Below are 57,148 nucleotides of genomic sequence, written 5' to 3' on the forward strand. Positions count from 1 at the left end.
GAAGGCAGGGTGCGTCTGGCGCAGGGTTCGTCGGATCGCAACCACATTAGCGACTGGGCGCGGCGTTTTTCCTATGTATCGGGCCAGCGTGCGGGTGCGGACTGGAATTTCGAAACACCGGGCATGGTGCCGGGCACCATGACGCCCTCACTGGTGCAGATGCCGGATGCGACGAAGCGCGAGCTTTATGAATATCCGGCCCGCATCAAGACGGTTGAAGAGGCCGAGCGGGCGCAGAAACTCAGAACCCAATCGATCGAAGCCGATCATGACCGGGTATTCGGTTCGTCGACCACGCGCATCCTGGAAGCCGGCCGCCGCTTTACGCCTTACGAGGTTGCGCATCCGGAACATGCCTACGAAGAGCATGTGATCATCAGGGCAAGCCACAGTATTGTGGATCTCTCCTATGAGACAAACAGCAACGAGCCGGAATATCGCAATCACTTCGAGGCGATCCCGGCGCGGGTGCCGCTGACGCCGCACCGTGCGACGAAGCGGCCGCGGATCGAAGGCACGCAGGTGGCGATCGTCGCCGGTCCTGAAGGCGAGGAAATCCATCCGGATCAATATGGCCGCATCAAGCTGTGGTTCCCGTGGGACCGCAAGGCGAAGAAGGATGGAACCGATACGTGCTGGGTGCGGGTGGCGCAGAACTGGGCGGGCTCCACCTGGGGCGGCCAGATCATTCCGCGCATCGGCATGGAGGTGATGGTTGCCTTCGTGGACGGCGATCCGGACCGTCCGCTGGTGACGGGGGTGGTGCCGAATGCGCGCCAGACCGTGCCTTATGAACTGCCGGCAAACAAGACGCGCAGCACATTCCGCACCAACACGCACAAAGGGTCTGGATTTAACGAATTGCGGTTTGAGGACGAGGCGGCCAAGGAGGAGGTATTTCTCCACGCTCAGAAGGATACGAATTTTGAAATTCTGAACGATTACTCCAAGCGTGTGGGGCGCGATAAATCGGAACTCGTGGCCAACGACAAATCGACGGAAGTTGGTGGCGATCATGACGAGGTCATAGCGGGCAACATGTCGATTGCAGTCGGCGAAAATGCCTTGTCGAACCTTCTGAGGGACAAGACGAAGCTTGTCTTCGACAAGGTTGGAGCTGCCTTGGGCAAACTCAAGATCCCGGACCCATTCAATTTCGCAAAAGGGAATTTCCAGCTTTTCGTCGAGAAAAATCACTCGCAGGTCGTTGGTATTGGTTCCTCGGAGGTTGTCGGCGGCGCCAAATCCACGGTTGTTGGGCATACCTATCAAACGACGGTCGGTAAATCTCACAGCGTCATCGTGCGGGGGCGCTCTGACACAGATATCGGGCGCATCATGAACATTCGGGTGGGCGAACAATTGACGATCAAAGTGGGAGAGAACTCGATGCTGACGATGTCGCGCGAGGGGCATATCGTGATTCAAGGGAAGCATATTCATTTCCAAGCCGACCAGATTACACAGAACTGAGTGTAGGCCATGGCTGAGAAACCGTCAGGATTACCGTCGTCTCGCATGCTGGGTGTGCCGTTTTCCGCATACGACGACGACAATGTCCTGGAGATGTTGAAAACTGACCTGTCGACGTTCAAACGTCACCCGTTTTTTCCGGTGTCTCCGGGGATCACGCCGCCATTTCGCGCGGATGCTCCCCAGCAGTCGTTCAATTCCAAAGGCGGATTATGCGAATATATACCCGCTGTGGACGAGACCGTGCTTTTCGGACGATCGTCCAGCGCAAACAAACTCCTTCCCCAGAAGGAGCGTGAAAACGAGAGCAAGGAAAGCGCCTGGAAATTCGGTGAACTAAGCAAGGACTACAAGGACGCCGGCGTCGGCAGGAAATATCAGCGTGGCGTCAGGGAGTATCTTGCTTCGGGCTATACACGCACCAACCCGGACGGAAAGACCGCCCACGACACCGACTGGCGCGGCAAATGGAAAGAACGGAATTTCCAGGTTGCCGAATATACCTGGTGGAAAGCCGACAAAAAACTGGCTGGAGACAGCTTTGGTGATCCGGCAAAGGATTGGGCTTCGGGAGAATACAAGCTCGGTGCACGGGAGGGCGATGGAAAGGCAGGATTTTCTGTCACCAAAGGCGGAATTGATGCCAAATTGAGCGCAAAAGCCAGTGTCGCCGCTGCTCAGGGAAAAGTCGAGGTTCTCAAGGACCAGGTCATCTCCGGAGCCGCGAAAGGCGCGGTGCTGAAAGGAGAGCTGGAGGGCGAGGTTGCTTTTGTCGGTAACCCTGAAGAGGTAACAGGGACGCTGAAACTCGCCGCCAAGGCCAATGTCATCGAGGGTTCAGTCAACGGAGAACTCTGCCTGACGCCAAGCCGTGTGGGCAATCCCGTCATCAAAGCGTGGAACTGGCTGTTCGAAGAGCACAACCAGCTCATTGAGGACAAATGGGATATAGGTGTGTGCGTTGGCGGTGAACTGCAGGGAGCCGTTGGCGCTCAGGCTGAGGCATCTGCGGAAGCAGGCGTGAAAAAAGGCAAGGCGCGCGCCGAGGTCGGCGCCAAACTTGGTTTTGGCCTCGGCGGCGGCGCCAAAGTGTCCGGCGGCCTGACGGGTCTTGATAAGGCAGCAGACCTCATCAAGGGATGGCAGGGAAAATGATACGGAGAACCGAACGTTGAAGCCTCTATTTTTGGTGCTGCGCCGACTGTCTTTTTCGGCGATGGTTTTAATGACGACCGCAATTGGATTGGATGTTATGGCCGAAGATTATACGAGTCGTTTGACCCTCGACAGCACAGCGAAGGCGTCGGAGCCATATGGCTTTGAGGAAACCAAGGATCTTAACTTCCACTCGGTCAAGATCGATAAATTTATGTGGTTTAAGGAAAAGCGGGCACTGTCCGAATGGGATAAGTACGAAACCTTCGACAATGTGACCCTGCAGACGATCGGTTATGATCCTGCCAATCGCGATCATTTCGAAATCCAGATCATCACCGCCGAGATCAAACCGGAAAAGGTTGCGCGCGGGGTCGATTACGCCCGGCTCTTTGCGAAAGAATGGGCACCTTCGGTCTCCGCGATGAAGGAGTATGGCCGTGACGCTGGCGATGTGTTTGCCCTCGGGCCGGATAATGGATTCAACCGCCGTGAGAGGGTCGCGGTTTGGCGTAAGGATAAGTCGCTGCTCGTCGTGCGCGCTGGCTACGCGGAAGAGGAGGCCGCCCGCGTCGAACCTCGGATCGCGCAATTTTTCGGAGCTTTGAAGCTCGACAACGAAACGACTGACAGCATTGACGGCGCGATGCATCTGGAAGAGCTGCCGTCGAGTGGTGGCGCCGCCTACTCCGCACGCCTGCCGGACGGATGGAAAAAACTGACGCAGAACAGCGATCCCAATCCGTCCTATACGGGGGCGATATTCACAAATTCCAATGATCCAGACGGAAACGCGGCTGTATCCCTGTTCGTCTTTCCAACACCCAAGTCGGATCTGTCGCCAACTGACGACCAACTGCGTCAGCTTGCCGCGAAGGTGGTGGAAATCGAACTGCAAAATCTCATGCCGGACGTCGGCTTTAAGCTGGACCAGGACGTCAGCTTCGTTCCCGGCGAAAAAGTTGGCGATGTGGATAAGGGTTTCATCGACATCGTTACTCTCCAGGGCAGCGAGCAGAAGATACGTGCCAGGACCGTATTGAGCTTCAGGAAGGGCGTTGTCGCCGCAGTGGCTTCGCTCACGGCGTTCCCCGCTACGCCAAAAGATGTTGCAACGATGATCCATACCGACTTCGTCACCCGTACCATCGGAGAGGGTTTGGTGGGTCAACTGAAATGAATATCTGTGGTCGATGGAGCGCCGCTCATTTTGGGATCGGCCTTCCACCTGGGTGAATTTAGAGGGAGTTCGCACGATATGAATCAGATACCTGATCGTAAAGCGCTTTTAGGGGACGCTCTTCCGTTGCCGGAGGATGCATGGGGAAAGCTTCTGAAGCTCGCGACGATGATCGAGTTCGATGGTTCCGGGACGCTGACGATCCGCAACGGCGAGGCCCGAATCTCATTGGGCTCTGACGGCGTGGTGAGGGTGGAAGGTAAAAAGATTATCCAGACGGCTCGTCAGAATATCGCGCTCGACGCTGCCTATATTGACCTGAACTGACCGGCATGTGGGCTGTCAGCAACAACACGCCTTTCTCTGCGGACGGCTATTTCATTCGCGACCGCGATGGAAAGGAATATTGGTGTGTCGCCGTGCGCGGGCGGTTTCGCGCGCGTCCGGACGGTATGACCGATCTTCTTGAGCCGCAGCCCATTCGGCTCTCTCCAGCCTATCGCGATGCCGAGGCAAATGAGCTCCTCGCGGATGCTGATTTCGCACCTTTCAGGCCCGCCGCAGATATTCTTGTCAACGGCTCAGCCGTTGCACCTGACGAGAAGCCGATAGACCGTATCGATGTCACGGTTGCTGTAGGTGCAATGACAAAGCAGGCTGCCGTCACGGGCGAAGCGCGTATGGTCAAAAAAAAGCGCGGCTGGGAGGTCGCCGAAAAAGAGCGGGCCTCGCGCGTCGAACTATCATGGAGGCGTTCGCTCGGCGGAAGCGATCTTTTTGCGGACGATGATGGGGCCGAGTGTGAAGCCAATCCAATTGGCCGGGGCTGGTCACGTCATTTCGAGCGCGCGCCGGAGGGAGCCGAACTGGTTATGCCGCAGATCGCAGCGCCTGCGGATGTCTTCGATCCAGGTCGCCCGCTTTCGCAGCCAGTCGGGTTTGGCGCTATTCAGCCGGCTTGGACAACGCGGCGTATCCATGCTGGCACCTATGACGACGCTTGGATTAAAAACAGGTCGCCGCTTTTGCCTTCCGATTTCTCCGAAAATTTCCACCAGACCGCGCCGGTCGATCAAATCTATTCCGGTGAGTTGCGCGGCGGTGAGCCGGTACGGCTGGAAGGGCTTCATCCGGAAGGCGGTTATGCATTTCGCCTGCCGCAATGTATCCTCGAAGCTGATACGCGTATTGCCGGAAAGACGCTGACGCACAGGTTCAGGCTCGTTCAGGTGGAGATCACTGGCGATGAGCGCCTCGTGGATCTGGTATGGAATGCCCATGTGCCATGTGGCGGGCGCGACCAGGATGTCGAGGTCTCTTTTCTCCGACTGAGGCAAATGGCCGGAGTTGTCGCATGAGAACGGCGGTTTCAATCCTGGCGGCCGGCCTGACGTGTCCGGCGGGCAAAGACTTTGAAACGGCAATTGCCGCCTATTCGAGCGGCGAACGATTTACCGAGAAGGACCGCAAACTGGTGATGGCGGACGGGCGGCCGCCAACCCTTGCGGCGGTCTTTCCGTTGGCGGAAGAGCGGGACTATGTCGAGCGGCTGCGAAAATTACTCGCCTGCGCGCTTGCCGATTGCGTTGCGCAGTTGACGAAGCGCGGACAGGAAAGCGCGGACTATGCGATGCTTCTGCTGCTGCCCTATTGGATGGAGGGCGGACCTGTCGCAGAGGACTTTAATACCAGGCTCCACCAGGCCCCTCTGCCGCAGGTGACGAGCCTCTCCGTTTCCTTTGGCGGACAGGCTGAAAGCCTGCAGCTTGTTGGCAGGGATGGTCCGGAAATCGTGAGGAGAACGGGGGGAATTGTTCTCGTTGCCGTCGTTGACAGTTATATCCACTCAGACATGCTCGACAGTCTGGCCTATCACGGTGAACTGCTGACACGAGACAACCCCTACGGCATGGTTCCCGGCGAAGCTGCGGCCGTGTTGGCGCTTGGGCCGGAAAATGATGTGCGGCTCGGTCGAATCGCGCGCCTTTCTACCATGGAAGAGCCTGAAAGCCCGATTGATCCCGAGCGCGGATTGATGGGGCGCGCCCTTGCGAGCTGTTATGGGATGCTCCTCGAAGGAGGCTTTTCTCCTGATCGCTTTATTGTCGATCTCAATGGCGATCGCGTACGCGCTGAGGAATTTGGCTATGCGATCACAACCAATGCCGCGGAAATGGCCGAGCTGGCCGACAGGGCGGAAATACCGTCGCTTCAGCTCGGTGATCTTGGGGCGGCAAGCGGGCTTGTGATGGCCGCTCTTGCACTTGCGCCGGCGCCGGGATCGCGCAGGGAAAATGCCGAACCGGACGGCGAAGCGTTTCGATACACTCTTCTGTCGGCCAGTTCCCGCGACGGGCTGAGAGCGGCAACAATTGTGGAAAGCGTCCAGCGCGACATAAGAACCGGTAGGGTAGACGCATGAAGGAAACAATTCGCATCAACGGGATTACGCTCTGCCACAAAAACTCCAATGGCTACGTCCGCTCGACCTTGCCGGATGTTTGCCTGACCCCGCCCAAGCCTGTGCCCGTGCCATACACGAATACCGCATTTGCCCGCGATCTTGCCGACGGGACGACCACGGTGTTCTCGCATGGTGGAGCGATGAATGGCGTGCGCGGCTCCCGGTTCGCCAAATCGATCGGCGATGAACCCGGTTCGTCCGGTGGGATCAAATCCGGCACGCATTTGCATCAGGCCACCTTCCTTTCATGGTCCCCCAACGTCTTCATGCAAGGCCGCGCAGTGACGCGCCTTACCGACAAGATGCTCCTCAACAAGGGCAACACCGTATCGGTCGGAGGTTACAAAACCGATCTGCCCGAAGGTGATCCCGAGCGTTACCTGTGTGAAGTGGGCTGCCGCTGTTATGCGCTGCATCGTCCGAGAAACAGCGTTACCGAGGGTCTTGAATGGGTCGATCAGGTGTTGCCGCGCGACGACGAGGCGAGCCCGGGACGCTATCAGCGCTGTGTCGATGCAACGATCCAGGCGCAATATCCGAACACGGTGCTTGGCAGCAGCATGCCGGTCGGCGATCCCCGCACCAATTACGGCTATGTTTCCGAGCTTGGATTCTGGGACCCGAACAATCCGAACAATACATTCCCGGACAAACCGCCCGGCAATATCATCCTGCAGGGAGAGGAACACGACATTCCAAAGGTTCCCCGTCGGGCGCCCTGGGGCGGCACGAGATGGTTCAATGTGCGTGGCTCCCGCTGGCTGGACGTGGTCAAAGTCGAAAACGGCCAGATGACCCACATGTACGACATGAAGTTTCCGGGGGACAAGTTTCCAAATGAAACCGCGAAGGATGACGCCTATCGCGCTATCGCACGACGGCACAGAGCTCGTTACAAGGAGTTCGTGGTGTTGGATGAGTGTGACAATTGCGAGGAATCTGTGAGGCAGCGTGAACAGGAGCGCCAGTGGGAAGCCGAAGAACGATGGCGACAGTTAAAAAAGGGGCTTGAGAATGGCCCGCCGATCTGGCTCCCCTTGCCCGGACCCCGAATCCCGGGTGGGCGCCGCCCGCCCGTGCCAAGCTGGTAGGATGATGTCATGAATTTAAACGAACTGGTCGCTGCCATGGCGAACTTCGAAGAGCGTGGCGAATTGGAGAAGCTTGACGAAATCGGCCTGCCACCGGGCAACGCCATCCAATGGCTGTTCGGGCTGACGGCGGGGTTCTATTTTGCCGATGGTGAGACACGGCGTACACGCCAAGCCATGCTGGATCTGGCGCTACGTTATTACGACCTTACGGAAGGCAACACAAATTTGTTGTCCTTTAACGAGCGTGTACGTCGCATCTCGTCACGGGAAGACGTTGCGCAAAATCTGTCAAAAGACGAGTATTTTGACGAGGGGGAGACCGCGAGCTTCTATATCAGGCACATGCCAAAACAGGCGCTGCGTTCCACCGATCCGGTTCACGACTATTTTACTGTTCTTCTCCCGAGCGCCGGCTACCGCGGCGGCAATGGGCGCTTGATGTATCAGACGCGGTTATCCGAATTATCACGCGACCCAACTGGCGTGGTGCGCCTCTTCGTTGACGCCTGCCGTGATCTCCGGGTTTTTTATGCCGTTTCGGGAATGTCGCTGTTTTTCTATTCCTATGCGGCGGGTGCGACTGAAAAAGCATATCCTCTGTTCCGTCGGTTTCCGGGCCTTCTTTACGAAGATGGCAGTAATTTCACCCTGGAAATATTGCGCCGCATCGATGTGATCCGTGACGTGAACTGGCTGACAGCTGTCAATGATGAGTTGCTTGAGCGCGTCGGTGGTCTTGAGAAGGCGAGAGAGGTGCTCGGAGACGAGATCGTCCTCCATCCCTATGAGGGTGGCGTTGTTTTCCAGGCGGGTGAACGGCCTGTACTGGGCGACCTGAACAAGGGGCGGGTGCCGGCGGCATACCGCGCGGTCAATGATTTCCTCAAGCCCCTGCGCTACGAGAACTGGGACTATCCCTATCTACGAGCGCCCTACGGTGTCGATGAGATGGAGTATACGCAATGGTGGACACGTCGATTTGACGATCAACGTTAAGGCCGCTTAGCCTCGTGAAGTTAAACGAACTCATCACCGCGATGGCCATCCTTGAGGAGCGGGGTGAACTCGAAAAACTGGATGAAATCGGATTGCCGCCCGGCAATGCAATCCAGTGGTTATTCGGGTTGACGGCAGGGTTCTATTTTGCCGATGGAGAAACGCGTCAAATACGCCAGGCCATGCTCGGTTTGGCACTGCGCTATTACGACCTCGCAGAGGGTAATACCAATTTATTGTCATTTAACGAGCGGACACGCCGTATTTCAGCAGGAAAACAGATCGAGGAATATCTGTCGCAGGGCGAATATTACGACGGAAGAGAGACAGCGAGTTTCTATATCAGGCACATGCCAAAACAGGCGCTGCGTTCCACCGATCCGGTTCACGACTACTTTACGGCCCTTCTTCCAGGCGCCGGTTATCGTGGTGGCAACGGTCACCTCATGTGCCAGACGAGGTTATCGGCGCTGTCGCACGATCCGGCAGGTGTGATCCGTTTCTTCGTTGACGCCTGTCGCGATCTGCGGGTTTTCTATGCCGTGTCGGGTTTGTCGCTCTTTTTCTATTCCTATGCGTCTGGCGCAACTGCGAAAGCCTATCCTCTGTTTCGCAGGTTTCCCGGGCTGCTTTACGAGGATGGCGCGCGTTTTGGATTGGCCATACGAGACCGGACGGACACTATCCGTGACGTGAACTGGCTGACTGCCGTCAACGATGAACTGCTCTCGCGGGTCGGCGGTCTCGATAAGGCGCGAGCGGTACTCGGCGAAGAAGTTATCCTTCATCCTTACGAGGGTGGCGTCGTTTTCCAGGCTGGCGAACGGCCTGTGCTCGGTGACCTGAACAAGGGGAGGGTGCCGGTGGCCTATCGCGCAGTCAATAATTTCCTCAAGCCCCTGCGTTACGAGACCTGGGAGCGCGCCTATCTTAGAGCGCCATATGATGTCGATAAGATGGAGTACACAGAATGGTGGACACGCCGGTTTGATGGCGGCGAGCGCTAGGATGGCGTCTTGGATATAAACGGATTCATCGCCACAACGGCGACCCTCGAAGAGCGCGGTGAACTCGACAAGTTGGATGAGGTCGGTTTGCCGCCGGGCAATGCCATCCAATGGTTGTTCGGGCTGACGGCCGGGTTCTATTTTGCCGATGGTGAAACACTGCGGACACGCCGAGCGGCGCTTGATCTGGCGTTGCGCTACTACGATGTTACGCAAGGAAACACCAATCTGCTGACGGTTGGTGGGCGTTCGCGCCGTGTGTCTTCGAGAGATGACATCGAGCGGCATCTAGCACAGAGCAATTACGCTGATGAGAAGGAGACAGCAGGCTTTTATATCAGACATATGCCTGCCAAAGCTCTGCGGTCGACCGATCCGGTACACGACTATTTGACGGCACTTCTTCCCGGCATTGGGTATCGTGGTGGCTGTGGGCACCTGATGTACCAGACGAGGTTGTCGCAACTATCGCTAGATCCAATAGGTGTCGTGCGTTTCTTCGTTGACGCCTGCCGTGACCTTCAGGTTTTTTACGCCGTGTCGGGGATGTCGCTTTTTTTCTATTCCTACGCGACAGGTGCAACCGAACGGGCCTATCCACTGTTCCGCAGATTTCCCGGCCTCCTCTATGAAGATGGCATCCGTTTTGGATTAATCATTTCACAGCGCATCGATGTGATCCGTGACGTGAACTGGCTGACAGCTGTCAATGATGAGTTGCTTGAGCGCGTCGGTGGTCTTGAGAAGGCAAGAGACGTGCTCGGAGACGAGGTCGTCCTCCATCCCTATGAGGGTGGCGTCGTTTTCCAGGCGGGTGAACGGCCGGTGCTGGGCGACCTGAACAAGGGGCGGGTGCCGGCGGCATACCGCGCGGTCAATGATTTCCTCAAGCCCCTGCGCTACGAGAACTGGGACTATCCCTATCTACGAGCGCCCTACGGCGTCGATGAGATGGAGTATACGCAATGGTGGACACGCCGATTTGACGATCAACGTTAAGGCCGCCCAACCTCGTGAATTTAAACGAACTCATCACCGCGATGGCGATCCTCGAAGAGCGCGGTGAACTCGACAAGTTGGACGAGATCGGCCAAGAGCTTTTCCTTGAGACCGTTTCGGGCATCGTATCCTCCCCAGTCACGGCTCGCGGCAATTGCATTGGCAAACATAAGGACTGCTATTCGTACCGATCGTGGCGGCGCACCCAGTCCATTCCTTCGGCTTCGTTGCGTCCCTTCGGGGCGAGATCGAGCAGCTGATAGGTGCCCATCATCGCCTCGACGCCGCGCCCGTAGGTGGAGTAGGTGCGGAAGACCTGGCCGGCGTCGTCCTTGTAGAAGGCGCTGATGCCCGGCCATTCCTCGCCGAGTTCCGGCCACTCTCCGAAATTATAGTCGATCTTTCCGGAGGCGACTTCGCCTGGTGTGAAGCTGACACGGAAATCGTGATTGAAGTCATTTCCGAAGGACGACACCCATTTGAACTGCCAGCCCATCCGTTTACGATAGCGCTCGATGTCGGCGAGCGGTGCGCGCGATACGGCGATCATGGTAACGTCGTGATGCGAAAGATGATTGTTCATGCCATCTGTATGATCGGCCATGAAAGAGCAGCTTGGGCAACCCTCCTTCCATCCCGGCGCGAACATGAAGTGCTGCACCAGAAGCTGCGATCGGCCATCGAACAGATCGGCAAGCGTTCGGGGGCCATCGAGCGTATCGAACACATATTCCTTCTCGATCCGTACCCATGGCAGCGCCAGCCGCTTTTGGGCGACCTCGTCCCGGTGTCGAGTAAGCTCCTTCTCCGCTTTCAGAAAATCCCGCCGGGCGGCGAGCCAGTCTTTGGCTGAAACGATTTTGTGGTTCATTGTCAGTCTCCTCGGGTTTTAGGGGGTGGACATTGCCGCCAGTAAGCGGAAGCGAGCTTCAGCCAGGGCGACAGGTGAAAGAGGCTCATCAGCAGGTACATGAAGGCCATGCCACTGATCGGCAGCATGCCGGGTGGGGACGCGCAGATACTCACCTGAATGTCGTTCGCCGAAATCCAGGCCATCGACGCGAAGGTTGGCGAAGCTGCAAGAACGAGCCAGCCTGTCATATCGCCTGATCGCAGGGTGTCCGAAGAGCGTTTTCTTGTTGGTTTGGACATTGTCATTTCTGAATTCCCAATTGAGGTTCGACAACGCTTCCCGCGACGCTTAGCCTGACAAAAATCTATGTCCGAATGGCGGGAGAATGTGAGTAACAAGTGTGACGGGATTTGAATGGACACTCTGATGACCTTCGCGGCGCGGGCGCTTGCGGCGGGCGATCCGCTTGCAGCACTCAAGCACATCGCACTACGCGCCGATGCTCCTGCACTCGCCCTGCGCGGCATTGCCATGGCGCAACTCGGCGACCTTGCGCGCGCGAAGGAACTGCTGGGAAACGCAGCACGCGCTTTCGGCAACCAAGAGCCTATGGCCCGTGCACGATGCAATCTCGCGGAGGCAGAGATCGCGTTGGTCTTGCGCGACCTTGGCCGTCCCATGGAGGGGCTCGCCGCCGCCCGGTCCACGCTGGAGACATTCGGAGACTTCGCGAACGCCGCGCATGCCGGCTATCTCGAAGCAAGGCGCTTGCTGTTGATCGGCCGTCTCGACGAAGCCGAGCGGGTTCTGGGCGGCTTCGATGCCGGTGCGTTGCCGATGACATCGCGGGTAGGCTACGAGTTGGTAGTCGCGGGCATCGCGATACGCCGCATACGCGCGAAGCCGGCTCGTGATGCGCTCGATCGCGCGGAAAGCGCCGCGGCTGCCTTTGGCAATGCCGCATTGAAAGCCGAAGTCGACAGAGCCGTACGGAACTTCGAAGCGCCTGCCGCGCGGCTGGTCGCGCGCAATGGAGAACGGCTTCTTCGGCTCGATGAGGTCGAGGCGCTCACTGCATCGGGGGCGACCGTCATCGATGTGTGCCGGAACGTCGTGCGCGCCAATAAAGCCATCGTCTTTCTCGCCAGTCGTCCGGTCCTGTTCGCACTCATGCGCGTGCTCGGTGAGGCTTGGCCGGAAGATGTCACGCGGGAAGAGCTTCTCGTCCGCGCCTTTCGCGCACGGGAAGCAGATGAATCGCATCGCGCTCGGCTGCGGGTCGAGATCGGGCGTCTGCGCGAGGCAATCAGGCCCTTGGCGGAGATACGCGCCACCGAGCGGGGATTCGTATTGGAGCCCCATGATAGCGGCGCGGTCGCGGTGTTTGCGCCGCCTGTCGAAGACGAGCATGGCGACATGCTGGCGCTTCTCGCCGATGGCGAAGCCTGGTCCAGCTCCGCGCTGGCGCTCGCGCTCGACGTCAGTCCACGCACGGTACAGCGGGCGCTCGACACCCTTGCGCAAAATGACAAGGTGGAATGGTTCGGCCACGGGCGCGCCCGTCGCTGGATTGCGACGAGCGTACCGGGTTTCCCGACAAGCTTGTTACTCCCCACCGTCGGCGTTCTAGTCTAGGATGAGGGCATGAAACAAACAGCCGCCGAAATCATCCGCGAATATGGCCCTTTTCCCGGAGTGGATCGCGTCCATGGGGTCAGCTTTGACGGCCGCCGGGTCTGGATGGCGACAGGCGAGAGGCTGGACGCCTTCGATCCGGACAACGGGAACGTGCTGAACTCGCTTAATATTGCCGCTGATGCCGGCACGGCATTCGATGGCAAGCACCTGTTCCAGATTGCTGAAGCGGTGATTCAGAAGGTCGATCCACAGACTGGCGAGGTGCTTGCCACGATTTCCGCCCCCGGCAATGGAGGTGATTCCGGTCTTGCATGGGCTGAAGGTTCGCTCTGGGTCGGGCAACATCGCGGCCGCAAAATCCATCAAATCGATCCTGAGACGGGAAAGGTGCTGCGCACGATTGAAACCGATCGCTTCGTTACCGGGGTCACCTGGGTCGACGGCGAGCTCTGGCACGGTACGTGGGAGAACGACGAAAGCGATGTCCGCCGCATCGATCCTTCGACCGGTGAAGTATTGGAGCGGTTGGATATGCCGGCGGGAATGGCAGTTTCAGGACTTGAATCTGACGGACGCGATCGGTTTTTCTGCGGGGCTGGCGATAGCCCCAAAGTACGCGCCATACGCAAGCCAAAACGATCTGAAACCGCAATGTGAAACAAGAAGCAAGTCGCCGGCTTATGTATCCTTATTCGTTGGTCTTCTCGGCGGTAACCGTTCACATGGACATCTGCGATGTCGTTTAAGGACCTGATACTGGAGGCAACGCGCGAGCAAGCTTGATGAAAACGGCAAAGTCGGCGGTTCGTATCCCTTCAACAGCAATTGTGTGTAGTCTCGAAAGCTCGTGCGTTCGGCCTTCATCTCTATCCAGAATCTCGAAAAGATAGGGAAACCCATGCATGGCGGGTCGCTTCATACACGCTCTGAGTTGGTTCCATAGCATCTGGGTCTTCAAAACAGCCCAAGGCGATGGCGACGAGGTTAGGTCGAAATTCCGGTATCCAGTAGACGGTTGATCCGCAAGTGGGGCAAAAACGGAACTCTAGGCGCTTTCCGCTATCTCCAGGTCGTATATAGGTTTGGTGTTTCCCCGACGCCCTGATTTGATCGGCAGCATAAAACACTGCGACACCGAACGCTGAACCGGTACGATGCTGGCATGCACGACAGTGACAAACGGATATCTTATGGGGTTCGCCGTTTGTCACCACTGTTAGCTGATGACATGAACAATGGGCTAGGCGCACAATTTTGCTCCCAATTCCAAATTTTTTCGATCCTGAATATGCGCGATGACGACGATATCGGAGCAGTCAGCTTTGATCAAATTGACATTCGCAAGGTCTTACCGAGGATGATCATCCTTGCGGTATCCTACACTATTCCGTTGCCGGTGTAGTTACCGGCTTTATCGCTCGGATCGAGCCGCCCACCGCAGGCGCGGTCCTGCGATATCACATAGCGACCAGATAGGGCGCGCAGCACGGACGAGGGTGGGAGCCTTTCGGTCACCCCGGCGAGAGAGAACTGTTCTATCTCAGCGCGGTTGAGTGACACTATTCGGAGGGCGTCACACTGTTCCTCGCTGCACAGATTTCCCGAACCCCTTTCTATTTCGCCTCAGGATCATGTTCTGACACGCTCGACTTGCCGTATGAAGTATTGTTAGCTGGGGGTAAGTGAGAGCGAATGTGTCGGAGGGGCCGCATGAGACTCAGGAACCAGATTCTCGCATTGGCCATCGGGCCTCTCGTTCTTGCGATTATCGTTATCACAGCACTTATTACGTGGCAGTCCATGACGCTGGCGCGCACGAGCATCGATGCGTTCGAACGAAACATGCTCGCTGCAAAGGAGGCTGAACTCCTCAACCTCACCAATTTGGCCCTTTCGGCGATCCGTTCGGTCTATGACAGGGCGGGAACTGATGACGAGGCTGCGAAGGAGGAGGTCAAGCGAATTCTGACTGACCTCGATTACGGTACGGACGGCTATTTCTTTGTCTATGATTATGACGGGGTAAACGTCGTTCATCCGCGACAAAGCTTTCGTCCAGGGAGTAATTGGCTGGATCTTTACGATCCCGACGGCAACCGCGTCATCTATGACCTGATAGTCAAGGCGAAAGAAGGAGGAGGTCTTGTCCAGTATAAATGGGAGAAGCCCTCGACCGGGAAGATGGCTGATAAGCTTTCTTTTGCAGCCGGCCTCAACAAATGGCGCTGGATGATTGGTACAGGGGTTTATCTGGATGATGTTTTTGCCGCGACAGCGGCGGCGAAGGAGGAAATGCGCCGTTCCATTACATGGAATTTCCTGATTGTTGCACTGTTTGCGGTCCCTGCCGTGTTGCTGGTGTTCGCCACCTGCATGCTGCTCAATCTGCGTCAGCAGAGGTTGGCAGACGGACGGCTCAAGGAACTGATGCAGAGGGTTATCGATACCCAGGAAGAGGAGCGCCTGCGCATTGCTAGAGAATTGCATGACGGAATTTCTCAAAATCTCGTCGGAGTGCGCTTTGCGATTGATCTCGCGCGGCGCAAGGTGGCGCCTGACAATGTCGGAGCCGGCGAGGCGATCGGCAAGGGCGCCGTCGCATTAAATGAGGCGATCAAGGAGGTACGTCGTATTTCCCACGATCTTCGCCCGCGTGTCCTCGACGATCTGGGGCTGACGGCAGCGCTGGAATCCCTCATCTCGAGTTTTTCCGAACGCACGGGAATAGCGGCGACGCTTGAATCCGTAGCCTTCAAGCATATGCTTGTCCCCGAGGCGCGGGTTGCACTTTACCGTGTCGCACAGGAGGCGCTGACCAACATCGAGCGCCATGCCGGCGCGACGCAGGTCGCCATCCGGTTTTCCAGTCGCGATGAACGGGTACAGATGGATGTCAGCGACAATGGCCGCGGCTTTCCGACCGTTCGGACAGAGAATGGGATGCCGGCAAGCAAGGGGCTCGGTTTGAGAAACATGCAGGAACGCATGACGCATTTCGGGGGCAGGCTGGATGTCGAAAGCTCCGCAAGGGGAACCGTTCTGCGGGCGGTGCTGCCCATCACCGCCATGAAGGATCGCAATAGCGGCTTACAGGAGGCCGCCGAGTGACCGTTCATCCGATCCGTGTGCTGCTGATCGACAACCATCCTCTGGTTCTGGATGGGTTGAGGGCCGTCCTCGAGACTTACGAGCATCTCGCAGTCGTTGGAACCGCATTGTCCGCCATGGCCGGTATCGACGCGGCTGTCGCCACGCGGCCCGATGTGGTGCTGATGGATATCAACATGCCGCAGATCAATGGCATCGATGCCCTGGAACTGTTCAAGGAAAAGCAGCTTTCCGCCCGGGTGCTGATGCTGTCGATGCATGACAGCCGGGAATATATATCGACATCGGTCATGTATGGTGCGGCCGGTTACGTTCTGAAGGACGTGGCGACCGAAGAAATAGTCGCCGCAATCGAAACCGTGGCTGCCGGCGGCACCTATTTTTCCTCTGGCGTTCGCGATGTGCTGATGGAGGGGGCTTCCGGCAGGCTGAAGGCGCTGACGACACGCGAGCAGGAGGTTCTGCTGCTGATCGCGCGCGGAAAGAGCAATCGCGACGCTGCCCTGGCGCTCGACATCGCCGAGCGCACGATGGAAACCCATCGCAAGAATATCAAGAGGAAACTGGATATAGCGACGACTGCGGGTCTCATCCGCTATGCGATCGATAACGGGCTTATCAAAGAATAGCCGCTAAAGGCCCGAGGCCCCGGAATGTCGCCATCCGGGGGCCTCGGTAAAGTCTATGCCGGCTTATTTGCCGGCCGTCTGCATGGCATAGCCGTAGCTGTCATAGGTATATTCGGCGACGCGGAACCATTCAAAGCTCTCGTCGCGGAATTTCTTCCAGCCCGGATAGATCTTGGCCCATGCGGGATGCTTCTGTGTGTACTCGTCATAAAGCTCGAAGGTCGCCTTGTAGGCGGCGTCGAGCACATCGCGGGGCAGCGGGCGAAGCTGAGTGCCCTTGGAAACCAGCGAGCGGATCGCATCCTTGTTCTTGACGTCGTACAGCGCCTGCATGTTGATGTTGGCGGCTTTGCAGGCGGTGTCGAGCGCTGCCTTGTATTCATCAGGCAGGGCTGCATATTGGTCCTTGTTGACGAAGAAGTGGATCGTCAGTCCGCCCTCCCAGAACGCGGGGTAATAGTAGTATGGCGCGATCTGGTAGAAGCCGAGCTTTTCGTCGTCATAGGGACCGACCCATTCCGCGGCATCGATGGTGCCACGTTCCAGCGCCGGATAGATGTCGCCGCCCGGGAGCTGCTGCGGCACCGCGCCAAGCTTGGCAAGTACCTGCCCCGCGACGCCGGCAATACGCATCTTGAGGCCCTTGATATCCTCGACGCTCTTGATTTCCTTACGATACCAGCCGCCCATCTGGGCGCCCGTCGCTCCACCGGGAATACCGATGACGCCGTAGTCGGAAAGGAATTCGTTGTAAGCCTCGTTGCCGCCGCCATGGTAGAGCCATGCGTTCTGCTGGCGGGCGTTCAGGCCGAAGGGGATGGTCGAGCCGATGGCGAATGTCGGATCTTTCCCCGTGAAATAGTAGCCGCAGGTATGGGAAATCTCGACGGTATTGGCTTTTACGGCATCGATGGCCTGGGCGCCGGGAACGATTTCACCGGCCTGGAAGACCTGGATTTCGAACTTGCCGCCGGTAATGGCCTTCAATGCGTTCGCCATAACGACGGCGCCGCCGTAGATGGTGTCCAGATTGTTCGGAAAGCCCGACGTCAGGCGCCATCGCACGTTCGGCAAAGATTGCGCTATGGCCGGCGTGGCGAGCGTCGAAGCGGCCGCAGCCGCCCCGGCAAGCACGCCGCCGGACAAGAAGTGTCTGCGGTCCAGATTGTTCCTCATAAGATTACCTCCTCCTATTGAAGTGACCGACGCTTGGTGTGTCGATGGGGTGCGGCGGGCGCTTGTGCGCCCGTCGGAATGTCAGGGGTTGCTGGGCTTGCCGAAGCTTGGGGCGTTGCCGCCAGGGGCGAAGGGATTAGCGAACGGATCGGCGTCGCTACCTGCGCCGGGCATCGGTACATTGATATGGACGGCCGAGGGATCGGCGACCTTGGCACCCGACTTGTAGTGCATCACTATTCCGGGGAAGGCGATGATGATGATGACCATGGCGAGCTGGATGAAAAGATAGGGAATGGCGCCGAGATAAATCTGGGTCGAGGTGACCGGCTGGATCGTCTGTCCCGTGATCCGATCCTTATAGGCACGCGTCGGTGCGACGGACCGCAGGAAGAACAGCGAGAAACCGAAGGGCGGGTGCATGAACGACGTCTGCATATTAACCGCCAGCATGACGCCAAACCAGATCAGGTCGATGCCAAGCGCATCGGCGACCGGCGCCAGCAGCGGGATGATGATGAAGGCCAGCTCGAAATAATCGAGGAAGAAGGCCAGGAAAAACACCAGCAGGTTGGCGACGATCAGGAAGCCGATCTCGCCACCGGGGATCGATGTCATCAGATGCTCGACCCAGACGTGACCGTTCACGCCATAAAAGGTCAGGGAAAAGACGCGCGCGCCGAGCAGGATGAGCAGAACGAAGGACGACAGCTTTGCCGTCGCGTAGAGTGACTGCTGGATCAGGCCGAAATTGAGTTTACGGTTGGCAAGCGCAAGGGCGAGCGCGCCGACAGCACCCATGGCGCCACCTTCCGTGGGGGTGGCGATCCCGAGGAAGATCGTGCCGAGCACGAGGAATATCAGGACGAGCGGAGGCACCAGCGAGGTGATGACCTTGAGCAGCAACTTGGTGCCGCGCAGGGTCCGCGCCTCCAGCGGCAGGGCCGGGACCTTTGTAGGGCTGATGATTGATGTGATGATGATGTAGAGCGTATAAGCCGTTACCAGCATCAGACCCGGAACAAGCGCTCCCTTGTACATGTCGCCCACCGAGCGGCCGAGCTGGTCAGCCAGCACGATCAGCACGAGACTTGGGGGGATGATCTGCGCCAGCGTGCCTGACGCGGCGATCGTACCTGCGGCGATTTTGCGGTCGTAGCCATAGCGCAACATGATGGGAAGCGAGATGAGGCCCATCGAGATGACCGAGGCGGCGACGACGCCGGTGGTGGCGGCCAGAATTGCCCCGACGAAGATGACGGCGAAGGCGATGCCGCCGCGGACCGGTCCAAACAGCTGGCCGATCGTGTCCAGCAAATCCTCCGCCATGCCGCTCTTTTCAAGAATGAGCCCCATGAAGGTGAAGAACGGTATCGCCAGCAGCGTTTCGTTAGACATCTGGCCGAATATGCGATCGGGAATGGCCTGGAATAGCGTGGCTGGCAGCAGGCCGAGTTCTATCCCGATGAAGCCGAAGACAAAGCCGACAAAAGCCAGCGCGAAGGCTACCGGATAGCCGAACAGCAGCACGATGATGAGCGCGGCGAACATGATCGGCGCGAGATTTTCCGCAAGGAATGCCATTATTGTTTCTTCCTTCGATCAGAGCATTGCTGCTGCGGCATCAGCCGCTGCAACCGGATCGGGGATATCGCCGCGCAGGATTGCGACGCGTTTGATGAGTTCCGACACGCCCTGAAGGGCGAGCAAGCTGAAGCCGATTGGTATCAGCGCCCAGACCGGCCATTGAATGAGCCCGCCCGTGTTGTTGGAAACTTCACCGGAGGCAAATTTCTGCAGGAACACCGGCCAGGAGAGATAAACCGTGATGAGGCAAAAGGGCATGAGAAAGAAGATGGTCCCGAGGATATCGACCCACAATTGCCCCTTGCGCGGCAGGCTTCCGTAAATCAGATCGACCTTCACATGCTCGTTGTTGAGGAGCGTGTAGGCGGCGGCGATCAGAAACACAGCGGAGAACAAATACCACTGGGATTCAAGCCAGGCGTTGGAACTCATCGAGAACGCCTTGCGCATGGCGGCATTGATGGCGCTGATGAGAATGGCGGCGAGCAGCAGCCACGAAATACCTTTGCCAATAGCAGAATTGGCAGCATCAATGGCGCGCGAAAGCGCCAGCAAAAACTTCATGAAATCCTCCCCGGAAGCGGCCGCGTACTCCTCGATACGCGTGCTGCCGCTATAGTTCGGGCACGATATCAATGGCGTCTTCACGCTCAAGGGCTGCTGCCGGAGAATTTCTTCAGGCGTACCGAGAACTGGGTATGTGAGGGGCAACTTCAGTAAGACGGCAAGGGATAATGAAATGAAAGAGCGTGCTTGGGCACCCAATACTTCGTCGTGCTCGACATCAACCCGGAAGACAGGCTTCCCGTGATCGCCCTCTATTTCTCTTGCAAGTTCATTGCGCTGGAAGCCCAGCGCTCGGCGAAATGATAGAGACTTGAAGCCAAGTTGCAGGAGCCGAGCTTACCCGGCCACCATTAGTTCGTCATATCAAGCAGCTGAAGAACGCGCTGCGCCATATCTGTGCCTCTGTCATCGGCGCGCCAGGCTAATAGCAATGGAACGGAAAATGTCATCGGCAATGGGATTTTCGTCACCTTGGGGGAGGTTATTCCCACGCCGGACGGCAATATCGAACAATATCCATGGCCGACAATCAGTTGCACTGCCACCGGTATGCTGTCGATCTCAATCAACTGCACCTTTGATAGCCAGGTTGGCCCAAGCAGGTGCTCGAGAAAGCTCTCGGCCGTCTGGCGCAATCCGGAGGCGCGGGAAGGTAGTACCAGAGGGTGCTTGAGGATCGCCTCGCGCATCTGTGACGGTGAATATGCATCCGCCAGTTCAGGTGCTTCATGCTGCAGGAAACATGAAAGGTGGCTGCGCAGAACCTCACGGCTGCGCAGGCGGGAATTGTTGACTGGCATGTCGACAAGGACTGCATCGTATCGCTGCTGTTCAAGCCCTTCCAGCAGACTGTCTGCAAGTCCGGGCTGCATCAGCAGCGGTGTGTCGAAGCGCCGTGCCCAGTTGGCGGCAACGCGCGCCAGAATAATTGCCGTCGGGCTGTCAGTTGTTGCGGGAGGAATGCCGCCGAATGACCAATGGCGCAGATGCCGCTTGAAACGCAGGGCGGATGTGGAGTCCAGCGCAGCCCAGATATCGCGTAATTTGTGGACGTGGGGCGATACGCGCAGCCCCTCGGGCGATGCGCGCGAGCCGCTGCGGGTCCGTTCAAAAAGCCGGACGCCCAGGTTTTCCTCCAGCATCGCCATCATCCGCGTCAGCTGTGGTTGCCCGATTTGAAGCCTCAATGCGGATTTACGGATCGAGCCCGATTCGAGAATGTCCACGAAGCGGAACAGTGCAATCAGCGACACGCTTCTCTGATAAATATCATTCGCATGGTCATCGCCGCACGCGCCGTGGATCGCGAAGATTTCATGGGTGGCCTGCGCGAGATACGGGCTAAGTCGCCCGCCTTCGGCTGTCAGGATCAGGCCTTTTGCGCCCTGGACGAAAAGCTTGACGGAGAGGGCGGTTTCCAGGCGGCTGACGGCATCCGATACGGTTGAAACCGGAATTCCCGTTGCCTTGGACGCAAGGTGGATGCCGCCGAGACGAACCACCTGGTCACATAAAAGAATCGTCGAAACCTTCACCGCCCACGCCTCGTCTTGACCTTCCCATTCCGGCATCGGCTGTCCGGATTTTGGGATATACCACTAATTTTATTGTGCCTCATAGTCGAAATATGACAGGAGGACGACATGGCGGATTTCGATACGGTTTTGGCGGGGCGGATCATTCTGACCGACCGCGAGATTTCTCGAGGTTTCGTGGCCATTCGCGAGGGGAAAACGGCACTCATCGGAGAAGGCCCCGCGCCGGCTGGAAGAGAAAATCATGATTTCGGCACCGGCATCCTATTGCCTGGTGCCATAGATGCGCAGGTGCATTCGCTGTCGCAGAAGGGGGCCGAGGGTTTTGCAGCCTCGACCCGTGCGGCGGCGGCGGGCGGCGTCACGACAATCGTTGACATGCCCTATGATGAGGGCAATCTTGTGTGTTCCGCCGAGGCTGTCAGGCGCAAGGTCGCGATGATCGACGCGGAGGCGCGCATCGATGTTGCACTTTATGGCACTGTCGATCCGCAAGAGGGTTCCGCCCGCATTGCCGAACAGGCGGCGGCGGGAGTTTGCGCCTACAAGTTCTCGACCTTCGGCACGGATCCCCAACGCTTTCCGCGTATCCCACCCGCGCTGCTTCGCGCCTGTTTTGCCGAGATTGCAAAGACCGGGCTTGCCGCAGGCGTGCACAATGAGGATGACGCCTATGTCCGCGCCGCGATTTCCGAGGTCGAGGCATCCGGTATAACCGACTGGCGTGCGCACGGCCTGTCGCGTCCCGAACTGGCTGAGACGCTGGCGATGCTGCAGATTTACGAAACCGGTGCCGAGACAGATTGCCCGGCACATGTCGTCCATTGCTCCGTCAGCCGCGGCTACGAAATCGCCGAGATGTACCGCAGGAACGGCCGGTATTCCTCCGTCGAATGCTGCATTCACTACCTTGTTCTGGATGAGGAGAACGACGTCGCGCGGCTTGGCGGCAAGGCCAAGATCAACCCGCCCATACGCGCCCGAAAAGAAGTGGAGGCGATCTGGCGTCATCTGGCCGAAGGGCGGGTGTCGATGGTGTCTACCGACCATGTCAGCTGGAGCGAGGACCGCAAGACCAATCCCGATATGCTGAAAAATGCCTCCGGTGTCCCGGGGCTGGAGGTCATGGTGCCGCTTTTCGTCAAGGGCGCGATCGCGCGCGGTGTACCGCTGGTGTGGGCGGCCCGGCTGATGGCCGAAAATCCGGCCCGGCATTTTCGTCTGGATCACCAGAAAGGCGGGTTGCAGGTCGGGCGTGACGCTGACGTCATGGTGCTCGTCGATCGGCCCGTGGTGTATGACGCAGCCAGCAGTCCTCACTCCATTGCGGGGTGGTCGCCTTATCACGGCATGGAACTGCCCTGGACGGTCGCAGCCACGTGGCGGCGAGGCGAGATGGTCTTCGACGGGGAAAATGTGCTGGCTGCGCCGGGAACCGGTATTTTTGTGCGGCCGCCCGAAACGCTTGGTCTGCGCGAGGTGCTGTTGTGATGCGCCGCAATCTCGACGCGTCGATAAAGGACATAGAAACGGATCTCGACGCGCTGGCGCAGATTACCGATCCGGAACGTCCCTGGACCCGCCGCGCCTTCTCGCCCCGTTTCGATGAAGGGCGCGACTATCTTCGGCGGCGTTTCCTGGGTGAAGGATTGAATGTCTGGACGGATGCGGGCGGGAACCTGATCGGCCGACGCGAAGGTATCGAGCCGCAGGTCGGGACGATCATGCTTGGTTCGCATTCCGACACTGTGCCGGACGGTGGACGTTTCGATGGCGTTGCCGGTGTCGTCGTTGCATTGGAGGTTGCACGCATTCTTTCACGGCGCGGTGTTGCCTTGCGGCATAACCTTGCCGTCGTCGATTTTCTTGCTGAAGAAGTCTCCATTTTCGGGGTTTCCTGTATCGGTTCGCGAGCAATGGCGGGCGTTCTGCCACAGGACTGGCTGAGGCGTATCAGCGACGGGCGCGATCTGGCGACGGCCATACGTGATGTGGGCGGCAAGCCGGAAAGTCTTGGAGCTCCCTTGGCTGATGACCTGAAGGCCTTTCTGGAACTGCACATCGAGCAGGGTCCGGTTCTAGAACAGCAAAAGATTGCACTCGGGGTGGTGACAGCCATTGTCGGCATCAATCGCGTCGAGATCGAGGTGACGGGTCGTCCCGATCATGCCGGCACGACCCCGATGGGGTTGCGTGCGGATGCCCTCGTCGCTGCGGCGCGGATCGTGCGTGAGATCGAGCGGTACGCGACGGAGCTTTCCGGTGGTTCCGGGCATTTTACCGCAACTGTGGGCGAGTTCGAAATCTCCCCCAACGCCGCCAATGTGGTTCCGGGCCGCGTCCGCATGCTGGTTGATATCCGCGCCGAGCGGGCCGAGGACAAGGAAGCATTCGTATCCTGGCTGACCGGACTTAACGCGGACGGTGGAAACACAATCGAGGCACGGCTGATTTCCGGCAATCCCGGCGTGCAGATGGATGATGGATTGCAGGAGATGCTGGCAAAGGCCGCCGACGGGCTGGACACGCCCTATCGAAAGATGGTGTCGGGTGCAGGCCATGACGCGGCATTCATGACACGGCTGTGTCCTTCGGCGATGCTCTTCATCCCTTGCCGCGACGGCCGTTCCCATTGCCCGGAAGAATGGGCCGATGCAGCCGATCTCGCTTTGGCGGCTGAAGTTCTGGCGAACACGATTATGGAATTGGACAGAAAAAGGGAGGGCTGAAAGTGGCCAGAATTCTGACGGAGAAGGATGTGGAACCCGCGGTGCGGGGAGGCGCGGTCTATGCGGCTGGCGGTGGCGGCTGGGTCCACCATGGACGGATGCTGGGCTATGCCGCAGTGAACGCCGGTGCGCCTGAACTCGTCTCGATCGACGAATTGAACGAAGATGACTGGGTGGCGACGGCTGCCGCCATCGGCGCGCCGGCCTCCACGACGCCCTGGGAAATGCGGGGCGTGGATTATGTCAAGGCCGTGCAGCTTTTGCAGAACGCGCTTGGTGCAAAGGTCGCGGCCCTGATGATCGGGCAGAACGGCAAGTCCTCGACCCTCAACGCATGGCTGCCTTCGGCTATCCTTGGCTGCAAGGTGCTGGACGCGGTGGGTGACATGCGCGCCCATCCGACCGGCGACATGGGGGCAATCGGCATGGCCGGAAAACCGGACCAGTCGATCCAGACGGCCGTCGGCGGAAATCGCGATCAGAACCGCTATATCGAGCTTGTAACGCGCGGCGCAACCGGCCGGATCTCTCCCATCCTGCGCACGGCCTCCGACATGTCGGGCGGTTTCATCGCCTCGGCCCGCAACCCGGTTCGCGCCGGCTACGTCGCGAAAAATGCCGCGCTCGGCGGAATTTCCAAGGCGCTGGAGCTTGGTCACGCAATCCTCGCCGCCGAGCCTCGAGGGCATGCGGCAATCCTCGACGCGATCCTTGCGACCACGGGCGGCAGGATCATGATTGAAGGAGAGATCACGGCGAAGGATGTCGTTTATACGAATGAGGCTTTCGACGTTGGTACGGTCACCATCGGCAGGGGCGATGCGGCGCTGACTCTGCATGTGATGAACGAATACATGGCGGTCGATGCGGTCGATGGTCGCCGCCTCGCAACCTTTCCGGATGTCATCACCACATTGTCGCAGGAGATCGAGCCGCTGTCTGTCGGTGAGCTGAAGGTCGGCATGAAGATCCATCTGTTGCATGTCCCGAAGACCCTCATTCCGATCGGCGCGGGCCTGATGGACCCGGCGATCTATGTCCACCCCGAAAAGGTCATGGGCATCAACCTGACCGACTACGCATTGGAGGCCTGAAGATGCCGAGAGAAAATCCCCGTAATCCGGGCTTCCCGATCCCTTCAGGCCCGGACCTTCGCGCGAAGGGCTGGCGGCAGGAAGCCCTGTTGCGCCTCATGGAAAACGTGCTGGCTGTCGGTGAAGACCCTGAAAATCTCGTCGTCTACGCAGCACTCGGGAAGGCGGCCCGCAACAAGGCCGCATATGATGCCATCGTACGCGCATTGACGACCATGGATGAGGATCAGACACTCGTCATTCAGTCGGGAAAGCCGGTCGGGTTGATGAAGACTTCGACCGAGGCTCCGATGGTCATCATGGCCAATTGCAACATGGTCGGCCAATGGGCCAAGGCCGAGAATTTTTATGCTCTCGAACGCAAGGGCCTCATATGCTGGGGCGGCCTGACTGCGGGAGCATGGCAATATATCGGCTCGCAGGGCGTCATTCAGGGCACCTATGAAATCTTCATGCGCATTGCCGAACGCCGCTTCGGCGGTACGCTGAACGGGCGTTTCGTATTGACCGCGGGCCTTGGCGGCATGGGAGGTGCGCAGCCGCTTGCAGGCCGCATGGCGGGTGCGGCCATCCTGTGCGTGGAGATCAATCCGGAACGGGCCCGCACCCGCAAGGATATCGGCTATCTGGACGAGATCGCCAATGATCTCGATAGCGCACTCGCACGGATTGAAGAGGCACGCGCAAAGGGTGAGGCGCTGTCCGTCGGACTTGTCGGCAATGCAGCGGAAATCTATCCCGAAATAGCTGCGCGGGGGATCATTCCGGATATCGTGACCGACCAGACCTCCGCCCACGATCTCGTTTATGGTTATATTCCAATCGGTTACGATCTGGACCGCGTACGCCGCCTGCGCAGCCAGAACCCGGATGAGCTGATCGAGGCCGGCAGGGCGTCGATTGCCAAACAGGTAACAGCCATGCTCGAATTCCAGCGGGCCGGCTCGGAGGTTTTCGACAATGGCAACCTGATCCGCACGCAGGCGCAGGCCGGTGGCGTTGCTGATGCCTTCGACATTCCGGTCTTCACCGAGGCTTATCTGCGCCCGCTGTTTTGCCGGGCGATTGGTCCCTTCCGCTGGATGGCCCTGTCGGGCGACGCCTCGGACATTGCGCGGATAGACGAGCTGGTGCTGGAGATGTTTCCGGACAACAAGATCGTCACCAACTGGATTTCGCTGGCGCGCAAGCACGTTCCGTTCGAGGGGTTGCCGGCACGCATCGCCTGGCTCGGCCATGGCGAACGGAGCGCACTCGCACGTCGGGTCAACGCTCTGGTCGCTTCGGGCGAATTGAAGGGGCCGGTCGCCTTCTCTCGCGATCACCTCGATTCAGCGGGCATGGCGCATCCGAACATCATGACGGAGAACATGCTCGACGGTTCGGACGCCATCGCCGACTGGCCGCTTCTCGACGCGATGTTGCTCTGCGCTTCGCGCGCCGACCTTGTCGCACTTCATTCCGGCGGCGGGGGTTATGCGGGCTTCATGACCTCGGCAGGGGTCACGATCGTTGCTGATGGAACCAACGCGGCCGACGACCGGCTTTCGCAATCACTCGACAATGATACCGGGCTCGGCGTCATCCGTTACGCGGATGCGGGCTATGCCGAGGCGCAGGATGAAATTGCCAGCAAGGGCATAAATCACGTGCAGATCTGACAGGTCAAAGCGAGGAGACGTCATCAATCGCCACGAAGGGCGGAAAATTACGATCACTAATCAACACCGCCTGCCGTCGCTGGCAGGCCAAGAGGGGACAATAATGGAAAAAACATATCAAAATTTGTCAGTGACACCGGCCAGACGGTCATCACCGGAGCGCGCCGTTGCGGCAGCATCGATAGGCAACGCCCTGGAGTGGTATGACTTCACCGTCTATGCGCTGTTTGCAATCTACATCGCCCATAATTTCTTTCCCGGCGGCGATCACACGGTCGAACTCGTGAAAGCCTTTCTCGCCTTTGGGCTAGGCTTCGTGATCCGCCCCCTGGGAGCCATCGTGATCGGGGTCTATGGCGACAAGGCCGGCCGAAAGGCCGCACTGTTCCTGACCATCATGATCATGGCGGCGGGCACCCTGCTGATCGCGGTGGCGCCGACCTATGCCGCGATTGGTGTGGGAGCGCCGCTCATGATCCTTGCCGGACGAGTCCTTCAGGGCTTCTCCGCGGGTGGAGAAATTGGCGGAGCAGCCGCCTTTCTTGTTGAACATGCGCCCGCCGACAAAAAAGGCAAATATGCTTCCTGGCTCCAGGCAAGCATGGCGATTTCCAACATCATGGGTGCACTCGTCGCCTTTGCGGTTACCTCGCTTCTGACGGAGCAGGAGATCGGCGACTGGGGCTGGCGGATCCCATTCTTCATTGGCGTATTGATCGCGCCGGTGGGCCTGTGGCTGCGCAAGACGCTGGACGAAACGCCGGCTTTTCAGGCCGAACAGGCAAGTCTGGAGAACCAGTCCGCCAAAACACCCCTGAAGCTCGTCTTCTCGGACTATTTCGGCCATCTGTTCAAAGGCTTCGCTTTCTCGATCCTGTGGGCGGTTTGCGTCTATGTGCTGATCATCTACATGCCGATCTTCGTTCAGCGTGCTTTCGGTTTCAGCCCTTCGGAGGCGTTTACGGCATCGCTGATTGGCAACGTCTTCCTCGCGGTCGGCTGCGTCAGCGCCGGCAGCATTTCGGACAGGATCGGTCGGCGCGTGATGCTTGCCATTGCCGCCGGCGCAATGCTGGTCGCTGTCTATCCCCTGATCTGGTGGCTGCAATCTTCACCGACGCTGACGACGCTCATCATCGTGCAAAGCCTCTTCTGCATCATGGTCTCGGGATATGTCGGGGTCGCGCCCGCAACCCTGTCTGAGGTTTTCCCGACGAATATCCGCACCACCGGCATGTCATTGGCTTACAATGCCGCCGTAACGATCTTCGGAGGATTTGCCCCGGCGACGCTGACCTGGCTTGGCAGCACGGGCATCGGTTATCACGCGCCCGGATTTTACGTCATGGCCGCGGCGTTCATATCGCTGATAGCGGTTCTGATCCTGCCGAAGCCGTATTCCACGAACTAAAGGAGATGGGCCGCTCAAGGCCCAGCTCCCCCAATTGCTCCACCCGTCATGTCTGGAAGTTTCCAGTCGAAGCGAAGCCGTGTCGACGCCGGACAGTGCTGCAAACATGACGGCATAATAATAACCAACTCAAGGGAACATCATGTCTGTTAAAAACGGGACTATTCATCGCCTCTCCATTGTCACAGCTTTTGCGATCGCCGGGCTTGCTGCTTCAAACGCACGGGCGGAACATTGGTCCATCGACGGTCAAAACCTGACCGTGGAACAGGTCGTCGGCCTGGCGCGGGATGACAGCGCCAAAATTACTCTCACCGAAAGCGCGGACAAACGGATCGCCGAAGGCTTCGATCTGGTGATGGAGGCCGCCCTGCAAGGCAAGGCGGTCTACGGCCTGACGGTCGGCGTTGGCTGGAACAAGGATCGCCCAGTTTTCGCAATGAAGGACGGCAAGCGCGTGCTGGACGACGATTTGCTGAAACTGTCACGCGCTTTCAATTCGACGTCTCTGCGCGCTCATGGCGCAGGCGTCGGAGAGCCGATGGCGGTCGAGACCGTGAGGGCGGGTATGGCGATCCGTTTAAACCAGATTGCAACCGGCCGAACCGGCGTTCAGAGCGCCGTTGCGGAAATGTATCGACAGTTCCTGGAGCAGGGGATCACCCCGGTGGTTCCTTCACGCGGTTCTGTTGGCGAGGCTGATATCACCCTTGCCTCCCATATCGGTCTGGCGATGGTCGGCGAGGGGGAGGTCTTCATGAAAGGCAACCGCATTCCCGCAGCGCGTGCCCTGACTGACGCCGGCATCGCTCCGCTCGAGCCGGTTGGCAAGGATTTCCTTTCGATCCTTAGTACGAATGCGCTGACCGCCGGACAGGCTGCCCTGCTGGCGCACGATACGGCGGGCTATCTCGAAAAGGAAGCCGTTGTCTTTGGTCTTGCACTGGAAGGTTTTAACGGCAATGTCGCCCCTTTCCTCGCAGCGACGAACGAGCTGCGCCCCTTTGCCGAAAACACATCCGGGGCACTGATGGTTCGCTCTGCCCTTGACGGCAGCTATCTCTGGTCGCCCGCGAAGGATCGGGCACTGCAGGACCCGCTGTCTTATCGCACCATGGCCTATGTGCTTGGCGGAGCCGAAATTGCGACGCAGGATCTGACCAGGGCGCTGGAAATCCAGATCAATCACAGTGATGACAATCCGGGCGTGGTTGCGGGAGCCTCGGACGACAAGGCTTCCGGACAGGTCTCCCAGTATTTTATCGAGGGCGAAATATCGGGAGCGATCTATCCTAGTGCGGGTTTTGAGATGCTGCCGGTGGCCTCGAGGGTTGAGGCTCTGAACACGGCGCTGGTGCGTCTGTCACAGGCCATTACGATGCAGACGATCCGCTTCGAAAACCCTGACATGACGCATCTTTCGCGGTTCCTTGCTGCTGAAACCAATCAGGGACATGCATTTGGCGCGATCCAGAAACCACTCGTCGCGCTTCTGGCCGAAAATCAGCAGATCGGCGCGCAGGCTCCCGTAGGGTCGATTGCGATGGCAGGAAATATCGAGGATCTGGACAGCCACGCACCGCTTTCGGTCACCAATCTCGGCCGAATTCTGGATAACCTCTACTGGATGTCCTCGATACAGTTGCTCCATGCAGCGCAAGCTGTTGATCTACGCAAGCCCGGGCAGTTGGGAGCGGGGACAAAAGCGCTGTTTGAAGACTATCGCCGCAATGTGCCCTTTGTGGCGGTGGACCGAATATATACCAATGATTTCAGGACGGGTTATCGCTTTCTCAAGGCCCGTTGAGCGGTTGTTATATTGGTGTTGAACAGATGAGATGACCGATGTCTTCCGCCCCGTTTCGCAAAGCAAATACTTGATGCTGCGGCACGGCCCGAAGACCTCGGCCATCCCCGCGATGATGGGCAGCGCCGATTTTGATACAAGGCAGTCTGCCGATCTATATTTCGACAGGACCTGGAGCTGGCTTTACAGAGGAATATCGGCAGATAGCTGACAGCAGGGCCCATTATCTTGTGGAGGGTTCTGGAGCCTGGAATCGAGCGGGCTGTCGCAAATATTCCAAAGCCTGCACCCCGTTTCATGAGGGGAGTAAATCTATTTGCAGCTTGTAGGTGCGGCTTTCCCCAGCATCCAGCTGACCGCCTTCGGGTGGTCGGAGATCGGATCGAGGCTCGATCCCAAGTGCGAATACGCCGGACTGATAGGCGCGCCAGGTCGCAAACTTTGGAAGCGCCACCTGATCATAGGTCAGGGAGAGGGAGAAACCACATCGCTTGTTTTCGAGAACAATTGGCGTGTCGTGCGGAGTGACGCGGCAGTCGATATGATCCACTTTTTCTCCAAAGCTGTCGTGAGGGATCGGCGGAGTCGAATTGATTTCGCAAAGCGCAGGTTCAGGCAAGCCTTTTACGATCAAGGTCTCGTCCAAGAATGGATATCCGACATTGAGGTGATAGAGGATAGCGTGTTCGGATGGTCGGAAGCTTCGGTTTGTTACCGTGTCTTCAATGAGCAATGTGGACTCGAAAATCGGCACGGTTATTTTGCGGTGCAGTTCTAGAACCTCTCCGAAAACACTTGATTGCCGCACCGTGCCCTCGCAGATGATGGTGCGTGTCCCAACCTCGACGCCAAATCTCCTCAGCCGCGACTTCTCGGACGAGATCCGGCCGTGCTGCGGCAACCGCCTGGATTTGAGATTTGGATATCCGTAATGCGTGACATCGGAGTCATGAGGCCTGCTGTACTGGTCCAGACCGCATGTCACCATGAAGCCATCGAAATTGCGGAAAAAGCCCAACCCCTCTTCTGAATCCGGGTCATGTGGCGAGAATGGCATCTGGTTGGAAGAGTGCCAGCCTACATTCACCCCCTTGAACGACAGCGATGACACGTCGAAACCACGATCGACCGCGATCTCGAAGCCGATACCGGCGGCATTTCTGGCAATGATAAGACGCTGTCCTCTGCCCGGGCCATCTTCCATTGTTAAAAGCCGTGCGTCGGCAACCGAACGGAAATCTGCGGTTCGGCGGAGCAAATCCATGTCCATCAATTGATCCTCATTTTACGGCTCGGAGCGCTGATACGTGGCCGGCAACGCCAGGGTTTCAAGTTTTGAGATCAAGCAACGAAGCTCCGGTTCCCTTACGGAAGAGGCTGCGGCCGCCGGCGTGAACCAGCTCAGTCTGCGTTCGTCCTTTTCGGGATAATCGCTCTCGAGCCCTTGCACATCGAGCAAATGGACCTGGACCATCGCAGGGACAAGATTTCCGTCATCCAGCCTCTTAAGATAGGTGTAATGACCCCATGCCTTTTTCTGGACACGGCCTCTCACTCCGGCTTCCTCCCAGGCCTCGGTGCAGGCAACTTGGTGGGGCTTCTTCTTCCCCATAGGCCATCCCTTTGGGACGACCCAACGGCCGCTGTCTCTGCTCGTTATCAGCAGGACTTCGATCGCTCCGTCTTGCTCAGGTATGCGTCGAAAGCAAATTGCAGCATATTGCGTCCTGACATCACCCTTCGGCAGCTTGCCGTCTACTGGTGCTGAAACTTCGGTAGTTTTGTGTGCCAAGTCGATAGCCTTTCACACTCCTGTCATGCACGTCGGCTATAGGATTGGTGGATCAAGAGTGCTGAATATCTCGATTATTCAGCGGCTTGACTGACGAGATGCTTGAAGGTTTTTTCCGATTGTAAGGAGCGTCGCACCGGCTTGCGCGGCGCCCGTTGGTAAAAGGCGATTGAGGGTCAGGCAGCCGCCGAAAGGTTGTTCAGCACCGGCTTTACTCGATTGAGAAACTCCTTGGAGCCGCACACGAAACGAAGTTTCTGCGGTAACTCCGTATTGTCCCAATCGATCGTGTGAGTGACGCCCAGTCCCGCGAGGATTGGCAATGCCGCCATGACGTCCCATGTGGAGTCACCGACAGAAACGTACCCATCTGTCTCACCCATCATCACTTCGATCAACGAGAGCGTTGCGGACCCCGTGAAGCGGAAGCTTATGCGCAGGTCATCCGAGATGAACCGGATGACCTCCAGCCTGTCAGCCGTCGAGACCGATGGATGAATGCTGAAGCCTGTCGATGCGCGAGACATGTCGAGCGCGGGCAGGGGACCGAGAGGCTTTCCATTGAGCTGCGGTACGATGGCGTGACCACCGATCAACAGAAGGTCGCGTGCAGGAGCGAAAATAACGCCGAAGGCGGGACGCCGGTTCTCGAAAAGCCCGATTGAGACAGCCCAGTTCTGGGCGCCGCGGACATAGTTGAACGTGCCGTCAATCGGATCGATGACCCAGATGCGACCCGAAGTGCCGGTGATCTCGCCGCCCTCTTCTCCGAAGACTCCATCATCTGGAAAAGCTTGCCGAAGCCTCGCGACAATCAGGGCTTCGACCTGCTTGTCGGCTTCGGTGACCAGGTCGAGGTGCCCCTTCTTCTCGACCGGCAAGGTGGCCAGTTTTTTGAAGTGGTATAGAGCCAGGTTTCCAGCTTCCCGCGCAATGTCCTCGACAATGCGCGCCTGATCCGAAGAGACTGTTGTGTTTACCTTATCCACGCGCCTGATCCCGCAACCGTGCGATCTGTGCGACATCGTCACCGAGAAGCTGATCGAGCTGACCTTCACGGACCCACTGCACAAGTTGAGATTCGACGTCCACGCCATACGTCATCAATTTTTCATGGTGGCCGGCTGGCAGATAGCAGAAGGCCGCAAAGCCCTCTTCATGCAGCTGGCGCGCCTCGCCGCTGGCAAAATGATAGACTTCGATATTCATGGCATCGAGATTGGCCTGGCGAGCAAGCGACGCAGGATCGATAAGGCGGGAGTGCATCAGGCCGACTGTCGGAACCTCCGGGATGGCTTTCTTGACGTCCCTCAGCTGCACATAATCGAAGGAAGAGAACTGCAACAGGTCGGCGGCACCAAGCTCATCGATCAATGCGCGCAGCTTCGGGAAAAACACGCCGTTCTGGTCGTAGATCTTGAGTTCTAGCTGATAGATGATGCCAAGCTCGCGTGCGAGTATCAGCGCATCACGCAGCCGCGGTACCTGCTCACCTGAAAACTCGTCACTGAACCAGCTGCCGGCATCAAGCTTCGCCAGCTCAGCATAGGTCATTTTCTGGACGATGCCGTGGCCATTCGTCGTGCGATCAACCGTCTTGTCGTGCATCAGAACGAGCTCGCCATCGCTGGTGATGGAGAGGTCGGTCTCGCAGGTCGTAAGCGGGCCGCCATACTCGAAAGCCTTGCGAAACGCGACCAGCGTATTTTCCGGGGCGCCGGCGCTGTGGCCGCGGTGACCACCGATGCGCATGTTCTCAATCGTCATTCGAAGCGGATTCATAGTCTTTTCCTTCTGAGTTAACGGAGGCGCGCGTCGAAGCGATCGCGCAGATAGTCGCCAAGCAGGCTGATGGAGAGCGTCGTCAGGACAATCACGGCGCCGGGGAATGCGGCGATCCACCATGCGATCGCGAGATAGTTGCGGCCGTCAGCGACCATCAGCCCAAGGCTCGTTTCCGGGGCTTGAATGCCAAGACCGAGGAAACTCAGGCCACTTTCCAGAAGGATGATTTCTGGAAAGTTCACGGTGAACTGAACGATCAGGGGGCCAGCGATGTTGGGGAGCATGTGGCGCAGATAGATGCGCATCGGAGGCACGCCGACGATACGAGCGGCTTCGGCATAGCCCTCCTCCTTCGCGCTCAGGACCAGACCGCGCGTCAGTCGCGCATAACGTTCCCAGCTGGCGAAACCGACAAGGAACACGAAGAGAATTGGGCTGGAACCAAGCAGCGCCAGAACGCCGAGCGCAATGACGATGAAAGGAACCGACGCCATGGCGTCGGCGAAGCCCATGATGGTGTTGTCCACCCAGCCACCGAAATGGGCCGCCAGCAGGCCGAGCGTGGTCCCCATGATAGCGCAAATGACGGAGCCAACCAGCGCGATCATTAACGTCATCTGTGTCGCGACGAGCAGATTGCTGACAACGTCGCGACCAAGATAGTCGGTTCCAAGAAAGTGCTCGGCCGACAGGAATGGCCTGGCAAACCGCGCGATCGGATCCTGGCTTAGGTAGTCAAAGGGCGAAATCCAGCGTGCCGTTACGCCGACGATGACGACGATCGCAATCCAGAGGCAGCATAGAGTTATGCTTGCCGGCATTTTGCGGAATGAGGCCAGCACGGAGATCGGCGCGGGATTGGAGGAGGTGATCGATGCCATGTCAGTGCTTCCTGATTTTCGGATTGAGAACCGCATAGAGAACATCGACGGTGAGGTTGATGGCCACCATGAACGCAGTGAAGAGGATGATCATGGCCTGTACGACGGGTAGATCGCCGGTGCTCGTCGCATTGACGAACCCACTTCCGAGACCCGGCCACGAGAATACCGGCTCTATGAGTGCGGATCCGCCAAGCAGACCGCCTGCGACGAAGCCGAGTGTCGTCACCATCGGGATTGCTGCATTCGGAAGGGCGTGACGCAAGATGACGTCCCAATTCGGTATGCCATCCGCACGGGCTGCCGCGATATACGGCTGACCGAGCACGTCGATCAACGTGGAGCGCATGAACCGCGCCACGGCCGCAGCGTTGAACAGCGCGAAGGTCGCTATGGGCAGGATGGCATGGTTCCAGGTTGAACTGCCGGAACTCGGCAGTACCCGAAGCCACACTGCAAACACGAAGACGAAGACCAGACCGAGCAGGAAGTTTGGAATGCTGTAGCCGAGAACAGCGCCGGCCATCACGCCCTTGTCGACAGCAGATTCACGACGCACAGCCGCAATAATGCCGACGGGAATTCCGATCAGGAGGCTCAGGAAAAAGGCCGAAACCGTCAACAGCAGGGTTTTAGGGATTCGCTCGCTGATAACGTCGAACACCTCTCGGCCATCTGCGAATGATGTCCCGAAGTCGCCATGGAATGCATTGGCGACATAGTAGAGATATTGTTCCGGGATAGAGCGGTCGAGACCCCACTTCTCGTTGAATGCGGCAAGTGCCTCCGGCCCGGCATTATCCGACAACATCGACTGCGCGGGATCACCGCTCAAGCGCAGAATGACGAAAACGATGGTAACCGTGAACACGAGAACGACGATGGCACGTATGACGCGGGCGAAAATGAAGCTGGTCATATGGCCAACTCCTTCTTCACGACGGCATCAGCCGCCGGGACGGCTTGGCGGTCAATCTCCTCTGCACGATGGCAGGCAGCTTGCTGGTTCCCGACCAGCCGCAAGGCCGGCGTTTCACTGACGCATCGGTCGATCGCGAACGGACAGCGTGCCCGAAACGCGCAACCCTTTGACGCATTGCTGGCATCGAGTTCGCCTTTGATCGGCGGTTCGATATTTCGAACCCTGGGATCCATGGTCGGCACGGAAGCCAGGAGTGCCCGCGTGTAGGGATGCCGCGGATTTTGGTAGACCGTCTTGATGTCGCCTGTCTCGACAATGCGGCCGAGATACATGACGGCGATACGGTCAACGAGATGGCGAACGATCCTCAAATCATGGGTGATGAAGACGTAAGCGAGATCCATCTCCTGCCAGAGCTCGCTCAGAAGTGCCACCACCTGGGCCTGCACCGAAACATCGAGCGCCGAAACAGCCTCGTCAAAAACGACCAGCTTTGGATCAAGGATCAGCGCGCGTGCGATGACGACGCGCTGGCGCTGACCGCCTGACATCTGGTGTGGGTAGCGGTTCATCATCGCTCCGGAGAGGCCGACACGTTCCAGCATCGCGGCTGCCCGCCGATAGGCCTCTTCCCGACCACAGACATGATGAACGATCAGGCCTTCGGCGACCTGCTGGCCGATCATCATTTGCGGGTTAAGCGCCGCGAGCGGGTTCTGCTGTACGAGGGAGGTGCGAACACGGAAATTCCTCCAGTCCGCCTTCGTCCGGTCTTTGTGGTTTACGCCGTCAAACCATACATCGCCGCTGGTTGGGGGTGTCAGACCGAGGAGCAGTCGGCCAAGTGTTGACTTGCCGCTGCCGGATTCGCCGACAACACCGATGCGTTCCCGAGCCGACAGTTCGAAACTGATGTGGTTCGCGGCGAGCTGCTGCGTCGGCCTGGCGAAGAAACCAGTATTGTGCCTGTAAGCCTTCGTCAGATCGTTTGTTTGAAGCAGGGGCGTCATCATGCGACCACCGGATGATAGCAGGAAGCTTCGTGTGACAGGCCGATGCTGGAGGGAGCAGGGAAGCGAGCCAGGCATTCCTCGGCCACGCGCGGACAGCGCGGATGGAAGTAACAGCCATCAGGCAGGCTCTCGAGAAGAGGAACAGAACCCGGGATTGGGATCGGTGGCTCAAGATCGGCGGGATCGATGCTCGGCATACAGTCGATCAGAGCGCGGGCATAGGGATGAGCGGGCCGCGCAAGCAGCTCCGCAATTGGAGCCGTCTCGATGATCTTGCCGCAATACATGACTGCTGCCTTGTCAGCGAGACGCGCAATCACCCCGAGATCATGGGAAACGATCATCAGGGCCATGCCAGTCTCGGCCTTCAACTCTTCGAGGAGGTGGAGGATCTGCGCCTGCATGGTGACATCGAGCGCAGTCGTTGGTTCGTCGGCGATCAGCAGTTGGGGCTTTGCCGCAAGTGCATGCGCGATCATGACGCGCTGGTTCATGCCGCCGGAGAATTGATGGGGATACGCGCGCAGACGGCTTGCGGCGCGGTCGATACCGACGCGCTCGAGAAGCCGCATGGCTTCCAGCCGGGCATCGTTGCCTTTCAGCCCCTGATGGCGATAGAGCGCCGATTCAAGGTAGCGGCCTATTGTGTGAACCGGGTTCAGGCTGCTGGTTGGGTCCTGGAATATCATTGCGATCGTCGGATCAGCGGCCCTGCCGGATTTCGTCGTATCACGTTCGAACTCGATGGAGCCCCCGGTGCGGGTGATTCCGCGCGGCAGCATGCCCGCAACGGCGTAACAGGTCATGCTCTTGCCGCAACCGGACTCCCCAACAAGACCGAGGGTCTCACCGGCATCCACACTGAAGCTGATCCCATCAATGATTTTGGTATTGCGTGCAGGGACTTCGACGACCAGATCGCGAACGGTCAAGAGCTTTGGCATTCTTTAATCTCCTTGGGGCGATGCGCACGGATGCGCATCGCCGAGGCAGCGTGTTATGATCAGCTGAAGCTGAGGTTGTTGCGAAATTCCATCATCTCAAAGCTGATGGGCTTCCACTGGACATTCTTGCGCGCCGCGTAGACGTCGAACGGCTGGTAAAGAATGACGGCCGGTGCTTCTTCCTCGAAAATGTCGCGCATGCGGCTCCAGGCGTCGAAGCGTTCCTTGCCATTCGGCATCTGGGAAACCTTGGTGCAGAGTTCGTTGAACTCGGCCGGAGCCTTCCAGCCCCAACGCTTCTGCACCTGGCCTTTCGGACCAAATTCGCAAACCATCGTCGCCCAGGCGTCCGTCATCCACTGGCCGTTCGACCAGTTGCGGATGTAGCTGTCCTGGTCTTTCGGTGCGGCGCCGGGGGCGAATACCTTCGGAACCACCGTGACGCCGATCTGCTTCCACATCTCGATCATCATCATGAGAGCGGGAACGGCATTGGCGTAGTAATTGCCCATCGTGTGGTAAGTGATGGGGGTGCCGTCGTAGCCACTTTCCTTGACCAGGCGCCTGGCTTCCTCGACGTTGTATTCCATCGCTTTGCGGTTTGGATCGAAAGATTCACCGTAGTTCGGGAAGTTGAAGCCATGAGGGATCGAAGCTTTGCTCTTCCAGAGCGATTCGACCATGATCGGGCGGTTGACCGCTAGCGCGAGGGCGCGGCGGAGCGTCTTCGACTGGAACACCTTCTGGTTCATGTTGAAGGTGAACATGTGGAAATTCTCAACGACCTTTCCGCGTGTTTCCAGGTCGGAATAGCCGTTGATGAGTTCCATGTCGTCGGGCGTGAGGGTGGTGACGATATCATATTCACCGCTGATCAGACCGGCGACACGGGCGGCTGGTTCGGCGACAAGCTGGTAGGTGATCTTTGAGGCAGTGGGTTTGATACCCCAGTAGTCGTCGTTCGGTTCGAGAACCACGCGGTCGCCAGCGATCATCTCGACGAATTTATACGGGCCTGTTCCGATCGGCTTGCTGCCGAACCCGACAGTGCCAAGGCTCTTATAATAGTCCTTCGGGACGATGCGCCCCATCCAGGAGGTAACGTATGTCTCCGTCAGATAGCTCGGCGTTTTCGTGCGCAGAATGACAGTGTATTTGTCCTCGATAACGGGCTCGTCGAAGTCGAGCGAATAGGAGCCACCAAGCGGAATGGTCTTGATTGCTTCAGGACCCCACAGGCGCTCGGACGAGAACGTGTAGGCGACGTCATCAGCGATCATTTCGACGCCGTTGTGGAACATGACCTTCTGGCGCAGCTTGAAGCGCACGGACCTGTCGTCGATGCGTTCCCAGCTTTCAGCCAGCGATGGCATCAGACCGAGACCCGTTCCCGGCGCGCCGTTCCCGAAAAAATCGCGGGCGATGAGCGTGTCGTATATCTGGTTGACGATGCGCGGTCCGACATTGCTGATCGCATTGACCGGCTCCAGCGTGGCTGGCAGCCCGTTGACGCCGATCCGAAGCTCACGGCGCTCCTGGGCAAATGCAAACTTCATGCTGGTGGTCGATGCCAGCGCCGCAACGCTTGCACCGATGATGAATTTTCTGCGGCTGGTCGAAAGCATCTAAGGTCCCCTGCTTGGCAAGATGTACGTGGAAAGGAAGGTTCACGTCGCGATGACGAACTTTTTGCGCAGCTTCTCTGGCGCCGCGTCGATGATGGTTTTCGAGCCGTTGTCGGTGACAACGATGCCGATATCTTCGATCTTGCCGACAACGGACAGGCTGCTCTTTGTGAGCTTCGAATGATCGGCAACGACAATCGTCCGGCGTGAGACCTCGATCATGACCTTCGCGATGCTTGCGTTGACGGGCTCAACGGTACAGACGAGACCGCGATCGACGTCGATCGACGCCGCATTCAAGATGAGCTTGTCGACGGTAAACTGCCGGATGAACTGCTCTGCCAGCGGTCCGCGGAAGGAATGGTTCGTGTCGGTGTATTCACCGCCAACAGAATAAATCTTGTGATCACCCTGGCGCGTCAGCTCGGCAACGATGTCGAGGCCGTTGGAGATGATCGTGAGGTTCTTTCGACCCGCGAGCATTTTCGCGACTTCCAGCGCGGTGGTGCCCGCATCGAGGAGGATCGTGTCTCCATCCGAAATCATTCCGACAACGGTGGCAGCAATTGCAGCCTTTTCATCTTGCTTCCACACCAGACGCGCGGAGTTCGTCGCATCTTGCGCTACCTGGTTGAGCCCGACTGCGCCGCCATGAGTTCTGCGAAGAAATCCCGACTCCTCAAGCTCGACCAGATCGCGACGCGCGGTCGCCACAGATATGTCAAAACGCTCAGTCAGTGTTTTGAGGTCAACGAAATTCTGCTCACGCAGAAGCTCGACGATCTTGGCCTGCCTGCCTTCTGCTTGTGTCGGTATTGGCTGGATCTCGTTCATTTTGTGATGCTTCTCGTTCATTTGTGAGCGTTATCTATCGGCCTTGGATGACACTGATATGACAAAATAGGCCCGAAAAGTAGGTATATTGTATTTTGCAAGGCACCAATTCGATGCTGCAATGCGCTTTGTCGATGAAATATGAGCGATATCGTTCATTTCTTGGGGCTGTAAAGCAATAGAAGCGGTTGAGCTCTCAAACCCGTTTGGTAGGCATTCGGTTAGTAGCTCGCGATAGCGTAGCAGCGCGGTATCCAACGCGGTCCAATCCCGTTTTTGTTGATTGCTGCCCGGACCAAATCCGGAAGGGGTAGGCTAGCAAGCTGCCGCAAGCGGTGTTGAATCGTCGTCAATCCCCGTATGAGAACGTCGGCAAGGGGCTGCGCGTAGTCATTTCGACTCACCATCCCGAAAGACAGTGAAGAACAGCGTGACGCCGGAGCCTATCGATTAGGCGGCGGCAGTCTTTGAGAGTTGCTGATCGCTGACACGCGAATTTTGCGCTTTCGACCGGCGTCAATGCAGACGCTCTCCGTAACTTCCACGTAATTTTGGGTGGCCATACGTTTCCGCCTTGGTGCGCCTCAACGGTCGACGGGCGACCGTAGCGGCGATGGATCGAAAGGACGGACATGAAAAAGATCATTTCAGGCGTACTTGTTTGCTTGACGCTGACAGCGTGCAGCCAGACGGAAAAGGGCGCCGGCATTGGTGCGGCGGGCGGCGCTATCATCGGTGGGTTGGCAAGCGGCACTTGGGAAGGCGCTGCAGTGGGAGCCGCCGCAGGTGGCGTGGGAGGGGCCGTGGTAGGCAACATCAGCGAACGTAACGACAGGAACCGCCGCGACCGCTGGGAACAACGGGACCGCCGCGACTACGGGTGCAGATATCGGGATCATTACGGTCGCTGCCGATAAGGATTGCGGCCTGGATGGTGCACATCAATGGCGAGATGGGTACCGGACGAACTTCGGTTTCTCCGGTCTCCACGTCCACGGCAGTTTCATGATGTCCCACAACCTGACGATCAGGACGACGTCACGACTGTCGAGTTTATCTGAACCAGAGCCGTAGTTTTGCTATAAAGACTATCGGGAATGATTAGTCCGAGACTTGACTGATTAGGCGACTATGAAACTTCTGCTTATCGAAGACGATCCGGAAATGACGGACGCGTTGAGGACGGCCCTCTCGCAGCATGGCATCGTGCTTGACGCTGTTGGAGATCTGGCAACGGCGCGGGAAGCAATCGCTATGGCGGATTATGATATTGTCCTTATCGACCGGCAACTGCCGGATGGTGATGGCAGTACCTTTCTCGCCGATTTGCGTCGCGCGGGATCAAATACACGATCGATCATCATCTCCGCCCTGAGGTCGACCGACGAGCGAATTTCCGGCCTCAATGACGGCGCCGATGACTATTTGCCGAAGCCGTTCGAAATTCCCGAGCTGATTGCCAGAATGAGCGCGGTGCTGAGGCGGGTGCCCACAACCAGCCCGTTCGTCCTGTCGGCAGGAAACGTCACCTATGATCGTGTTTCATGCGATGTGCATGTCAACGGCGTCCGGCTTGCGCTCACCCGCAGGGAACTGCTCATCATCGAAACTCTTCTGAGAAACCGGGGTCGCACCGTGTTGCGCTCGTCCCTTGAGGGGCAGGTCTATTCCTTTGACGATGAGATCCAGTCGAACTCGCTGGAGTCCAATATGTCTCGCCTGCGCCGAAAGCTTGGCGAAGCCGAGGCCGACATTGTTATCAAGAATATTCGTGGCATAGGCTACTACCTTCATGAGCAGAAATAGGATGACCAGCACATCCCTTCGCTGGCGCTTCACTTTTGGTTTTATTGTCCTGCAGCTCTGCGCGGTCATCGCCTCTCTCAGCCTGGTTTTTTATCTCCTTTCCGGCCTCAAGCCCGATGTGGCGATCACGTCCATCTGGCTGTCGCAGGAAATCGCAGACTCGGTCCGTCTCGAGCCGAATGGCCGGGTCCATCTGGTGCCGACGGCCAAACTTAAAGAGATCATGGAGGACGCGCCTGACCTGTGGTTCGTGGCAGATCTGGGCAAAGATATTGTCCTTGCACACGGTGCGCCTCCCGGGAAAATTTCCGACAACATGCCATTCCTGCGGACGTTCAGAAGTGTCGAGCTGCATGGTGATCTGAATGATCCCTTGAGTGTCGCCCGCATGGAACGTTTCGACACGGAGGCCGGTGAGGCAACGATTTTTGCCGGCGGTGTCTCGATGTCGCAATATGGTGTGACCGTGCTGTTGGGGAACCTTGCCATCGGCGTGCCGGCGCTGATCCTTGTCGCCATTTCCCTCATTGGCGTCCCGTTTGTCACGCGCTGGGCTTTGCGATCCTTCAGCGATCTGACCAGGCGTCTTGACAGGATCGATCTCGATACACGTGGTGCCCTGGTGGAAGAGCGTGGCTTGCCCAATGAGGTGCTTCGCCTGGTGCGCGACATCAACAGGGCGCTGCGTCGTCTCGATAGCGGCTTCGAGGCGACGGAGCGCTTCTTCGTCAACGCGGCCCATGAACTTCGAACGCCGATTGCTGTCCTGCAGGTAAGAATCGATACGCTTTCACCAGGTGCGGACAAGACACACCTGCAGACGGCCATCAAGCGACTTACAGCAATCGCGAACCAGCTTCTCGACACCGAGAAGTACCGGCAGAAGCCTCAGCAGAATGCACCTGTCGATCTCAACAGCGTTGTGTCGAAGGTGGTCGCCGACCTTGCTCCCTTGGCGATCGCCGAAGGCTACGAGATTTCGTTCGACAGCGATGCGGAAAACCTGTTCGTTCCCGGGGATGCCGAAGCTTTGGAGCGTGCATTCGTCAATCTGGTGCGTAATGCAGTGCAATACGGAGGTGGAGGAGGACAGATATCGGTCAGTATTGAGGCTGACGGCAGCGTGGCTGTTGCCGATCAGGGCTGCGGAATTGCCGGCGATAAGCAATCGCGCATATTCGAACCGTTCTACCGGATCAGCCCTCACGGCTCAGGTGCGGGCCTGGGGCTCAGCATGGTCAACGAGATCGTGACCCGTCACGGCGGCTATGTTGAGCTTTCGTCCGCTCCAGGCAACGGCAGCACATTTGCCGTGCGCTGGCGCGAGAAGCGCGTTTTCCAGCAGCGGTAGGGGCCGTCGTCTGCGCCAACGGGCAAGGCATATTCGTCCTTCGACGTTGGCTGAGCACGGGCGCGATCGCTTGATGTCTGGCGGGCAATCTCTGGCATGCCATCCACATTGCAAGCACTCTTTGCCGATCGGTTGATCTTACAGCGTGTGCCAAACGGACCAGGCGCGACGACCGCTCCCCGTAATTTTCAGGTAACTCTCGTGACAGAGAAAGCCCGAAAATTTCAATAGCATGGACCACGACTAAATGACACGACACATTACCCGCAAGCGTCTCATCCTGGCGGCGGCAACCCTTGTCGGTCTGCTGGTCGTCTGGCTCTTGTTTCTGCGTCCGCCGGCGAAGCCTGAACTGGTGACCACGCAGGCGCGAACGGGTGACATTGAAGAGGTCGTGCTGGCGACCGGGGTTCTCGAACCGCTTGAGCTGGTGCGTGTCGGCGCCCAGGCCTCGGGTCGCGTTGAGCGTCTGGCGGTCAAGATCGGTGACGTCGTCGAGGCTGGCCAATTGGTGGCCCAGATCGATTCCCAGACCCGGCGCAACACCTTGCGGGACCGGGAGGCCGCCTTGGCCAATATCCGCGCAGTCCACGCCGCGCGCAGCGCCGGTCTGGTGAAAGCCGAGAAGGATTTCGAGCGCGAGCGTGACCTGCTGGCAGGTGGTTCGACGCCGCGCGCCCAGTATGACGCCGCGGTTGCCACGCGAGACAGCGCGCGGGCTGAGGTTCAGTCGCTGGACGCTCAGGTCGCCCAAGCGCAGGTCGGGCTGGAGTCCGCAGGCATAGAGCTGGACTATACCCGCATCACTGCCCCGATCGCCGGCACAGTGGTAGCGATCGTCACTGACGAAGGTCAAACCGTGAATGCCCTGCAGACCGCGCCGACTATCGTCATGATCGCGCGATTGGACACAATGACGGTGCGCGCGGATATCTCCGAGGCTGACGTTGTGCGTGTACGGCGGGGCCTACCGGTCTGGTTCAGCATTCTTGGCGATCCGAAGCGCCGTTTCGATGGGGAGTTGCGACAGGTGGAACCGGCCCCCGCCTCCATCGCCAACGAGGGCAACGCCGCCGCGAGCGGAATTGGCTCAACCAACGGCGCGGTCTATTACACCGGGCTGATCGACGTCGCGAACGCGGACGGGGTCCTGCGGCCCTCCATGACGGCGCAGGTGTCCATCGTTCTCAGCCGCGTCAGCGGCGCCGTGCTGGTTCCGCTTAGCGCAGTGGAAGGGGCGCCACGGGCCGGCGATACGGCGCGTGTCCGCGTACGCGACACAATGGGCGAGGTCCAGATCCGGCAGGTCCAGGTCGGTATCGACAACGGCGCGGACATCCAGATCCTTAGCGGTCTTCAGGCAGGCGAGACCATCGTCCTGGGAGCATCCACAGATGAACGCACGGATGGCCAGGCTCAACTGACCGCGGCGAAGCGATAGGGCGCGCTATGACGGAACCACTGATCCGCGTACGTGGGGTATCCCGCGCTTTCCCCGCAGGCGACGAGATGGTGCGGGTGCTGAAAGACGTCGACCTCGACATCGAGGCCGGCGAGATGATGGCCATCATCGGTGCTTCTGGCTCCGGCAAGTCGACGCTGATGAACATCCTTGGCTGCCTCGATCGTCCGACGGACGGCAGCTACTGGATCGAAGGACGCGAGACGTCGAAGATGTCCGTGGACGAACTGGCGGCGCTACGCCGTGAGCGGTTTGGTTTCATCTTCCAGCGCTATCATCTGCTTGGCGATCTCAGCGCGGCCAGTAACGTCGAGGTTCCGGCCATCTATGCCGGGCGCAGCCGATCCGACCGGCACAAGCGAGCGATCTCATTGTTGACCCAACTGGGTCTGGCCGAGCGGACGGGCAATATTCCGGGCAAGCTTTCGGGTGGCCAGCAGCAGCGGGTGTCGATCGCCCGCGCCCTGATGAATGGCGGCGAGATAATTCTGGCCGACGAACCCACCGGAGCGCTGGATACGCACAGTGGCGCCGAAGTCATGAAGATCCTGCGCGAGCTCCACGCCGAAGGGCACACCATCATCCTCGTCACTCACGACAAGAAGATCGCCGAACACGCGGATCGGGTCGTAGAGATCAGCGACGGCGTTATCATTTCCGACGAGCGCAATATATCCAAGTCCGCCGCGACGGCCCGTCCCATCCGCGAGCACGCGCCGGGCGCTGGCTGGCGCGGCGCAATCGATCGGATGACCGAAGCCTTTCGTATGGCGGGCACGGCAATTTGGGCGCACAAGATGCGCTCGCTTCTGACCATGCTCGGCATCATCATCGGTATCGCTTCGGTGGCGGCTATTTCGGCGCTGGGAGCCGGCTCGCAGCAACAAATCCTGAGCAGTATCAGTTCGCTCGGCACCAACACGATCGAGGTGCGGGCCGGGAAAGGCTTCGGCGATCTGGAAGCGGGCAAGATACGGACCCTGGTTCCCGCCGATGCCGAAGCGCTGGTGAACCAGCCCTATGTCGACAGCGTGACACCAACCGTCACGACGAGCGTAACTGTCAAGCGCGCCGCCGTGGCCGTCAATGCGTCAGTCACCGGAGTTGGCGCGGACTTCTTTCGTGTACGGGGGCTTGAGCTGGCGCATGGACAACTATTCGACGCCCAGGACGTTACCGTCTACAGCCAGAATGTGGTGATCGATGCAAACGCCGCGCGAGACCTGTTTCCAGACCGGGTTAACCCGGTGGGGCAGGTCATCCTTCTGGGCACAATGCCGGCGAGGGTTGTGGGTGTGACGAAACGGGAAAACTCCTTCGGCCCGGCGGTTGATACATTGACCGTTTATGCGCCTTACACAACCGTCATGGGTCGCATGCTGGGGCGTCCGAACGTCGACGGCATAACGGTCCGTATCAGAGACGATGTCGATCCGGGCAATGTCGAGGCTGCTGTTTCGCGCCTTATCGAGCGTCGGCATGGCGCGAAAGACTTCTCCCTCACCAACTCGGCGACCATTCGCGAGACTATCGAGACCACCACGCAAACCCTGACGCTGCTGATTTCGTCAGTCGCCGTGATCTCGCTGATTGTCGGCGGCATCGGCGTGATGAATATCATGCTGGTATCCGTGACCGAACGCACCAAGGAGATCGGGGTTCGTGTGGCCGTCGGCGCGCGCCGCAGCGACATCCTTTCCCAGTTCCTGATCGAGGCCGTCATGGTCTGCCTTGTCGGCGGCTTCATGGGAGTGATGCTCGCCCTCGGGATCAGCGCTCTTTTCAATTTGCTGAGCCCCGACTTCAAAATGATCTTCTCTTCGGGCTCCATCATGGTGGCCTTCACCTGCTCAACCCTGATCGGAATCGTCTTCGGCTTCCTTCCCGCCCGCAATGCGGCAAAGCTGGACCCGATCGAGGCCCTGGCGCGTGACTGATGACCTGGAAACGTCTGCTCGCTAGCCGTTGCGGTTCGCTTATCATTATTGAGGCTGGCGTAGTGTCACTAGGCCGATGGTTGCAAGGCTGCATCGAGCAGCTTGCGCCCATTGCCAGCGAGCCAGGACCTGAAAGGGAGAAGGTCGGGGTTAATTTCGCGCATGACTTTCAGATCGACGAACTCGGCGAGCGGCCCGTCTACCAGGCTCTTTGCCATATGCGCGAGATCAGCGTTTGCAGCGAGAACATCGTCCGGGAACCGTTCATAGGTTATTGAGCGACCGGCTGCTTCGCTGAAAGCGACCTCAAGTTCACGCCCCGTCAGTCGATCGCTCGCGATCTTAAGCGTTGCACCGCCAAAGCGTGACTTGTCGGCAAATACGGCAGCGACAAACCTGCCGATGTCTTCCACGGCGGTAAGCTGAATGGAATGGTCGGGTCGGATCAGGGACACCAGCCGGCCGTCATCCAGACCGAAGCCAGGTCGCACCAGCATTTCCATGAAAATCATCGGCCGGATGATGGTCGTAGTCATGTCCAGCTGTCGAATATGGGCTTCGATACGAGGCTTGGCGTCGAAACGCGGAACGCCTGTCAGTTCATTCCCCACGCTGGCGCCAGACGAATAAACAAAATGACTGATGCCGGTTTCGGCAGCGATATCAGCAATCGATATACCATGACGGACTTCGTCTTCGGCAGCCAGGTTGGCTGGCAGTACGCTAAAGACACCGTAAGCGTCTTTCATTGCGGTGCGGATTACATTTGTCTCTTCAAATGAACCCTGCACAAGCTCGACACCTGCATTCCTCAACTGCAGGGATTCAGCTTTGGTGGAATCCAGAACGAGCGCGCGAACGGGCCATCCCGCTTTCAACAGGGCTTTGGCGACTGATCCTCCCTGTTTTCCGGTTGCGCCGAAAACCAGAATGGGGTGCTTGCTATTGGTCATTTGAAACCCTCGCGTTAAACAAGGGCCATCCATATATACGAATACCGTTCTGCCGGAAGACGGCACATTTTTCAGCGTCAGGCACAAGGATGAAACCCTTGGATGAACAGACCGATGTCAGTACACAGTACGGGTCAGAAAATGACAGGCAATTCAGGCCCATTCCGTCAAATGGGGTCTGCAGCCTGCTGAGTGACAAGTGGACCGTGCCGGTTCTCTGGCGTCTTTCGCTCGCCGAGGATCATCGGCTCCGCTTTTCAGCCTTGAGAAAAGAGGTCCGTGAAATCACCCAGCGCATGCTGACGCTCACGTTGCGCAATCTCGAGCGTGACGGCTTCGTTACACGTCACTATTTCCCTGAAGTGCCGCCACGTGTTGAGTATGAGCTGACGGATATAGGCCACGGAGCCTTGCACGCCCTTGAGGGGTTCAACTTCTGGATCCACGACAATCTGGACGCCATCAAGGCGCGACGACGCGCTTACGACGACCAGACGGACCGGTAAATCCAAATCCCCGAGCCGAGTTGAGAGACTCAGAGACTACTCCAGATTAGCAACGCTTGGCTAAGACCGCTTTCCGCATTCACGCGAGGTTAGAACCCTTGTGGCGCCCCGAAAGCGGAAATAGCAGTGGGCGCGCGAGGCGGCATGTTTGCGCCCCACTACTCAACGGCCTTATCGCTAGCACTTTGGTGAACGTTTCGGTGGCTTTCGACGCTATCAGACACCAGCCACTCGTGAAATGAAGCCACTTCATATCTCCGCAGGGCTTTGGGAGATGCGGCGACGAAATAGGCCCACTTAACGGGCCATCTAATCTCGGGCAGGAGATGAACGAGGCGGCCGCTCTCCAGTTCCTGCGCCACCAGTGCTTTCCTGACGAGGGCAACACCGCGCGCGGCGATGGCCGCTTGAATGACGGCTGCCGTAGAGTTGATCTTCAGGCCGCTTTCCGCTGGCAACTGGTTCACCCCGGCGCGAGCGAGCCAGTCACGCCATGACGGGAAGTCGCCGCCAGGATGCGGCGTACCGTCATGGATCAGGGTTTGCTCGGAAATCCAGCCAGCCGCCACATGGCAATCCTGCGGAAGCAAAGACCTGTTGCAGACCGCGATGATTTCTTCACCCATCAGGTATGTTGACTTCACGCCCTTCCAGTCTCCGAGGCCGCACCGGATGCCGATGTCGGCTTCGCCCTGAGCAAGGTCAATCACCCTGTCGGAGACGTCGAGCCTGACGTCAATGTTGGGATGACGGGTCGTGAAATCCTGAAGACGTCCAAGCAGCCAGTTCGCGACCAGCGCCTGCGATGCCGTGACGACGATTACCGAACGAGCTTTTCGGCCGCGAAGCTTTCGAAGGCCGGATTCCAGGAGATCAAGGCCTTGCGCGATGTCATCCAGAGCCTCCCTGGCTTCGTCAACCGGGGCCAGACGTTCACTCCCTGACCGTGTTCGGCGAAAAAGCGGATACCCGACCCAGTCCTCAAGCGAACGGACAAGCTGGCCAACAGCGGGCGGGGTCACGTCAAGTTCGGTTGCCGCTCCAACGAAACTCCCGTGTCTGGCCGAAGCTTCAAGAGCCTGCAGTGATTTGAGCCTTGTGAGGTTTCTCATACGACAATGATCTCCTGATAACCAGCGACAAAGATTTTCTTTCTTTTCGGTATCGATCGTTTGCCTCGTCTCTGCAATCGAAAACGTCCATCCGTACTACTCCAGAAAGAGGTGCAGATATGACACTTGAGGGCAAGACAGCACTCGTCACGGGCGGATCGAGCGGGATCGGGCTGGCGACGGCAAAGATGTTACACGACAAGGGCGTGCGGGTCGCGGTCACGGGCAGATCGATGGCGAAGCTCGAGAGTGCAAGACTTGAAATCGGCGAGGATGTCCTGACGATCCAGGCCGATGTATCGTCCCTGGACGATCTGGCGAGAATGAAGGCTACTCTCGAAAAAGAACTCTCCGCGATTGACATCGTGTTCGCGAACGCAGGCGTGGCCTTGGGCACGCCGCTCGCGTCTGCCGACGAGGCAACTTATAACGCGATCATGGACACCAACGTCAAAGGCGTCTTTTTTACCGTGCAGGCGGTTCTCCCTCTTATGCGCGATGGCGGCTCGATCATCCTCAACACCTCCTGGCTCAATCAGGTCGGCACACCCGGTCGCGCCATCCTCTCAGCGTCGAAGGCTGCAGTCCGATCCTTCGCCAGGACGATGTCAGCAGAGCTGATTGATCGAAAGATCAGGGTTAACGCTGTCAGCCCCGGGTCGATAGAAACGCCAATCCATCGTGGGAAAAACCAGACGGAGGAAGAGTTCAGAGCCTATGCGGAGCGGGTTGGCAGCCAGGTGCCGGCCGGACGGATGGGCAAGCCCGAGGAGATCGCCGCAGCTGTCCTCTTCCTCGCCAGCGACGCTTCCGCCTACATGCTGGGTTCGGAAATCGTCATCGACGGAGGAAGATCAGAGCTATGACGATGTTGATCAACGAGGACCTCACCCAGCGTGCCCTTGTCCATTCAGAGCGCCTCGACTGGGTATCTAGCCCCGCCAAGGGCGTCGACCGCCGCATGCTGTTTCGCATCGGTGGAGAGAAGGCCTGCGCGACATCCATCGTCCGTTATGCTGCCGGCAGTCGCTTCGCCCATCACGAACATCCGGGCGGCGAGGAATTTTTGGTTCTTGACGGCGTCTTCCAGGACGAGAGCGGCGACTTTCCGGCGGGAACCTACGTCCGCAATCCTCCAGGCACGGGCCACGCACCAAGCAGCGATGACGGATGCATCATCCTCGTAAAGCTCTGGCAGTTCAGGGAAGCCGACCGGAAAAGGATCGTCAGGCTTCCGGGGGAAGGAACCTCTCTGAACTTGCGCTCCGGAGTGGCTTCGTCGCGATTGCTTTTCGACGGAGATGGCGAACGCGTGACATTTGAGGATTGGCAGCCCGGTAGAATAATCGACGTCGAAAATCCCGACGGCCTCGAACTACTGGTACTATCCGGAGATTTCACAGAGAGCGGCGATATACTTGACCAGTGGACGTGGCTCCGACTGCCGGCTGGCCAGTCGATCCAAACAAAAGTCGGGAGCGATGGAGCTCGCGTCTGGATGAAGGCTGGTAAACTGCTGCACGACGATGTCTGCCAATTCGATACTGCCGTGAACCCAGAGGGAAAATCCTGATGAAGTCCTATGACGTCGCGATCGTCGGTGCAGGCCTCGCCGGTCTCTACGCGGCACGAGGCTTGTACGCGGCCGGGGTCGACTTCGTCGTCATCGAGGCCCGCAACCGCATAGGCGGCCGTATCCTGACCGCGGACGGTTCGGGACTGCCGAACGAAGACGGCTTCGATCTCGGTCCATCCTGGTACTGGCCAGAGATGCAGCCGGCCATGGTGGAACTGGTGTCGGAAGTCGGCCTCAAATCGTTTCCTCAAAACAGCGATGGCGACGTTGTCTTCGAGCGGATGTCACGGGAAAGGCCCCAGAGATATCGGCCTACGATGCAGGAGCAGCAATCGATGCGGATATCGGGCGGGACCGGAGCCGGCATCCGTGCGATCGCCGGTGAACTGCCGCAGGATCGAATTCTGCTCGGTGCTAAGGCGACGGCGATGGAATTGACCGATAACGGTGTTCGGATCGCGATTCAGGGCAAAGAGGCGGCTGAAGAGACCATCGAGGCTCGCCATGTCATTGTGGCTCTGCCGCCGCGACTGCTGGAAGCTTCGGTGTCCTTCACTCCGGCGCAGGAGAACGCGACCTCTAAGCGTTGGCGGGATACGTCGACGTGGATGGCTCCGCACGCCAAGTTTTTTGCGATCTACGATCAGCCTTTCTGGAGGAGCTCGGGTCTCTCCGGGACTGCCCAGAGCATGGTCGGGCCGATGGTGGAAGTCCATGATGCCACGACTGCTTCCGGCAAGGCAGCTTTATTCGGGTTTCTCGGCGTGGCCGCCGAGCTACGTGAAGCAATCGGTGAGGAAGCACTGAAGGCCGCATGCCTCGCACAGCTCGAACGGTTGTTCGGGGCTCCCGCCCGAAACGTGACAGCAGCTCTGCTGAAGGATTGGGCCACGGATCCCTTGACCACAACGAAACACGACCTCGTCGCCTCTGGGCATCCCATCATCCAGGACGAGGTCTGGGTAACCGGAGCGTGGCGTGAACGCCTTATTCTGGCAGGAAGCGAGACAAGCGATTCCGAGCCTGGCTATCTGTCGGGTGCGGTCACGGCTGCCAAGCGTGCCGTCGCCGACTATCTTTCGCGATAGGGAGCGCGGTGGCCCATGCCCGTCTTATCGAACGATCTTCTCGAGCAAATCAGGATTTTTGAATGACCATCGAATACTCTTTTCGTCAGCCAGCCCTCAATGATGCGGAGCGGTGTTTTGAGATCGAGACGTCGGCCTACGAAGGCGACGAGGCCGCGACACTGGAGAAAATCAAAACCCGTATCACTGAGTATCCTCAGGGGTTCCTCATCCTTGAAACGGGCGGAAAGATCGTAGGCTTTATCAACAGCGGCTGCGCATTCGATGTCGTCATGTCCGATGAGGCGTTCAAGGAACTCATTGGACACGATCCGGAGGCTCCAAACGTCGTCATCATGTCGGTCGTTGTCGATCCGGCGGAGCAGGGCAAGGGATATGCGAAACTCATGATGAACCGCTTCATCGAGCAGATGAAGGACATGGGCAAGACGAGCATTCATCTTATTTGCAAGGATCAGCACGTGCCGCTCTACCAAAAGATCGGCTATCGCTATGTCAAACCCTCAGCATCGGATCATGGCGGCATGGCTTGGCATGAGATGATCATGGGCCTTTAGAGCCACATTTCCTTACGGGCACAACCGTTTCCTGGTGGCTATTACCAATCAAGCAACGAAAGCAGAGCTGCCGGCTTCGAACACCGACTGATCGTCCAGGATAGTCGCCGTCAGCATCGCCCCTTCCAGGGCGGAGAGAACCCGGATCGCTGCGGCACGTTCCAAACCGCCTTGCCGCAGATTCTCGATACCACGCTCAAAGAATCTCTTGACCTCGGTTCTGATTTCCTCGGCAAGTTCGTGAGACGTGGCCGCCAAAGCACCACACAGACACATGCGTCCGTCCCGTTGCAAAGCAATCCGGAAAACGCGACGCCAAGCCTCCACGACATCAGTGCCCAGTGCGACTTCTGCGTCGACGGCTTCGATGAAGCGGTCGGTGTAACGGCGCGCGACTGCTGCCGCGAGTTTTTCCTTGGCCGGAAAGTGATAGTGAACAGAGGAAGCCTTCACGCCAACATCCGCAGCAACGTCACGAAAACTGAAACCGTGATAACCGGCTCCGCGAATTCTCTCTTCGGCGGCATCCAGAATTGCGGTTACGGTGTCTGTCATAAACATTCCTCTCTACCTAATGTTAGATAGGCCTTGCGATCCAGAAATTCAATCCCTATGTCTCGATCATCTATCTAACGTTAGATAGACAAATGGAGATTGAACATGCGCTTTGAAGGTAAAGTAGTAGCAATTACGGGCGGAGGCTCAGGCATCGGTAAGGAAGCGGCTGCTCGCTTCATCGCCGAGGGAGCGAAGGTCGCGATCAATGGACGTGATTTGGCAAAGCTGGAGGCTGCAGCAAAGGATATTGATCCAGGCGGTAAAAACGTCGTCGTCGTCGCAGGCGATATTGCCAGGTCAGAAACCGGAGCGACTCTGGTCGATGCGGCGGTAAAGCACTTCGGTGGCCTGGATATTCTCGTGAACAACGCCGGGGTCTTCAACCCCAAGCCATTCATAGAACTGACGGAAGCCGACTACGACTGGTATCTGGACACGATTCTCAAGGGTAAATTCTTCACGGCGCAGGCAGCGGCCAAGATGATGAAGGAGAAGGGGGGCGTGATTGTCCAGACGGGTTCCATGTGGGCGATCCAAGCAATCGGCGCAACGCCATCAGCCGCCTATTCCGCGGCGAACGCAGGGGTCCACGCAATGGTCCGCAACCTCGCAATTGAACTTGCTCCGTACAATATCCGGATCAACGCAGTCGCGCCGGCAGTTGTCGAGACCCCTGTCTATAACACCTTCCTCTCTGACGATCAGGTCAAGGAGGTCCTGCCAACCTTTAACGCCTTCCACCCGCTCGGTCGGAATGGCCAGCCGCGCGATGTTGCCGAAGCGATCCTTTTCCTGGCATCCGAGCAGGCATCGTGGATTACCGGCACGATCCTTCCCGTGGATGGCGGCGTGACCGCCGGCCGCCAGTAAGGAGATCACCATGAACACGATGCAGGATTGGAATGCCTACCGTGAGACGCTGTTGGCGCGGGTAGGAGAATTCGCGAAGCACAGCCCCGATGTGTTGCGTGGGCTCAACATGGTCGAAGGCAGCGGGGCCAAAACAAAACACCTTGAGCCGAAAATACACGAGCTGATCGCCCTCGCTGTTGCGGTTACGACCCGTTGCGACGGCTGCATCTCCGTCCACGCCAAGAAAGCAGTCGAACTCGGAGCAGTGAAGGGTGAAATCGCTGAAGCTCTGGGTGTTGCCATAGCACTCAACGCTGGAGCAGCACTCACCTATTCGGCGCGTGTATTTGACGCTGTCGATGCCCTCCCATCGGACTAAGGCAGACATGCTGGCGGGGCCAAAGCGCCCCGTCAGCGATCTTCCTTCCACGCAGTGTTTTGCAGGGCAGGGCGGATCACAGTGGCCAATCCCTCCCGGAAACTGCCTTTCGCCGAATAGGTTTTGTGGGAGTCGCGCTTATGGAGTCCACCGAGCGCAATTCCGGACGGTCAGCGATTGCGATACGAAAACTTCTGATCTGTCTGTCTGGCATCCGAAAAAAACAGGACGTGCCCGCATACCGGAAGAAATCCTCATCGCAAGGTCACGGCGCCAACCGCACAATGATCGTCGCCTCAGAGGATGACAAGTGCCGCTCAATCACCTTGGCTTGCGATGAATCAAGACCATTGATGGTAACGCTGCCGCCGATAATTGGCTCTCTCACCACCGGCTCGAAAATGACTTCTCCATCAACCAGCAACTGGGTCTTGTGCCCGAGAGCTACGCGCGTGAAATCCTCGAAGGCCTTGGCGCTTTCCGGTGTCAACGCAATTTCCACCGCAGGTCCTGCAGCAGGATCGATCGAAGTTTTCACCTTGGCGACCTTGAGCGAAATCGGTGCAATGTCCCCGCCGCCGTCGGCAGAGGTTTTGCCACCCTCATTCTGGTCGGGAGAGGAAGCGGTATCGGCTTCGGTCTTCGGGCGGTACTGGTCCAGATTGATTGACGCCTTCGTATTGTTTTCGGGTAACGGCTCAACCCGTTGGCCAGACAGGGTCTCGGCAGTCCAGGCACGCGGCGTGGGCAAGACCGGTGGCTGATCCTCTCGCCAGATATGCACGGCCACGGTAACCTTCATGCCGCCAACATTTGCGACCGTGTTTTCCAGCACTTCGATTGTCGAGCCGTCGTGTGTTGAATTCACATAGGTCACAGTCCGCGATTTGCCGGCGCTTCTGGCCTGCGCCAGTTGCGCATCGGTCAGTTGTTTGGCCCGGTCTGCGAAGCTCGCGATCATGCCATCGATCGAAGATTGCTGGGATTGCAGCAGGGCAGCCGGATCGTAGGTGACCTTCGCGCTGAAGGTGGCTGTTTGCCGGGCCTTGTCGGCGGCTTCGAGTTTCCAGACGGTACTTGTCGGAACGAGCATCCCCTTCAGCTCTTCGCTTCCCGCAACCGTCCATTCCTTCCCGATATCGGTCGTGAAAGCTTCGGAGGATTGCCCAAGCGCAAGGATCATGCTTTCCGGCGCAAGCACGTCGATAACGACTAGGGGATTACCTTTAACCGCCTGGAGCATGCGGGAAGCCGTGTTATCAGACGAGGACGTGGACAGAAGCATTTCCATATTGGCTATGATCTGATCGGCGCCGACAAGCGCCGTCGGGGCACCGCTCGGATCCGCGTCGAATTCCAGCTCCTCGACGCCATAAGCGGCGAGCGAATTGCGAAACATGGCGTTCATCGCATAGGAATCCGCAGCGCCCGTTGCGTCCGGGGGAATGTCCGCCGAAAGCCTCCATTTCATCCGCATCCCCTCGTCGTTCTGCGACAGGACCGTTGCCGATTGACGGAAATCGCCCCGCATGACGGCGGACGATGCTTCCGGCCTGTCGAACCAAAGCGACATGTCGGTCTCGGTCGTCTTTTGAACGCGATAATGACGCTCAGTCCCAACCGCAGGTTCGTAAGGTGGAACGGTCACGCTCTCCGCCGCCTGGGCCGGGCTGACTGCCATCGTTGCCTGGAATATCAGCCCGGCAGCGAGAAAGAGGGGAGGGACCACGCCGATATTACGGCGTGTTACGTTCGTGCGAATTTGCATGCCCCTCCGATTACGGCTTTCCAACACCTGACACGTGGATTTCATACTGTCTATCCCAGGTTCAGCGCCACACGGCTCCCATAAACAGTGATTTTTAATCATTGAATCCGGCCCTGCGTTGCGATTCCGCGATCATTGCACTCAGGCGGTGTCGTGGCGATCGGTCTGCTAGTTGAGGCGTTGACTGGTCCTGGCATCGAACAGGTGGATCGACGCCAGATCCGGCTGAACCTGAATGGTCGCGCCCGGCTGCGCCTGCACACGTTCGCGGAAAACACCGATGACCTGGTGGTGGCCGATCATCATCGTCACCTGCGTTTCCGACCCCATAGGCTCTACCAGCAAAACCGTTGCGGTGAGGCCATGGTTGACCAGTTCGAAATGTTCCGGGCGGATGCCGTAGATCGCTTCGCCTGTGGCAGGGCCGGGCGGGAGGGGCAGGACGACGCCGTCAGCCTCGAAACCATCGGCGGTAAGTTGTCCCTTGATGAAATTCATCGCCGGGGACCCGATGAAGCCGGCGACGAAGGGATTGGCGGGCCGGTCATAAAGCTCAAGCGGCGCCCCGCATTGCTCGACCCGTCCGGCATTCATCACCACGATCTTGTCGGCCATGGTCATGGCTTCCACCTGATCATGCGTGACATAAACGGTCGTGCCCCCCAGACGCTGGTGCAAGCCCTTGATTTCACCGCGCATCACCACGCGCAGTTTGGCATCGAGATTGCTGAGCGGTTCGTCGAACAGAAAAACCTGAGGATTGCGGACGATTGCGCGGCCCATGGCGACACGCTGCCGTTGCCCGCCGGAAAGCTGGCGGGGGAACCGTTCGAGCAATGGTGTCAGCCCCAATATTTCCGCTGCCCAGTTCACCCGCTCAGTGATCTCGGCCTTGCTGCCGCCGCGATGCTCGAGCGAAAATGCCATGTTCCTGGCCACGCTCATGTGCGGATAAAGCGCGTAGTTCTGGAAGACCATGGCGATGTCGCGGTCTTTCGGTTCGATTTCGTTGACGACACGGCTGCTGATCGAGATATCGCCGCTGGTCACGGTTTCAAGGCCTGCGATCATCCGCAGCAGGGTGGATTTGCCGCAGCCCGAAGGGCCGACGAGCACAACGAATTCGCCATCGGCAATATCGATATCGACACCATGGATGGTGGCGAGTGCGCCATAGCTTTTCTTGACGGATCTAAGGGTAACGGGTGCCATGGGTCAGCCTTTTGATTAGCCTTTGAGCCCGGTATGGGCGAGGCCTTCGACGAATTGTTTCTGCGCAACGAT

General features: G+C 58.4%; 56 protein-coding genes (1 of these 56 cut by a window edge). 32 read left to right on the forward strand and 24 right to left on the reverse strand.

Features of this window, described 5'->3' with window-relative positions; all coding sequences use genetic code 11:
• From tssI to AKG12_RS12805, 10 genes are all read left to right on the forward strand, one after another.
• Positions 1-1,473: type VI secretion system tip protein TssI/VgrG (tssI, locus tag AKG12_RS12760; protein WP_052819084.1), on the forward strand; the 1,473-nt coding region annotated here is incomplete at its 5' end.
• A gap of 9 nt (positions 1,474-1,482) precedes the next feature.
• A complete protein-coding gene (locus AKG12_RS12765; protein WP_156316044.1) occupies positions 1,483-2,628 on the forward strand; it encodes a hypothetical protein in 1,146 nt (381 codons plus the stop codon).
• Between the two features lie 16 nt (positions 2,629-2,644).
• A complete protein-coding gene (locus AKG12_RS12770; protein ID WP_156316045.1) occupies positions 2,645-3,808 on the forward strand; it encodes a hypothetical protein in 1,164 nt (387 codons plus the stop codon).
• Positions 3,809-3,886: 78 nt separating this feature from the next.
• Positions 3,887-4,135, forward strand: coding sequence for a hypothetical protein (locus AKG12_RS12775; RefSeq protein WP_137002572.1), 249 nt, complete (start codon positions 3,887-3,889; stop codon positions 4,133-4,135).
• 5 nt (positions 4,136-4,140) lie between these two features.
• Positions 4,141-5,166 carry a DUF2169 family type VI secretion system accessory protein gene (locus AKG12_RS12780; protein ID WP_052819088.1) on the forward strand — a complete coding sequence of 342 codons (1,026 nt, stop codon included), beginning with the start codon at positions 4,141-4,143 and terminating at the stop codon, positions 5,164-5,166.
• The gene (locus tag AKG12_RS12785; protein ID WP_052819089.1) at positions 5,163-6,230 is read left to right on the forward strand and encodes a hypothetical protein; all 1,068 of its coding nucleotides are present in this window, start codon (positions 5,163-5,165) and stop codon (positions 6,228-6,230) included. The genes AKG12_RS12780 and AKG12_RS12785 overlap by 4 nt, the downstream gene beginning before the upstream one ends.
• Positions 6,227-7,363, forward strand: coding sequence for a DUF4150 domain-containing protein (locus AKG12_RS12790; RefSeq protein ID WP_052819090.1), 1,137 nt, complete (start codon positions 6,227-6,229; stop codon positions 7,361-7,363). The genes AKG12_RS12785 and AKG12_RS12790 overlap by 4 nt, the downstream gene beginning before the upstream one ends.
• Positions 7,364-7,372: 9 nt before the next feature.
• Complete coding sequence (locus tag AKG12_RS12795) at positions 7,373-8,362, forward strand: type VI immunity family protein (protein ID WP_082178837.1); 990 nt, start codon at positions 7,373-7,375, stop codon at positions 8,360-8,362.
• A gap of 14 nt (positions 8,363-8,376) precedes the next feature.
• On the forward strand, positions 8,377-9,369 hold the full coding sequence (locus AKG12_RS12800) for a type VI immunity family protein (RefSeq protein WP_082178838.1): 993 nt from the start codon (positions 8,377-8,379) through the stop codon (positions 9,367-9,369).
• 9 nt (positions 9,370-9,378) lie between these two features.
• Entirely contained in the window at positions 9,379-10,368 is a 990-nt protein-coding gene (locus AKG12_RS12805) for a type VI immunity family protein (RefSeq protein WP_082178839.1), read from the forward strand.
• Positions 10,369-10,388: 20 nt separating this feature from the next.
• On the opposite strand, the gene AKG12_RS30230 is transcribed toward AKG12_RS12805, so the two are convergent.
• From AKG12_RS30230 to AKG12_RS12815, 3 genes are read right to left on the reverse strand one after another with little or no spacing between them, the layout of a single operon-like run.
• Positions 10,389-10,538, reverse strand: a complete 150-nt coding sequence (locus tag AKG12_RS30230; RefSeq protein ID WP_156316046.1) for a hypothetical protein — start codon at positions 10,536-10,538, stop codon at positions 10,389-10,391.
• 8 nt (positions 10,539-10,546) lie between these two features.
• Positions 10,547-11,239 carry a DUF899 domain-containing protein gene (locus AKG12_RS12810; RefSeq protein ID WP_046802196.1) on the reverse strand — a complete coding sequence of 231 codons (693 nt, stop codon included), beginning with the start codon at positions 11,237-11,239 and terminating at the stop codon, positions 10,547-10,549.
• A 2-nt stretch (positions 11,240-11,241) separates the two neighbouring features.
• Complete coding sequence (locus tag AKG12_RS12815) at positions 11,242-11,520, reverse strand: hypothetical protein (RefSeq protein WP_170979851.1); 279 nt, start codon at positions 11,518-11,520, stop codon at positions 11,242-11,244.
• 115 nt (positions 11,521-11,635) lie between these two features.
• Here AKG12_RS12815 and AKG12_RS12820 point away from each other — a divergent pair, with 115 nt between their 5' ends.
• Positions 11,636-12,856: a hypothetical protein gene (locus AKG12_RS12820; protein WP_052819091.1), complete on the forward strand. Its 1,221-nt coding sequence runs from the start codon at positions 11,636-11,638 to the stop codon at positions 12,854-12,856.
• A 9-nt stretch (positions 12,857-12,865) separates the two neighbouring features.
• On the forward strand, positions 12,866-13,516 hold the full coding sequence (locus AKG12_RS12825; protein ID WP_052819092.1) for a Vgb family protein: 651 nt from the start codon (positions 12,866-12,868) through the stop codon (positions 13,514-13,516).
• A gap of 209 nt (positions 13,517-13,725) precedes the next feature.
• Here AKG12_RS12825 and AKG12_RS29380 read toward each other — a convergent pair whose 3' ends face one another.
• Positions 13,726-14,112, reverse strand: a complete 387-nt coding sequence (locus AKG12_RS29380; protein ID WP_080842909.1) for a GFA family protein — start codon at positions 14,110-14,112, stop codon at positions 13,726-13,728.
• 457 nt (positions 14,113-14,569) lie between these two features.
• Between AKG12_RS29380 and mctS the strand changes: the two genes are divergently transcribed.
• Positions 14,570-15,967, forward strand: coding sequence for a two-component system sensor histidine kinase MctS (mctS, locus tag AKG12_RS12835; RefSeq protein ID WP_052819094.1), 1,398 nt, complete (start codon positions 14,570-14,572; stop codon positions 15,965-15,967).
• On the forward strand, positions 15,964-16,596 hold the full coding sequence (gene mctR / locus AKG12_RS12840) for a two-component system response regulator MctR (RefSeq protein ID WP_052819095.1): 633 nt from the start codon (positions 15,964-15,966) through the stop codon (positions 16,594-16,596). Before mctS ends, mctR begins: the two co-directional genes overlap by 4 nt.
• 63 nt (positions 16,597-16,659) lie before the next feature.
• On the opposite strand, the gene AKG12_RS12845 is transcribed toward mctR, so the two are convergent.
• The 4 genes from AKG12_RS12845 to AKG12_RS12860 form a co-directional block, all read right to left on the reverse strand.
• Complete coding sequence (locus tag AKG12_RS12845) at positions 16,660-17,772, reverse strand: TRAP transporter substrate-binding protein (protein WP_046802202.1); 1,113 nt, start codon at positions 17,770-17,772, stop codon at positions 16,660-16,662.
• Positions 17,773-17,853: 81 nt separating this feature from the next.
• Positions 17,854-19,359, reverse strand: coding sequence for a TRAP transporter large permease (locus AKG12_RS12850; protein ID WP_046802203.1), 1,506 nt, complete (start codon positions 19,357-19,359; stop codon positions 17,854-17,856).
• A gap of 15 nt (positions 19,360-19,374) precedes the next feature.
• Positions 19,375-19,923 carry a TRAP transporter small permease subunit gene (locus AKG12_RS12855; protein ID WP_052819096.1) on the reverse strand — a complete coding sequence of 183 codons (549 nt, stop codon included), beginning with the start codon at positions 19,921-19,923 and terminating at the stop codon, positions 19,375-19,377.
• Between the two features lie 353 nt (positions 19,924-20,276).
• Positions 20,277-21,497, reverse strand: coding sequence for a LysR family transcriptional regulator (locus AKG12_RS12860; RefSeq protein WP_052819097.1), 1,221 nt, complete (start codon positions 21,495-21,497; stop codon positions 20,277-20,279).
• 72 nt (positions 21,498-21,569) lie between these two features.
• On the opposite strand from AKG12_RS12860, the gene ertD reads away from it, so the two are divergent.
• From ertD to AKG12_RS12890, 6 genes are all read left to right on the forward strand, one after another.
• Complete coding sequence (gene ertD, locus AKG12_RS12865; protein ID WP_052819098.1) at positions 21,570-22,952, forward strand: hydantoin-5-propionate amidohydrolase; 1,383 nt, start codon at positions 21,570-21,572, stop codon at positions 22,950-22,952.
• Positions 22,952-24,190, forward strand: a complete 1,239-nt coding sequence (locus tag AKG12_RS12870) for a Zn-dependent hydrolase (RefSeq protein WP_052819099.1) — start codon at positions 22,952-22,954, stop codon at positions 24,188-24,190. The genes ertD and AKG12_RS12870 overlap by 1 nt, the downstream gene beginning before the upstream one ends.
• A gap of 2 nt (positions 24,191-24,192) precedes the next feature.
• Positions 24,193-25,284, forward strand: coding sequence for a thiohydantoin desulfurase (gene ertC / locus AKG12_RS12875; protein ID WP_052819100.1), 1,092 nt, complete (start codon positions 24,193-24,195; stop codon positions 25,282-25,284).
• A gap of 2 nt (positions 25,285-25,286) precedes the next feature.
• Entirely contained in the window at positions 25,287-26,945 is a 1,659-nt protein-coding gene (gene ertB / locus AKG12_RS12880) for a thiourocanate hydratase (protein WP_052819101.1), read from the forward strand.
• A gap of 103 nt (positions 26,946-27,048) precedes the next feature.
• Positions 27,049-28,356 carry an MFS transporter gene (locus AKG12_RS12885; protein WP_052819102.1) on the forward strand — a complete coding sequence of 436 codons (1,308 nt, stop codon included), beginning with the start codon at positions 27,049-27,051 and terminating at the stop codon, positions 28,354-28,356.
• Between the two features lie 142 nt (positions 28,357-28,498).
• Complete coding sequence (locus AKG12_RS12890; RefSeq protein ID WP_052819103.1) at positions 28,499-30,163, forward strand: HAL/PAL/TAL family ammonia-lyase; 1,665 nt, start codon at positions 28,499-28,501, stop codon at positions 30,161-30,163.
• Positions 30,164-30,458: 295 nt separating this feature from the next.
• Here AKG12_RS12890 and AKG12_RS12900 read toward each other — a convergent pair whose 3' ends face one another.
• From AKG12_RS12900 to AKG12_RS12945, 10 genes are all read right to left on the reverse strand, one after another.
• On the reverse strand, positions 30,459-31,433 hold the full coding sequence (locus tag AKG12_RS12900; RefSeq protein WP_052819105.1) for a DUF4432 family protein: 975 nt from the start codon (positions 31,431-31,433) through the stop codon (positions 30,459-30,461).
• A 15-nt stretch (positions 31,434-31,448) separates the two neighbouring features.
• Positions 31,449-31,775, reverse strand: coding sequence for an NUDIX hydrolase (locus AKG12_RS31390; protein ID WP_498752664.1), 327 nt, complete (start codon positions 31,773-31,775; stop codon positions 31,449-31,451).
• 356 nt (positions 31,776-32,131) lie between these two features.
• Positions 32,132-32,944: an inositol monophosphatase family protein gene (locus AKG12_RS12910; protein ID WP_285277736.1), complete on the reverse strand. Its 813-nt coding sequence runs from the start codon at positions 32,942-32,944 to the stop codon at positions 32,132-32,134.
• The gene (locus AKG12_RS12915) at positions 32,937-33,737 is read right to left on the reverse strand and encodes a glycerophosphodiester phosphodiesterase (RefSeq protein ID WP_052819108.1); all 801 of its coding nucleotides are present in this window, start codon (positions 33,735-33,737) and stop codon (positions 32,937-32,939) included. The genes AKG12_RS12910 and AKG12_RS12915 overlap by 8 nt, the downstream gene beginning before the upstream one ends.
• Positions 33,738-33,754: 17 nt before the next feature.
• A complete protein-coding gene (locus AKG12_RS12920; RefSeq protein ID WP_052819109.1) occupies positions 33,755-34,621 on the reverse strand; it encodes an ABC transporter permease in 867 nt (288 codons plus the stop codon).
• Position 34,622: 1 nt separating this feature from the next.
• On the reverse strand, positions 34,623-35,540 hold the full coding sequence (locus AKG12_RS12925; RefSeq protein WP_046802216.1) for an ABC transporter permease: 918 nt from the start codon (positions 35,538-35,540) through the stop codon (positions 34,623-34,625).
• Positions 35,537-36,556, reverse strand: coding sequence for an oligopeptide/dipeptide ABC transporter ATP-binding protein (locus AKG12_RS12930; protein ID WP_052819110.1), 1,020 nt, complete (start codon positions 36,554-36,556; stop codon positions 35,537-35,539). Before AKG12_RS12930 ends, AKG12_RS12925 begins: the two co-directional genes overlap by 4 nt.
• Entirely contained in the window at positions 36,553-37,500 is a 948-nt protein-coding gene (locus AKG12_RS12935) for an ABC transporter ATP-binding protein (RefSeq protein WP_052819111.1), read from the reverse strand. Before AKG12_RS12935 ends, AKG12_RS12930 begins: the two co-directional genes overlap by 4 nt.
• 59 nt (positions 37,501-37,559) lie before the next feature.
• Positions 37,560-39,125 carry an ABC transporter substrate-binding protein gene (locus AKG12_RS12940; RefSeq protein ID WP_052819112.1) on the reverse strand — a complete coding sequence of 522 codons (1,566 nt, stop codon included), beginning with the start codon at positions 39,123-39,125 and terminating at the stop codon, positions 37,560-37,562.
• A gap of 42 nt (positions 39,126-39,167) precedes the next feature.
• On the reverse strand, positions 39,168-39,959 hold the full coding sequence (locus AKG12_RS12945) for a DeoR/GlpR family DNA-binding transcription regulator (RefSeq protein WP_156316047.1): 792 nt from the start codon (positions 39,957-39,959) through the stop codon (positions 39,168-39,170).
• Positions 39,960-40,591: 632 nt separating this feature from the next.
• Here AKG12_RS12945 and AKG12_RS12950 point away from each other — a divergent pair.
• The 5 genes from AKG12_RS12950 (at position 40,592) to AKG12_RS12970 (ending at position 46,515) form a co-directional block, all read left to right on the forward strand.
• A complete protein-coding gene (locus AKG12_RS12950; protein WP_052819114.1) occupies positions 40,592-40,876 on the forward strand; it encodes a YMGG-like glycine zipper-containing protein in 285 nt (94 codons plus the stop codon).
• A gap of 214 nt (positions 40,877-41,090) precedes the next feature.
• Positions 41,091-41,765 carry a response regulator transcription factor gene (locus AKG12_RS12955; protein ID WP_052819115.1) on the forward strand — a complete coding sequence of 225 codons (675 nt, stop codon included), beginning with the start codon at positions 41,091-41,093 and terminating at the stop codon, positions 41,763-41,765.
• 1 nt (position 41,766) lies between these two features.
• Entirely contained in the window at positions 41,767-43,116 is a 1,350-nt protein-coding gene (locus tag AKG12_RS12960) for a sensor histidine kinase (protein WP_052819116.1), read from the forward strand.
• Positions 43,117-43,363: 247 nt separating this feature from the next.
• Entirely contained in the window at positions 43,364-44,557 is a 1,194-nt protein-coding gene (locus tag AKG12_RS12965) for an efflux RND transporter periplasmic adaptor subunit (protein WP_052819117.1), read from the forward strand.
• Positions 44,558-44,565: 8 nt separating this feature from the next.
• Positions 44,566-46,515, forward strand: a complete 1,950-nt coding sequence (locus AKG12_RS12970) for a MacB family efflux pump subunit (RefSeq protein ID WP_052819118.1) — start codon at positions 44,566-44,568, stop codon at positions 46,513-46,515.
• 68 nt (positions 46,516-46,583) lie between these two features.
• Here the strand turns inward: AKG12_RS12970 and AKG12_RS12975 are convergent, their stop codons facing one another.
• Entirely contained in the window at positions 46,584-47,468 is an 885-nt protein-coding gene (locus AKG12_RS12975) for an NmrA/HSCARG family protein (protein ID WP_052819119.1), read from the reverse strand.
• 89 nt (positions 47,469-47,557) lie between these two features.
• On the opposite strand from AKG12_RS12975, the gene AKG12_RS12980 reads away from it, so the two are divergent.
• Positions 47,558-47,974 carry a winged helix-turn-helix transcriptional regulator gene (locus AKG12_RS12980; protein ID WP_052819120.1) on the forward strand — a complete coding sequence of 139 codons (417 nt, stop codon included), beginning with the start codon at positions 47,558-47,560 and terminating at the stop codon, positions 47,972-47,974.
• A gap of 158 nt (positions 47,975-48,132) precedes the next feature.
• Here the strand turns inward: AKG12_RS12980 and AKG12_RS12985 are convergent, their stop codons facing one another.
• Complete coding sequence (locus AKG12_RS12985) at positions 48,133-49,086, reverse strand: LysR substrate-binding domain-containing protein (RefSeq protein ID WP_052819121.1); 954 nt, start codon at positions 49,084-49,086, stop codon at positions 48,133-48,135.
• 119 nt (positions 49,087-49,205) lie between these two features.
• On the opposite strand from AKG12_RS12985, the gene AKG12_RS12990 reads away from it, so the two are divergent.
• The 4 genes from AKG12_RS12990 (at position 49,206) to AKG12_RS13005 (ending at position 52,307) form a co-directional block, all read left to right on the forward strand.
• The gene (locus AKG12_RS12990; protein ID WP_052819122.1) at positions 49,206-49,952 is read left to right on the forward strand and encodes an SDR family oxidoreductase; all 747 of its coding nucleotides are present in this window, start codon (positions 49,206-49,208) and stop codon (positions 49,950-49,952) included.
• A gap of 2 nt (positions 49,953-49,954) precedes the next feature.
• Entirely contained in the window at positions 49,955-50,659 is a 705-nt protein-coding gene (locus tag AKG12_RS12995) for a cupin domain-containing protein (RefSeq protein WP_052819294.1), read from the forward strand.
• Positions 50,659-51,750: a flavin monoamine oxidase family protein gene (locus AKG12_RS13000; RefSeq protein WP_052819123.1), complete on the forward strand. Its 1,092-nt coding sequence runs from the start codon at positions 50,659-50,661 to the stop codon at positions 51,748-51,750. The genes AKG12_RS12995 and AKG12_RS13000 overlap by 1 nt, the downstream gene beginning before the upstream one ends.
• A 62-nt stretch (positions 51,751-51,812) precedes the next feature.
• A complete protein-coding gene (locus tag AKG12_RS13005; protein ID WP_052819124.1) occupies positions 51,813-52,307 on the forward strand; it encodes a GNAT family N-acetyltransferase in 495 nt (164 codons plus the stop codon).
• Positions 52,308-52,355: 48 nt separating this feature from the next.
• On the opposite strand, the gene AKG12_RS13010 is transcribed toward AKG12_RS13005, so the two are convergent.
• Positions 52,356-52,868 (reverse strand): TetR/AcrR family transcriptional regulator, encoded by a 513-nt coding sequence (locus tag AKG12_RS13010; protein ID WP_350639978.1) that lies wholly within the window; start codon positions 52,866-52,868, stop codon positions 52,356-52,358.
• A 99-nt stretch (positions 52,869-52,967) separates the two neighbouring features.
• Between AKG12_RS13010 and AKG12_RS13015 the strand changes: the two genes are divergently transcribed.
• Together AKG12_RS13015 and AKG12_RS13020 are read left to right on the forward strand one after the other, a co-directional pair.
• Positions 52,968-53,735 carry an SDR family NAD(P)-dependent oxidoreductase gene (locus AKG12_RS13015; RefSeq protein ID WP_052819125.1) on the forward strand — a complete coding sequence of 256 codons (768 nt, stop codon included), beginning with the start codon at positions 52,968-52,970 and terminating at the stop codon, positions 53,733-53,735.
• A 19-nt stretch (positions 53,736-53,754) separates the two neighbouring features.
• A complete protein-coding gene (locus tag AKG12_RS13020) occupies positions 53,755-54,096 on the forward strand; it encodes a carboxymuconolactone decarboxylase family protein (protein ID WP_052819296.1) in 342 nt (113 codons plus the stop codon).
• Between the two features lie 265 nt (positions 54,097-54,361).
• On the opposite strand, the gene AKG12_RS30725 is transcribed toward AKG12_RS13020, so the two are convergent.
• From AKG12_RS30725 to AKG12_RS13035, 3 genes are all read right to left on the reverse strand, one after another.
• Positions 54,362-55,966 carry a SecDF P1 head subdomain-containing protein gene (locus tag AKG12_RS30725; protein WP_197283322.1) on the reverse strand — a complete coding sequence of 535 codons (1,605 nt, stop codon included), beginning with the start codon at positions 55,964-55,966 and terminating at the stop codon, positions 54,362-54,364.
• Between the two features lie 66 nt (positions 55,967-56,032).
• Complete coding sequence (locus tag AKG12_RS13030; RefSeq protein ID WP_052819127.1) at positions 56,033-57,076, reverse strand: ABC transporter ATP-binding protein; 1,044 nt, start codon at positions 57,074-57,076, stop codon at positions 56,033-56,035.
• Positions 57,077-57,091: 15 nt separating this feature from the next.
• Positions 57,092-57,148 carry the final stretch of a carbohydrate ABC transporter permease gene (locus tag AKG12_RS13035; RefSeq protein WP_052819128.1) on the reverse strand. It continues 786 nt past the right edge of the window, so 57 of the gene's 843 nt are visible here — the last part of the coding sequence; its start codon lies off the right edge, out of view — the gene reads right to left on this strand; it ends in the stop codon at positions 57,092-57,094.

This window comes from Agrobacterium sp. SUL3 (assembly GCF_001263295.1).
GTDB lineage: Bacteria > Pseudomonadota > Alphaproteobacteria > Rhizobiales > Rhizobiaceae > Agrobacterium > Agrobacterium tomkonis.

Excerpts from the sequence above, each read along its gene's own strand:
- AKG12_RS12970 (WP_052819118.1), top strand. The coding sequence starts at position 44,566 with ATGACGGAACCACTGATCCGCGTACGTGGGGTATCCCGCGCTTTCCCC.
- AKG12_RS12990 (WP_052819122.1), top strand. The coding sequence starts at position 49,206 with ATGACACTTGAGGGCAAGACAGCACTCGTCACGGGCGGATCGAGCGGG.
- AKG12_RS12795 (WP_082178837.1), top strand. The coding sequence starts at position 7,373 with ATGAATTTAAACGAACTGGTCGCTGCCATGGCGAACTTCGAAGAGCGT.
- AKG12_RS12860 (WP_052819097.1), bottom strand. The coding sequence starts at position 21,497 with ATGCCGGAATGGGAAGGTCAAGACGAGGCGTGGGCGGTGAAGGTTTCG.
- AKG12_RS12820 (WP_052819091.1), top strand. The coding sequence starts at position 11,636 with ATGGACACTCTGATGACCTTCGCGGCGCGGGCGCTTGCGGCGGGCGAT.
- AKG12_RS12920 (WP_052819109.1), bottom strand. The coding sequence starts at position 34,621 with ATGGCATCGATCACCTCCTCCAATCCCGCGCCGATCTCCGTGCTGGCC.
- AKG12_RS12890 (WP_052819103.1), top strand. The coding sequence starts at position 28,499 with ATGTCTGTTAAAAACGGGACTATTCATCGCCTCTCCATTGTCACAGCT.
- AKG12_RS13000 (WP_052819123.1), top strand. The coding sequence starts at position 50,659 with ATGAAGTCCTATGACGTCGCGATCGTCGGTGCAGGCCTCGCCGGTCTC.
- AKG12_RS30725 (WP_197283322.1), bottom strand. The coding sequence starts at position 55,966 with ATGATTAAAAATCACTGTTTATGGGAGCCGTGTGGCGCTGAACCTGGG.
- AKG12_RS13015 (WP_052819125.1), top strand. The coding sequence starts at position 52,968 with ATGCGCTTTGAAGGTAAAGTAGTAGCAATTACGGGCGGAGGCTCAGGC.
- AKG12_RS12780 (WP_052819088.1), top strand. The coding sequence starts at position 4,141 with ATGTGGGCTGTCAGCAACAACACGCCTTTCTCTGCGGACGGCTATTTC.
- AKG12_RS12980 (WP_052819120.1), top strand. The coding sequence starts at position 47,558 with ATGAAACCCTTGGATGAACAGACCGATGTCAGTACACAGTACGGGTCA.
- AKG12_RS12915 (WP_052819108.1), bottom strand. The coding sequence starts at position 33,737 with ATGAATCCGCTTCGAATGACGATTGAGAACATGCGCATCGGTGGTCAC.
- AKG12_RS31390 (WP_498752664.1), bottom strand. The coding sequence starts at position 31,775 with ATGGGGAAGAAGAAGCCCCACCAAGTTGCCTGCACCGAGGCCTGGGAG.
- AKG12_RS12925 (WP_046802216.1), bottom strand. The coding sequence starts at position 35,540 with ATGACCAGCTTCATTTTCGCCCGCGTCATACGTGCCATCGTCGTTCTC.
- AKG12_RS30230 (WP_156316046.1), bottom strand. The coding sequence starts at position 10,538 with ATGTTTGCCAATGCAATTGCCGCGAGCCGTGACTGGGGAGGATACGAT.
- AKG12_RS13030 (WP_052819127.1), bottom strand. The coding sequence starts at position 57,076 with ATGGCACCCGTTACCCTTAGATCCGTCAAGAAAAGCTATGGCGCACTC.
- AKG12_RS12935 (WP_052819111.1), bottom strand. The coding sequence starts at position 37,500 with ATGCCAAAGCTCTTGACCGTTCGCGATCTGGTCGTCGAAGTCCCTGCA.
- AKG12_RS12945 (WP_156316047.1), bottom strand. The coding sequence starts at position 39,959 with ATGAACGAGATCCAGCCAATACCGACACAAGCAGAAGGCAGGCAGGCC.
- AKG12_RS12930 (WP_052819110.1), bottom strand. The coding sequence starts at position 36,556 with ATGATGACGCCCCTGCTTCAAACAAACGATCTGACGAAGGCTTACAGG.
- AKG12_RS12810 (WP_046802196.1), bottom strand. The coding sequence starts at position 11,239 with ATGAACCACAAAATCGTTTCAGCCAAAGACTGGCTCGCCGCCCGGCGG.
- AKG12_RS12985 (WP_052819121.1), bottom strand. The coding sequence starts at position 49,086 with ATGAGAAACCTCACAAGGCTCAAATCACTGCAGGCTCTTGAAGCTTCG.
- ertD (WP_052819098.1), top strand. The coding sequence starts at position 21,570 with ATGGCGGATTTCGATACGGTTTTGGCGGGGCGGATCATTCTGACCGAC.
- AKG12_RS12900 (WP_052819105.1), bottom strand. The coding sequence starts at position 31,433 with ATGGACATGGATTTGCTCCGCCGAACCGCAGATTTCCGTTCGGTTGCC.
- AKG12_RS12765 (WP_156316044.1), top strand. The coding sequence starts at position 1,483 with ATGGCTGAGAAACCGTCAGGATTACCGTCGTCTCGCATGCTGGGTGTG.
- AKG12_RS12940 (WP_052819112.1), bottom strand. The coding sequence starts at position 39,125 with ATGCTTTCGACCAGCCGCAGAAAATTCATCATCGGTGCAAGCGTTGCG.
- AKG12_RS12855 (WP_052819096.1), bottom strand. The coding sequence starts at position 19,923 with ATGAAGTTTTTGCTGGCGCTTTCGCGCGCCATTGATGCTGCCAATTCT.
- AKG12_RS12775 (WP_137002572.1), top strand. The coding sequence starts at position 3,887 with ATGAATCAGATACCTGATCGTAAAGCGCTTTTAGGGGACGCTCTTCCG.
- AKG12_RS12965 (WP_052819117.1), top strand. The coding sequence starts at position 43,364 with ATGACACGACACATTACCCGCAAGCGTCTCATCCTGGCGGCGGCAACC.
- AKG12_RS12825 (WP_052819092.1), top strand. The coding sequence starts at position 12,866 with ATGAAACAAACAGCCGCCGAAATCATCCGCGAATATGGCCCTTTTCCC.
- AKG12_RS12845 (WP_046802202.1), bottom strand. The coding sequence starts at position 17,772 with ATGAGGAACAATCTGGACCGCAGACACTTCTTGTCCGGCGGCGTGCTT.
- AKG12_RS12790 (WP_052819090.1), top strand. The coding sequence starts at position 6,227 with ATGAAGGAAACAATTCGCATCAACGGGATTACGCTCTGCCACAAAAAC.
- AKG12_RS12975 (WP_052819119.1), bottom strand. The coding sequence starts at position 47,468 with ATGACCAATAGCAAGCACCCCATTCTGGTTTTCGGCGCAACCGGAAAA.
- AKG12_RS12955 (WP_052819115.1), top strand. The coding sequence starts at position 41,091 with ATGAAACTTCTGCTTATCGAAGACGATCCGGAAATGACGGACGCGTTG.
- AKG12_RS12785 (WP_052819089.1), top strand. The coding sequence starts at position 5,163 with ATGAGAACGGCGGTTTCAATCCTGGCGGCCGGCCTGACGTGTCCGGCG.
- AKG12_RS13020 (WP_052819296.1), top strand. The coding sequence starts at position 53,755 with ATGCAGGATTGGAATGCCTACCGTGAGACGCTGTTGGCGCGGGTAGGA.
- AKG12_RS13010 (WP_350639978.1), bottom strand. The coding sequence starts at position 52,868 with ATGTTTATGACAGACACCGTAACCGCAATTCTGGATGCCGCCGAAGAG.
- AKG12_RS12885 (WP_052819102.1), top strand. The coding sequence starts at position 27,049 with ATGGAAAAAACATATCAAAATTTGTCAGTGACACCGGCCAGACGGTCA.
- AKG12_RS13005 (WP_052819124.1), top strand. The coding sequence starts at position 51,813 with ATGACCATCGAATACTCTTTTCGTCAGCCAGCCCTCAATGATGCGGAG.
- AKG12_RS12950 (WP_052819114.1), top strand. The coding sequence starts at position 40,592 with ATGAAAAAGATCATTTCAGGCGTACTTGTTTGCTTGACGCTGACAGCG.
- AKG12_RS12960 (WP_052819116.1), top strand. The coding sequence starts at position 41,767 with ATGACCAGCACATCCCTTCGCTGGCGCTTCACTTTTGGTTTTATTGTC.
- AKG12_RS12995 (WP_052819294.1), top strand. The coding sequence starts at position 49,955 with ATGTTGATCAACGAGGACCTCACCCAGCGTGCCCTTGTCCATTCAGAG.
- mctS (WP_052819094.1), top strand. The coding sequence starts at position 14,570 with ATGAGACTCAGGAACCAGATTCTCGCATTGGCCATCGGGCCTCTCGTT.
- AKG12_RS12870 (WP_052819099.1), top strand. The coding sequence starts at position 22,952 with ATGCGCCGCAATCTCGACGCGTCGATAAAGGACATAGAAACGGATCTC.
- ertB (WP_052819101.1), top strand. The coding sequence starts at position 25,287 with ATGCCGAGAGAAAATCCCCGTAATCCGGGCTTCCCGATCCCTTCAGGC.
- AKG12_RS12815 (WP_170979851.1), bottom strand. The coding sequence starts at position 11,520 with ATGTCCAAACCAACAAGAAAACGCTCTTCGGACACCCTGCGATCAGGC.